Genomic DNA, 54,803 nt, shown 5'->3' with positions numbered 1-54,803 from the left:
GAGATCGCCGAGGTGATCGCCCGGACCGGCATCGAGGTCGTCCTCGACCGGCTGCCGGACATCGATCTCGCGGTGCCGGCCGGGCAGCTGACCCGCCGCCCGTCGCCGTGGCTGCGCGGCCTGTCCGAACTCCCGGTGACGTTCACACCCACTCCCGCCCTTGGAGGCTCGCCCGCATGACGGCTGGTACGGACACCTCGACGACGGACCCCGCGCAGACCCGTATCCCCCTGGACCCCTTCGTCTCCGACCTGGACGGGGAGAGCGCGGCGCTGCGGGCCGCGGGGCCGCTGGCCGCCGTGACGCTGCCGGGCGACGTGCCGGTGTGGGCGGTCACGCACCACGCCGAGGCGAAGAAGCTGCTCACCGACCCGCGTCTGGTGAAGGACATCAACGTCTGGGGGGCCTGGCAGCGCGGCGAGATCGCCCCCGACTGGCCGCTGATCGGGCTGGCGAACCCGCCCCGCTCCATGCTCACCGTGGACGGCGCCGACCACCGCCGGCTGCGCACCCTGGTCGCGCAGGCGCTCACCCCGCGCCGGGTGGAGCTGATGCGTGGGCGGATCACGGAGCTGACCGGGAACCTGCTGGACCGGATGGCCGCGCTGCCCGGTGACACGCTCGACCTGAAGGCGGCGTTCGCCTACCCGCTGCCGATGTACGTGATCGCCGACCTGATGGGGCTGGCGGAGGAGCGGCTGCCCCGGCTGAAGGAGCTGTTCGAGAAGTTCTTCTCCACGCAGACCCCGCCCGAGGAGGTCATCGCGACGCTGACCGAGCTGGCCGGGATCATGGCCGAGACGGTCGCGCACAAGCGGGAGCACCCGGGCGACGACCTGACCTCCGCGCTCATCCAGGCGTCGGAGGGCGGCGACCGTCTCACCGACGAGGAGATCGTCGCCACGCTCCAGCTGATGGTGGCGGCCGGCCACGAGACGACGATCTCCCTCATCGTCAACGCGGTGGTGAACCTCTCCACCCACCCGGAGCAGCGGGAGCTGGTGCTCTCCGGCGCAGCGGACTGGCCGGCGGTGATCGAGGAGACGCTGCGCTGGTCGACCCCCACGTCCCACGTCCTGATCCGGTTCGCGACGGAGGACATCCCGGTCGGGGACAAGGTCCTGCCGGCCGGGGACGCGCTGATCGTGTCGTACGCCGCGATCGGCCGCGACGAGCGGGCGCACGGTCCCACGGCCGGTGACTTCGACATCACCCGGGAAGGTGCCGGCCGGCACATCTCCTTCGGCCACGGCCCGCACGTCTGCCCCGGCGCCGCCCTGTCCCGCCTGGAGGCCGGTGTGGCCCTCCCGGCGCTGTACGCCCGCTTCCCGGGGCTGGACCTGGCGGTCCCGGCGAGCGAGCTGCGCAACAAGCCCGTGGTCACCCAGAACGACCTGTACGAGCTGCCGGTGAGGCTCGGCGGGTGACCGGCCGGGCGGCGGGCGGACCTCCCCCCGGTCCGTCCACCGCCCGCCCACCGGGGGCCCGCCGCCCGTCTCAGCGGACGGACGATGTTTCGCCCGGGTTTCCCTCAGCCGCTAGGCTCCGGTCGTGGCTGAGATCCGGATTCCTGCTGACATCAAGCCCGCCGACGGTCGTTTCGGTGCGGGTCCCTCCAAGGTACGGACGGAGGCGCTGGACGCCCTGGCCGCGACCGGAACGTCCCTGCTCGGCACCTCCCACCGCCAGGCCCCGGTGAAGAACCTGGTCGGCAAGGTGCGCGAGGGCATCGGCGAACTGTTCCGGCTCCCCGACGGCTACGAGGTGATCCTCGGCAACGGCGGCTCCACCGCGTTCTGGGACATCGCGACGCACGGTCTGATCGAGAACAAGTCGCAGCACCTCAGCTTCGGCGAGTTCAGCTCCAAGTTCGCCAAGGCGGCGCGGCTCGCCCCGTGGCTCGCGGAGCCCACCGTCATCTCCGCCGACCCGGGCACGCACCCCGACGCCGCGGCGGAGGCGGGTGTGGACGTGTACGCGTTCACCCACAACGAGACCTCCACCGGCGTCGCCATGCCGATCGAGCGGGTCGCCGGTGCCGACGAGGGCGCCCTCGTCCTCGTGGACGCCACCTCGGGCGCGGGCGGCCTCCCGGTCGACATCGCCGAGACGGACGTCTACTACTTCGCCCCGCAGAAGTCCTTCGCCTCCGACGGCGGCCTGTGGATCGGCGTGTTCTCGCCGGCCGCGATCGAGCGCGCCGAGCGCGTCCACGCCTCCGGCCGCCACGTCCCGGAGTTCTTCTCGCTGCCCACGGCGATCGACAACTCCCGCAAGAACCAGACGTACAACACCCCGGCCCTCGCCACCCTGTTCCTGCTGAACGAGCAGCTGGAGTGGATCAACGGCCAGGGCGGCCTCGACTGGTCGGTGCGCCGCACGGCGCAGTCCTCCCGCACCCTGTACGGCTGGGCGGAGGACGTGAAGTTCGCGAGCCCCTTCGTCACGGACCCGGCCAAGCGCTCCCAGGTGATCGGCACGATCGACTTCACCGACGAGGTCGACGCCGCCGCCGTGGCCAAGGTCCTGCGCGCCAACGGCATCGTCGACACCGAGCCCTACCGCAAGCTCGGCCGCAACCAGCTCCGCGTGGCGATGTTCCCGGCGATCGACCCGTCGGACGTCGAGGCCCTGACGAAGTGCGTCGACTACGTGATCGAGCAGCTGTAGTCGTACCCGTACGACGACGAAGGGCGCCCGGCGGACGACCCGCCGGGCGCCCTTCGCACGTGCGGCGGCACATACTCCGACGGCTCCTCGAAAGGCCGGCCCGGCACCCCCGCACTGCCCAGGTGACCGCCCTGGACCCGGCGTCCGAGCGCTGCCGGGCGGTGGGCCGCTGCCTGCCCTTCCCGGCCGGGGAGGCGTGCCGGCCCGCACCACCGCCCCGCCCCGCGCCGGGGCCGCCGGGATGACAGGCGCCCGGCGCGGACCGCGTCCACGCCGGGCATCCGTTCGACTGACAGCGCTGAACGCCTCACCTCACCGGCTCAGCCGCTGGAACCTCCGCACCGCGAGCGGCAGGAAGACCGCCGTCAGGATCACCGGCCACACCCCGGCCATCAGCAGCGCGTGCTGCTCGACCCAGGAGTCGCCGCCGCCGACCGGGGTGCCGAACAGCTCGCGGGTCGCCGCGGCCGTCGAGGAGATCGGGTTCCAGGCCGCCACCCAGCCCAGCCAGTCCGGCATCAGCTGCGGGGCGACGAAGATGCTGGAGATCATCGTCAGCGGGAAGGCGACCGCGAACAGGCCGCCCGCCGCCTCCGGGTTCGGCACCAGCAGGCCCAGCCACACGCCGAGCCAGATCAGCGCGAACCGCAGCCACAGCAGCAGCCCGAAGGCCGCCAGGAAGCCCCAGCCGCCGTCCGGGCGCCAGCCCATGGCCAGCGCGGTCAGCATCAGGATGCTCAACTCGGCGCAGGCGACGATCAGATCGGTCACCCCGCGTCCGGCCACCACCGCCGAGGAGGCCATCGGCATGGAGCGGAAACGGTCGATGACCCCCTTGGTGGAGTCGTAGACCACGACGGTCGCGGTGTTGATGAAGCCGAACGCCATCGTCATCACGAACATGCCCGGCATCAGGAAGTCCCGGTAGTCCCCGCCGCCGGGCACGGTCATCGCGCTGCCGAAGACATAGCCGTAGAGGAGGACGGACAGGATCGGGAAGCCCAGCTGCCAGGCGATGTTGACGGGCTGGCGCTGGTAATGGGTGAGGCCGCGGCGGACGATGTTCCAGCAGTCCGCCAGCGCCCAGTACACGCGGCCGTGCGCGGCCGGTCCGGTGGTCGGGTCGAGCGCGCTCATGCCGCCGCCTCCTTCTCCGTGCGGTGTCCGGTCAGGCGCAGGAACACGTCGTCGAGGCTGGGCCTGCGCAGCCCGATGTCCTCGACCCGTACGCCCTCGTCCTGGAGGGTGCGCGCCACGTCGGTCAGCGCCGCCACCCGGTCGGTCACGGGGGCGTGCACGCGCAACTCGGCCTCGTCCCCCTCGGGTTCGCCGTCGGCGACCCGCGCGACCACTTTCACCACGCGGGCGATGTCGGACCGATCGGCGACCACGACCTCGATGCGGTCGCCGCCGACCAGGTTCTTCAGCCCGTCCGGGGTGTCGTCGGCGATGGCCCGGCCCTGGTCGATGACGGTGATCCGGGAGGCGAGCCTGTCGGCCTCCTCCAGGTACTGCGTGGTCAGCAGCACGGTCGTGCCGTCCGCCACCAGCGCCCGCACCGACTCCCAGACCTCGCCCCGGCTGCGGGGGTCGAGGCCCGTCGTCGGCTCGTCCAGGAACAGCACGGCCGGCGCGAGGATCATCGAGGCGGCGAGGTCCAGGCGCCGCCGCATCCCGCCGCTGTAGTCACCGACGCCCTTGTCGGCGGCGTCGGTCAGGCCGAACCGCTCCAGCAGCTCGGCGGCCCGCGCCCCGGCGCGCCTGCCGCCCAGGTGGAACAGCCTGCCGAACATCTCCAGGTTCTGCCGCCCGGTGAGCACCTCGTCCACGGCCGCGTACTGCCCGGTGAGGCCGATCCGCGCCCGCACCCCGCGCGCCCGCCGGGCCACGTCGAGCCCCGCCACCGTGGCACGCCCGCCGTCGAGCCGGATCAGCGTCGACAGGACGCGTACGGCGGTGGTCTTGCCGGCGCCGTTCGGTCCGAGCAGTCCGTGCACGGTGCCCTCGCGGACGGCGAGGTGGAAGCCGTCGAGCGCGCGCTTCTCGCCGTACCGCTTCTCCAGGCCCTCGGCCCGGACCGCGAAACCGTCGTCGTTCATGGGTCCCCCTTCCAACTGGGTACACCGTACCCGATTGCGCGTACAGCGTACTCAGTTTTTCGGCGCGGATTTAAACTGCCCCCATGAGCAGCGGCAGGGGCGGTACGGAGAGCAGTGGCAGCGGCGACATCACCCGCACCCTCGACCTGCTGTGGGACACGGGCCCGCGGCCCAGCAGGGGGCCGAAACCGGGGCTGACGCTGGAGCGCGTCGTGGAGGCGGCCGTCGAGGTCGCGGACCGCGACGGGATCGGCGCGCTGTCGATGCGCCGGATCGCCACCGAGCTCGGCACCGGCACGATGTCCCTGTACCGCTACGTGCCCGGCAAGGCCGAGCTGCTCGACCTGATGCTGGACCGGGTGCAGCGCGCGTCGGAGGACCCCGCGGACCTCGGCGACGGCGGCTGGCGCACGGCGCTGGAGGCCCTGGGGCGGGCCACCCTCGCCCTCTACCGCCGGCACCCCTGGCTGCTCGAGGTCAACCAGTCCCGCCCGATCCTCGGCCCGAGCGCGCTGGACGGCATGGAGAAGGTGCTCTCCCGGATCAAGCCGATGGGCCTGTCGGACCCCGAGCTGCTGTCGGCGATCATCATGATCGACGGGTATGTCGTGGGGGCCGCCCGCACCCAGCTCTACCAGGAGGAGGCCGAGCGCAGCTCGGGGCTGACGGACGCACAGTTCTGGGAGGCCCAGCGCCCGGCCCTGGAGAAGGCGATGAACAGCGGGCGCTACCCGGTCCTGGCCGGGCTCTCCGAGGACACCTTCGGGCCCGACTTCGACCACTTCGAGTTCGGGCTGCAGCGCATCCTGGACGGCCTCGAGACGTTCGTGGCGCGGCGGTCGGCGGAGTGACGGCACGAGTGAGGGCACACCGCCCGGCCCGCGGCCGGCTCAGCCCCGGCGGCGCCGCCTCACCAGTGCGAACAGGACCGCGGCGACGACGGCCGCCGCGACGACCGTGACGGTGTTCCCGTTCCTGTCACCGGCGGTGCTCTCCCCGCCCTCCGCGCGGGCGCCCTCGCCGCCTCCGTCCCCGCCCCCGCCCTCGCCGCCGGGCGCCTCCCGGGACTCGACCGGGCTCTCGGTGCCCTCGCTGCCGTACATGAGCCGGGTACCGTCGGCGGAGTAGGTCACCGACTCCCCCTGCCCCTGGAGCGGCACGCTCAGCCGGCCCTTCCGCTGGATCCCGCCGTCGTTCCATGCGTAGTGGATGCCGCCGAAGTAGCCGCGTACGGCGAGCCGTTGCCCGTCCGGGGAGAGCGCGGCGTCGGTGGCCCACAGCTCGACGGGGGCGATCGGCCGGAACACGTTGTCCCCGGACGCCGAGAGCTCGGCCGGCCCCTCGTACAGGTGCCCGCCCTCCTCCTTCTTGTCGATGAGGTAGACGCGCCCGGTCTTCGGGTGCACGACCATCGACTCGGCGTCCCGGGGCCCGTCGGAGTACTTCACGACGTACTGGGTGGCCCGCACGGTCGCGTCCTGGAGCTTCTTCGGCTCGGGGAGTTCGTAGATCCAGACGTACGGCCACGAACCCCCGAGGTTGTCCCCGATGTCCCCGACGAAGAGCCTGTTGCCGGGACCGACGGAGATCGCCTCGACGTCCCGGGGCGTGCCCACGCCGGTGAGGGTGAGGCGGGCGACGGTCTCGCCGGTCGCGCTGTCCACGGCGTAGAGGTAGGGGCCGTCGTCGCTGTCGTTGTGGGTCCAGTAGACGCCCGGGTGGAGGCGGGAGGCGGCGAGCCCGCTGGACTCGGTGACGCGCGGGTCCTTGATGGCGAACCCCTCGTCGCCGTCGCCGCCGTCGGCTGCGGAGGCGGGCACGGCGGGCGCGGCCAGGAGAAGGGTCGCGGCGAGCAGGGCGAAGGGTCGGCGCATGACCCAAGACTGCCATTGTCCGGCGCAGTTCACGGCGGGTGTCGGGACTCACATCGCGGTGGCCGTGCCGATCATCCATGATGACCGTGTGCTCAGGTTCATGCCCGTAGGTGACTCGATGACGATCGGGAGCGCGGGTGAACACACCTGGCGCTACCGGCTGTGGCAGCACCTGTGCGCGGCGTACGGCGACCCCTTCACACTGGTGGGCCCGCGCGAGACGCTCCACGACCAGTCCACGGACGCTCCCACGTCGTACGCGTACGCCGACCCCGACTTCCCCCGCGCCCACCTGGCCGGCTGGGGCGAGGGCTGGCACCACATGACCCCGCTGATCGGCGAGGCCGTGCGCGCGTGCCGCGCGGACGTGCTGCTGGTGTCGCTGGGGCTGATCGACCTGGGCTTCTACACCAACGCCGAGCAGACGGCGGACAACGTCCGCGCGTTCGTCGCCGAGGCGAGGGCGGCCAACCCGGGCGTCGCCGTGGCCGTGATGCCGGTGCTCCGGAACATACGGGTGGAGGCCGACGCGTCCTTCGCCGGACAGGTCACCCGGTTCAACGACCTCCTGGCGAAGACCGTCGCCGACCTGGACGAACCGAACTCCTCGCTGCTGCTCGTCCCGCCGCCGGCGTCGTACGACTTCCACACGGACACGTACGACGGCACGCACCCGAACGAAGGCGGCGAGCACAAGATCGCGGCAGCCTTCGCCGAGGCGATGTGGCGGGACTGGGACCTGGGCGGTCCCTACGCGGCGGAGAAGGGCGGGCCGTCACCCACAGGCGATATCAAGTCTTGGGTATTTTGATGTCCTTCGGTGGCTGCGTCCCGCCCGTCCCAGGAGGTCCGCATGGCACGAACAGTCATCGACATCGACGACGACAAGCTCGCCGAGGCTGCCGAGATCTTCGGGACCACTACCAAGGTGGCGACGGTGAACGCGGCTCTCGAAGACGCCATCAAGCGCCGGAAGCGGGAGTCGTTCCTGAACTGGCTGGCAGAGGGAGGGCTGCCCGACCTCACAGGCCCCGTGGACGAGACGACCGCCTCGCGAGGAGCCGCGTGACCCAGCGGCACCTGATCGACAAGTCGGCCCTGGCCCGCTATCCGGAGCCGACGGTCCGCGGTGTCATCGACTCATTGCACAACGCCGGACTGCTCGCGGTATGCGGCGCGGTGGAACTCGAAGTCCTGCACAGCGCCCGGTCCAAGGCGGACGCCGAGCGGATCCGTGACGAAATGCGCGGTTTCGACTGGCTGCCCACACCCGACGAAGCCTGGGATCGCGCGCTCGAGGTCCAAACGCTTCTCTTCCAGGAGGGCAACTGGAAGGCCCTGTCCGTCTCGGATCTGATCACCGCGGCGACGGCCGAGCGCCACGGCGCCGTCGTCCTGCACTACGACGGCGACTTCGACATGATCGCCTCGGTCACCGGACAGCCGACGGCCTGGGTGGTCCCCGCGGGCACGGCCGACTGAGCCCTCTTGCATAGAGCGCACTCCAAGCCGTTGGCTTGATGAACATGAAGTACACGCAGCTCGGACGCACGGGACTCAAGGTCAGCCGGCTCGTCCTCGGGACGATGAACTTCGGTCCGCAGACCGACGAGGCCGAAAGTCACGCCATCATGGACGCGGCGCTGGACGCCGGGATCAACTTCTTCGACACGGCCAACGTCTACGGCTGGGGCGAGAACAAGGGCCGTACGGAATCCATCATCGGGAGCTGGTTCGCGAAGGGCGGCGACCGCCGCGACAAGGTGGTCCTCGCGACCAAGGTGTACGGGAACATGGGCCCGGACGGCGAGGCGTGGCCCAACCACGACAAGCTGTCGGCGGTGAACATCCGCAGGGCGGTCGACGCCTCGCTGAAGCGGCTGGGCACCGACCACATCGACGTCTACCAGTTCCACCACATCGACCGCAGCACCCCGTTCGAGGAGATCTGGCAGGCGATCGACGTCCTGGTCCAGCAGGGCAAGATCCTCTACGTCGGTTCCTCGAACTTCCCCGGCTACAAGATCGCCCAGGCCAACGAGATCGCCGCCCGGCGCGGCGGCACCATCGGCCTGGTCAGCGAGCAGTGCCTCTACAACCTCGCCGAGCGCCGCGCCGAGATGGAGGTCATCCCGGCCGCGCAGGAGTACGGCCTCGGCGTCATCCCGTGGTCGCCGCTGCACGGCGGCCTGCTGGGCGGTGTGATCAAGAAGGAGGCCACCGAGGGGCGGCGGGCGAGCGGCCGCGCTGCCGACGCGCTCAAGGACACCAGGACACGCGAGCAGATCCAGGCCTACGAGGACCTGCTCGACAAGCACGGCATCGAGCCCGGTGAGGCCGCGCTCGCCTGGCTGCTCACCCGGCCCGGGGTGACCGGCCCGATCGTCGGCCCGCGCACCGCGGCGCAGCTCGCGTCCGCGCTGCGGGCGGTCACCCTGGAGCTGAACGAGGACCTGCTGACCGCACTGGACGACATCTTCCCGGGCCCGGGCCCGTCCCCGGAGGCCTTCGCCTGGTAGCGGCGGGCACGCCGTGAGGGGCCGGCGGCGGCGCTACCTGCCGAGCGCCGCCGCCAGCACCACCACGACGAACATCAGCACGAGCGCACCGGCCATGATCCGGTTCCGGGTCTTCGGGTCCACGCCCCGAGCCTAACCGGCCGCGCCCAGTGCCCGGCGGGCGACCGCCTCGTAGCGGGGCTGCTCGCCCGGGATGCCCGACCTCGGCAGGTGGCTCCGCACCAGCACCAGTTCGTCCACGGTCCAGGCGCGGCTCCGGAAATCCTCCAGGACCGCGAGGTACGGGCGCACGTCGACGCCGTCCCGGCTTCGGGCCACGGTCAGGTGGGCCTTGTAGCGGCGGTGCTCGTCCATCGCCACGCCCGCCTTCCGCGCGGCCGCCTCCGACCGCTCGGCGAGCAGCCGCATGGTGCGCAGATCCCCGTCCGCCCCGGCCCACAGCGCTTTTCCGTGCCCGAACTGGCCGCCGCCCCGCAGGGCCAGTTCGAAGGGCTCCGTGCGGGACGCGGCCCGCGCCAGCCGCGCGGTCAGCTCCGGCACCAGCCCGTCGTCCACCTCCCCGTAGAACGCGAGCGTGAAGTGCCAATCAGCGGCTCCGCCGCGGGGCCACCCGGCCTGCCCGGTCCACCGCATCCCGTCGGCCCCGGGCACCTCCCTCAACCGCGCCACCTCCCCGGCGAGCTCACGAACGACGTCATCGGGCGGCAGCACGGCGGCGAAGAGTCTCATACGACGAGTGTCACTCGTGTCCTGGTCACCGTGCGTATCGTTGTACCGCGCGGCTGTACGCATCGAGCGTCGGCCGGGGAGGAGCGCCACGATGACCGTCCTCGAAGACAGGATCGAGATGGCCGAGAGCGGCGACGAGCTCACGCTCGACACGATGTTCGAGTGGCTGGAGAAGATGCCCATCCCCGAGGGTTACAAGGCCGAGATCGTCGGGGGGCACATCTTCATGACGCCGCAGCGGGACACCCACTTCCAGATCATCTTCGATGTCCTGGAACAGTTGCGCGCCAAGTATCCGCGCAAGCGTCTGGCCTCGGATGTACGGATCGACTTCCCCGGGCGGCTGAACGGCTTCGCCTGTGATGTCGCGGCGTTCGCCGACCGCTCGGTGAAGGACGGCCGGGGCCATTGGCGCTACCAGGATGTCGAGTTCATCGCCGAGGTCATCTCCAAGGACACCGCCGCCAACGATTACGGACCGAAGAAGGACACGTACGCCGCCGCCGGCGTGCCGGTGTACCTGATCGTCGATCCGTACACCGCCGAGTGGCACCTGCACACCCTGCCGAAGGACGGCACCTACCACGGCGACATCAGCTTCGGCTTCGGCGAGGAGATCGACCTGACCCGGACGTCCGTCGGCCTCGTCCTCAAGACCGACGAGTTCCCCCGCGACTGACCGCGGGCGCGGCCCGGCGGCGGTCACGCCACCGGAGCCAGCGCCTCCTGACGCTCGCGGGGTACGAACCGTACGTGGGGGCGGCCGTGGTGCCAGCCCACCGACAGGCGCAGGCCGCCGACCCTGGCCAGGATCAGGCCGATGACCGTCGCCGCGACGACCGCGACCGCGCCGCCGGCCGCGAAGCCGACGCGGGCACCGTAGGTGTCGGTGATCCAGCCGACGATCGGGGCGCCGACGGGGGAGCCGCCGAGGAAGACCATCATGTAGAGGGCCATGACGCGGCCGCGCACCGCCGGGTCGGTGGCCATCTGGAGGCTGGTGTTGGTGGTGACGTTGACCGTCATCGAGAACAGGCCCAGCGGCACCATGATCAGGGCGAACATCCACAGTTGCGGCGACGCGGCGGCGAGGATCTCCAGCGCGCCGAAGGCCAGCGCGGCGACGATCAGCAGCCGCAGCCGGGCCGTGCCGCGCCGGGCGGCGAGCAGGGCGCCGGAGACGGAGCCGACCGCCATCAGGGTGTTGAACATGCTGTAGACGCCCGCGCCCCCGTGGAAGACGTCGTCGGCGAACGCCGAGAGGTAGACGGGGAAGTTGAAGGCGAAGGTGCCGATGAAGCCGACGAGGACGATCGGCCAGACCAGCTCGGGCCGTCCGGCGACGTAGCGCAGGCCCTCCCGCAGCTGCCCCTTGCCGCGCGGGGCGCGCTCGACGGCGTGCAGCTCGCGGGGGCGCATCATCATCAGGCCGGCCAGCGGTGCGACGAAGGACAGGCCGTTGAGGAGGAACGCCCAGCCCGTGCCGACGCCGGTGATCAGCAGGCCCGCGACGGCGGGGCCGACCAGGCGGGCGGACTGGAAGTTCGCGGAGTTCAGGCTGACCGCGTTCTGCAGCTGGCCGGGGCCGACGAGTTCGGAGACGAAGGCCTGGCGGGCCGGGTTGTCGACGACGGTGGCGAGACCGAGGGCGAAGGCGGCGACGTAGATGTGCCAGACCTCGACCCGGCCGGTCAGGGTGAGGACGGCGAGCACGATCGCGGTGAGGGCCATCGCGGACTGGGTGACGAAGAGCGTGGGCCGCTTGCGCAGCCGGTCGACGAGGACACCGCCGTAGAGGCCGAACAGGAGCATCGGCAGGAACTGCAGGGCCGTGGTGATGCCGACGGCGGCCGAGGAGCCGGTGAGGGTGAGCACCAGCCAGTCCTGGGCGATGCGCTGCATCCAGGTGCCGATGTTGGAGACGACCTGGCCGAGGAAGAACAGGCGGTAGTTGCGGACGCCCAGCGAGGAGAACATCGAGTTCCCGCGGGCGGGGGTGTCGGGGGCGGCCGGGGTGTCGTGGGGGTCAGGTGCGGGGGCGGAAGCTGCTCCGGATCCCGTACTCAACAGGTTCGCCTCCTCAGATGTGTGCGAGTTTCTCCAGCACGGGGGCGGCGGCGCGGAGTTTCGCCCACTCGTCCTCGTCGAGGTCCTCCACGAGCGATGCCAGGAACGCGTTCCGCTTGCGGCGGCTCTCCTCGAGCATGGCCTCGGCCCGCTCGGTCTGCGTGACGACCTTCTGGCGCCGGTCGTCGGGGTGCGGCTCCAGCCGGACGAGTCCCTTGGCCTCCAGCAGGGCCACGATGCGGGTCATCGACGGCGGCTGGACGTGCTCCTTGCGGGCGAGCTCGCCCGGGGTGGCATGGCCGCAGCGGGCCAGGGTGCCGAGCACCGACATCTCGGTGGGGCTGAGGGACTCGTCGACGCGCTGGTGCTTGAGCCGACGGGACAGCCGCATCACGGCGGATCGGAGGGCGTTCACGGCGGCTGCGTCGTCGCCATGGCTGAGGTCCGGCATGTTGTTTAGCGTAACTCATTACTCTCGCTAAAGACCACCCGGGGCGCGCGTCCCCCGCCGAAACCCGCGCCACTACCGTCACACCGGATCACCCGTATGAGTGATCCGCCCGTGAAACGCGACGCATCACACCGTGGTGTGGGGCGGGTGGCCTGCCCGCGGGGGTCGAGGGCGACGCGACCGTCGACCAGGTGAACAGTGCGGCTCGCGCATGCATCCGCCGGCGTCAGATCGTGCGTCACCAGCACGATGGTCCGTCCGGCGCGGTGCAGATCCATCAGCAGATCGCGGACGTCGTGGCCCGAGGCGGTGTCGAGCGCACCGGTGGGCCCGTCGGCGAGCAGCAGCGCGGGCCGGTTGACCAAGGCGCGGGCCACCACGACCCGCCGGCGTTCACCACCGGGCAGTCGGCCCGGGTAGGCGCGGGCATGCCTCTGCATGCCCGGCATCTCCATGAGCGCACCCGCGCGAGCCGCGGCCCTGCAATGGGTTTTGCCGTCGGCCTCAGTCCGTCGGCGTCGGCAGCGCGCAGGCATCGGCGATGGCCCGCGTGTCCCAGTAGAACGGACGGACCTCGGTGATCCGCCCGTCCTTGACCGTGATCGCTTGCAGAACGGGGAAGCTGAGTTCACGGCCGGTCGCTCGAGCGCGTGCACGAACCTGTGTGAGCACGACCGCAGTCTCACCGGTGGCCAGGAACTCCTGATCCACCATCTCGAACGACTCCCACACCTCTCCCATCATGTGGAAGAACTGCGTCATGCCGTTGTGCCCACGCCAAGTGCCTCCGTAGGGCAGGGCATCTGCTTGATGCAGCTCGACATCCGGCGCGAAGAAGGGGGCGAGGAGGTCGAACGAAGCCTCGCCGGGGCCTCCCGCCGCCAGGTACTCCGCCTCAGCCGCGTACATACCGGTGAGAACTGTTACCGACTCCGTGGTGGATGACATCGTCATGCCGCCAGCATGAGGACCACAGCAGGACCTTGCTGGCGGCAATCGGACATCGCTGTGCTGCACGGTCGACCGGCTGCGGTTCGTCGAGATCGGCATCCCGTGGGCCCAGGCTGCCGCCCCGTCGCGCAGCGCCACGTCGACGGCCACCAGCATGTTGCCGACGGCGTCGCCGCCGAACGCGGCATGAGCGTCCAGGACCATGTCGTCCGGACGCTCATGCGCGATGACTTCGGCCGGCGGTTCCGCACCGCCGTCGAGGAGACGGAGAAGTTCTACGGGGTCACGTGGGACCCCGTGCCCGGCATCAGGTCAGGCCCAGCGCCGGCATCAGGTAGTAGAAGGCGAAGACCGCCGACACCACGTACATCGCCGGCGGGACCTCCCGGCCGCGGCCGGCCGCCAGGCGCAGCACCGCGAAGGTGATGAAGCCCATGCCGATGCCGTTGGTGATCGAGTAGGTGAACGGCATCATCACCATCGTCACGAAGGCCGGGATGGCGATCGTGTAGTCGGCCCAGTCGATCTCCTTGACCGACCCCGCCAGGATCAGGAAGCCGACCGCGAGCAGCGCGGGGGTGGCCGCCTGGGACGGGACCATCGTGGCGACGGGCGTGAGGAACAGCGCCACCGCGAAGAGTCCGCCGGTGACGACGTTGGCGAAACCGGTCCGCGCGCCCTCGCCGACACCGGCCGTGGACTCCACGAACGCGGTGGTGGCCGAGGAGGAGCTGGCGCCGCCCGCGGCGACCGCGACGCCGTCGATGAACAGGACCTTGTTGATGCCGGGCATCTGGCCCTGCGCGTCGGTCAGCTTGGCCTCGTCCGAGACGCCCATGATCGTGCCCATCGCGTCGAAGAAGCACGACAGCAGCACGGTGAAGACGAACAGGACGCCGGTCAGCACACCGACCTTGCCGAAGCCGCCGAACAGGCTGACCTCGCCGATCAGGCCGAAGTCGGGGGTGGCGAGCGGATTGCCGGGCCAGGTGGGCGTGGTCAGGCCCCAGGAGGGGACGTCGGCGACGGCGTTGATGACCACGGCGACGACCGTCATGGCGACGATCGAGATGAGGATCGCGCCGGGGACCTTGCGCACGATCAGCGCCAGGGTGAGCAGCGCGCCGAGGACGAAGACGAGGACGGGCCAGCCGTCGAGGTGGCCGGTGGCGCCGAGCTGGAGCGGGACGGTGGTCTGGGCGGCGTCCGGGATACGGGCGACGAAGCCGGAGTCGACCAGTCCGATCAGCATGATGAACAGGCCGATACCGATGGCGATGGCCTTGCGCAGGCCGTACGGGACGGCGTTCATCACGCGCTCGCGCAGACCGGTGGCGACCAGCAGCATCACGACGAACCCGGCCAGCACCACCATGCCCATGGCGTCCGGCCACGACATGCGCGGCGCGAGCTGGAGCGCGACGACCGAGTTCACACCCAGACCGGCCGCCAGCGCGATCGGAACGTTGCCGATGACGCCCATGAGGAGCGTGGTGAACGCCGCGGTCAGGGCGGTCGCGGTGACCAGCTGGCCGTTGTCGAGCTGGTTGCCGTACACATCCTTCGCGCTGCCCAGGATGATCGGGTTCAGCACGATGATGTAGGCCATCGCGAAGAAGGTGGCGAAACCGCCCCGGACCTCGCGGGACAGGGTGCTGCCGCGCTCGGTGATCCGGAAGTGGCGGTCGAGGGCGCCGGACGCGGCACCGGACCCCGGCTGCTCGGGGGTGGGGGCCTTGGCGGGGGCCGACGTGGACATGCGGGGACCTCATCACCGGTGGGCTTCCCCCAAAGCCCTTTGGTGTTTTCTACGAATGAAAGCGGTCAGAGACAAACGGATTCAGTATGAACATATAACGTCGTCGATGCTATCTCCGCGCGTAGAACGATGTGGCCGGAAGCAGTGTGAGCAACCGGACAGCGCCCGTGCGGCGCACCTCACGCGCCCCGCCCCTCGTAAGCTTGTCCGCATGGCGAAGTGGACCCCCAAGCACGAGGCGCCGGAGCCCCTGGAGGGCCCCGTGACCGCCACCATCATCGGCGGCACGATCGTCTGGTTCGCCCTGTTCCTGGTGCAGCTGCCGTTCTACGGCTGGTTCGACGACCACGGCCACACCTGGTGGCTGTGGACCTGCCTGGCCGGAGGCGGCCTCGGTTTCATCGGCATCTGGTACGTCCGCAGGCGCGACGCCGCGATCGAGCGGGCTCGGGCCGGGGGGACGGGTCCGGTGCCGGACCGCTCCCCCGCCCCGCCGGCCGGCTGAACGGACCGGGCACCCCCACGGGCAGGGCAGCCGACAGGCCGCGCGCCCCACGGGCAGGGCAGCCGACAGGCCGCGCACCCCCCGGACCGGGCACCCAACTGCCGTCCGCGCCAAGGCCGTACGACCACGGCACGACGGCCGTCCTCCCCAGGTCGGATCTTCCGCCGTTCGGGTGGGTGAGGCCCCCCATCCGCACGTACCGTCGGATGCATGACGCATCTCGATGCGGGCGCCCCGGCCGACGCCGCGCTCCCCACCACGGTCACCCCACCCGCGACCGGGCTGACCTCGGCGGAAGTGGCCGAACGGGTGGCGCGCGGCCAGGTCAACGACGTACCGGTGCGCAGCAGCCGCTCGCTGACCGAGATCGTCCGTGCGAACGTCTTCACCCGGTTCAACGCGATCATCGGCGTGCTCTGGGTGATCATGCTGATCGTCGCGCCCATCCAGGACAGCCTGTTCGGGTTCGTGATCCTCGCCAACACCGGCATCGGCATCGTCCAGGAGTGGCGGGCGAAGAAGACCCTGGACTCCCTTGCGCTGATCGGCGAAGTGCGCCCCACGGTGCGCAGGGACGGGACGGCGGCGGAGGTCGGCACCTCCGAGATCGTGCTGGACGACCTGATCGAGATCGGGCCGGGGGACAAGGTCGTCGTCGACGGGGTGTGCGTCGAGGCGGACGGCCTGGAGATCGACGAGTCCCTGCTCACGGGCGAGGCCGATCCGGTCGTGAAACAGCCCGGGGACCAGGTCATGTCCGGCAGCTTCGTCGTCGCGGGCGGCGGCTCCTTCCAGGCGACCAAGGTGGGGCGCGAGGCCTACGCGGCGCAGCTCGCCGAGGAGGCCTCCCGTTTCACCCTCGTCCACTCCGAGCTGCGCTCCGGTATCTCCACGATCCTCAAGTACGTGACGTGGATGATGGTCCCGACCGCGATCGGCCTGATCATCAGCCAGCTGGTGGTCAAGGACAACGAGCTGAGGAACTCCGTCGCGCGCACGGTCGGCGGGATCGTGCCGATGGTCCCCGAGGGACTGGTGCTGCTCACCTCCGTCGCCTTCGCGATCGGCGTGATCCGGCTGGGGCGCAAGCAGTGCCTGGTGCAGGAGCTGCCCGCGATCGAGGGGCTGGCCCGGGTCGACACGGTCTGCCTGGACAAGACCGGCACGCTCACCGAGGGCGGCATGGACGTCACCGAGCTGCGGGTGTTCGGCGACGGCGACGGGAGGTACATCCGCAAGGTGCTGGGCGAGCTCGGCTCGGCGGACCCCCGCCCCAACGCCTCCCTGCAGGCGATCATCGAGGCCTACCCGGACACCACGGACTGGCGCCTCACCGACACCCTCCCCTTCTCCTCCGCCCGCAAGTACAGCGGCGCGACGTTCGACGAGGGCTCCGGCGAGCCCGTCACCTGGCTGCTCGGGGCGCCCGACGTGCTGCTGGAGCCCGGCGACCCCGCGCTGGCCGAGACGGAGCGGATGAACGAGCAGGGGCTGCGGGTGCTGCTGCTCGCGCGGGCCCGTCCCGGCGTGGACGTCGACGACCCCGAGGCCGCCGAGGGCGTACGGGCGGCCGCGCTGGTGGTGCTGGAGCAGCGGCTGCGCCCCGACGCCGCCGACACCCTGCGCTACTTCGCCGAGCAGGACGTCCGCGCCAAGGTCATCTCCGGCGACAACGCGGTGTCGGTCGGCGCGGTCGCCGCCAAGCTGGGCCTGTCCGGTACGACGGTGGACGCGCGCCGGCTGCCCGCCGACCCGGGCGGCATGGCGAAGGCGCTGGACGAAGGCACGGTGTTCGGCCGGGTCACCCCGCAGCAGAAGCGGACCATGGTGGGCGCGCTCCAGTCGGGCGGCCACACGGTCGCGATGACCGGGGACGGCGTGAACGACGTGCTGGCGCTGAAGGACGCGGACATCGGCGTGGCGATGGGCTCCGGTTCGGAGGCCACGCGGGCGGTCGCGCAGATCGTGCTGCTGAACAACAGCTTCGCCACCCTGCCGTCGGTGGTGGCGGAGGGGCGCCGGGTGATCGGCAACATCACCCGGGTCGCGACGCTGTTCCTGGTGAAGACGGTGTACTCGGTGCTGCTGGCGGTGCTGGTGGTGGTCTCGCAGGTGGAGTACCCGTTCCTGCCGCGTCATCTGACCCTGCTGTCCACGCTCACCATCGGCGTCCCGGCGTTCTTCCTGGCCCTCGCCCCCAACAAGGAACGCGCCCGCCCGAACTTCGTACGGCGGGTCATGCGGTACGCGATCCCGGGCGGGGTGCTGGCCGCGCTGGCGACCTTCGCGACGTACCTGATCGCGCGGGAGCACTACACCGGGGCCGGCGCGCTGGACGCGGAGACGAGCGCGGCGACGCTGACGCTGTTCCTGATCTCGATGTGGGTCCTGGCGATCATCGCCCGGCCGTACACGTGGTGGCGGATCGGACTGGTGGCGGCGATGGCCGGGGCGTTCCTGCTGGTGCTGGTGGTGCCGTGGCTCCAGGAGTTCTTCGCGCTGCGGCTGGTCGGCATGACGATGCCGTGGGTCGCGACGGGCGTCGCCGTGGTGGCGGCGGCCGCCCTGGAACTGCTGTGGAGGTGGGTGGACCGCCGCTTCCCCGCGTAGGGACTACTTGACGTCGACGAAGTCGGCGGTGGAGTTGACGGCCGGGGTGGTCGAGGTGCCCGCGAAGGAGTAGCGGAAGTAGCCGTCCGCGGAGGCCTTGACGGTGGTCTTCAGGTCGCCCTTGGAGTTGGTCTTGATGGTCTTGAGGGTGCTGTAGGTCTTGGCACCCTTCTTCTTGTACTGGAGCTTCACCGACTGGCCGGTGTAGCCGGCGTACCTGCCGGTGTCCCAGTTGGCCCGGGTCAGCTTGCCCGTGACGGTGATGCTCCTGCCCTTCTTCACCGGCTCGGGGGAGGCGTTGACGGTGAGCTTGGCGGCGCGCTGCACCTTGAAGCTCTTGGCGTTGTCCTTCTGCACGTAGTCGGCGTCCTTGCCGACGGCGACGGCCCACACCTTCCAGGTGCCGGCGACCTTGTTGACCAGGTTGTAGCCCGGCTCCAGGGTGAAGGTCGACTTGCAGGTCGACGTCGTGGCGCTGACCTTGGAGCACGAGGCCCTGCCGTCGACGCTGTCGGCGACGGCCCCGCTGTCGGGGTTCTCGATGCTCGGACCGTGGAACAGGATGGCCTGTGCCCAGTCGACGCCGGAGTCGTCGGTGACGGTGAAGGTTACGGTGACCTTCTTGGCGGCGGTGGTGCCGGCGACGACGGCCTTGCCGCCGTTGACCGACACGTTGGAGATCTTGGTGTCGCCCTCGGAATCGTCGGCGTGCGCGGCCGGGACGACGAGGGCGGACAGGGCCAGGGCGCCGGAGACGGCGGCGACGGTGGCACGAATACGCATGTGTTCCCCACGTGAGGAGGGGGGACCCGATCCCGGCGCCGTCCTGCGGCTTCGTCGGAAGCGGACCCCGAAGGGTGGTCGTGGAGTCCGTTGACTCCGCTTGATCAGATCCGCCACGCGCGTGAATGGTTGCTCCAGATCATGAAGATTTCGTGGACGTTGTGACGCGGAGACGAATGCCCTGATGAAGCTGCGCGGGAAGAAGTCCGCAGAGACCCAGTCCCGGTCACGGCGGGGCGAGCTGGCGGCCCAGCTGACCGCGCCGGTGCGCGCCTTCATGGCCACCGAGGCGGGCGGTGCGGGCCTGCTCCTGGTCGCGGTGGCGGTGGCGCTGATCTGGGCGAACTCGCCTTGGTCGGAGGCGTACACGTCCCTATGGGACACCGAGGCGTCCGTCGCGGTGGGAAACGCGCGGTTGTCGATGGACCTGGCGCACTGGGTCAACGACGGGCTGATGGCGCTGTTCTTCTTCGTCATCGGCCTGGAGGTCCGCTACGAGGTCTCCGTGGGCGCGCTGGACGACCGCCGGCGCATCGTGATCCCGGGCCTCGCCGGGCTCGGCGGCATGGTCGTGCCCGTCCTGCTGTACCTGGCGATCTCATCCGGCGGTGACGCCGCCGGGGGCTGGGGTGTCGTCATCGGCACCGACACGGCGTTCATGCTGGGCGCCCTCGCCGTGGTGGGCCCCCGGTTCGTCACCCAGCTGCGGATCTTCCTGCTGGCCATCACGGTCATCGACGACATCGTGGCGGTCACCGTGATCGGCGTGGTCTATTCCGGCAGCATCGACGTACCGGTACTGATCGCCGCGCTCGTCCTCGGCGTCACCCTGTCGTCGCTGACCCGCTTCGGCGTCTGGCGGGCCGCCCCGTACGTCGTGATCGTCCTCGTGATGTGGTTCGCCACGCTCCACGCGGGCCTGCACGCCTCCATCGCCGGCATGCTCGGCGGTCTCCTCATCCCCGCCCGGAACCCCTCCCGCGAGAACGTGGAGCACGCCGCGCGGCACTTCCGCGCCTTCCGTCAGTCGCCCCGCCCGGACGTCGGCAGGACGGCACGCATGGGACTGCAGAAGGCCGTCTCCGTCAACGAGCGGCTCCAGACATACCTCCATCCCTGGTCCAGCTACGTCATCGTCCCGGTGTTCGCGCTCGCCAACGCCGGTGTCGACCTGCGCGACGGCGTCCTGGCCGACGCCCTGGGCTCCTCCCTCACCTGGGCCGTGACCGTGGGCCTGGTCGCCGGGAAGCTCCTCGGCGTCTGGGGCGGGGCCGTGCTCGGCACCCGGCTCGGCCTCGGCAGGCTCCCCACCGGGGTGGGGCAGGGCCACGTCCTGGGCGGCGGCGCCCTGTCCGGCATCGGGTTCACCGTTTCCCTGCTGATCGCCGGGCTGGCCTTCGCGGACGCACCCCGGGCCCTGGCCCGGGCGACCGTCGGCGTGCTGCTCGCGGCCCTCTTCGCCAGTCTCCTCGGCTGGCTGGTGTTCCGGCTCGCAGCCGCCCTGGGCGGGCAGACGGACGCGGACCTGCCCCGTTACCTCGACCGCCCCGTCGACCCGGAGTCCGACCACATCCTCGGTCCCGTGGACGCTCCCCTGACCCTGGTGGAGTACGGCGACTTCGAGTGCCCCTTCTGCGCCCGCGCCACCGGCGTCACCAGGGAACTGCGGCAGCGCTTCGGCGACCGGTTCCGCTACGTGTTCCGGCACCTGCCGCTGCCCGACGTGCACCCGCACGCCGAACTCGCCGCGCGGGCGGCCGTCGCCGCTGACGCCCAGGGCCGCTTCTGGGACATGCACGACCTGCTCTACCGGCACCAGAACGAACTCGAGTACGAGGACACCGTCGTCTACGCCATCGACCTGGGGCTGGACATGGAGGAGTTCCTGCGGGACCTCGACGACGACCGGACGGCCGCCCGCGTCCGCAGGGACGCCGCCAGCGCCGAGGCCAGCGGCGTCCGGGGCGCCCCGACGTTCTTCATCGGCACCCGGCGGCACACCGGCCCGTACGACGCGGAAACGCTCGCCCGCGCACTCGAGGCGAGCACCGGGGAGGGCTCAGGCGCCACCCGGGCGCCGGCGCCGTGACCCGCCGCGTTCCGCCCCGGCTCAGTCGAACCAGCGGTCCCGTGCCAGCTCCTCCGTCCTGGACGGGTCCTCGAGCAGCGCCGCCACCTCGAAGCGCCGGGGCCACTGTCCCGCCGCCCAGGCGAGCCCCGCGGCCACCCCTTCCAGCGTCGCCGCGTGCAGCACGCCGTCGTCCGTCAGCCGCCAGTCGATCTCCACACCGTCGACGACGAGTTCCTCGTGCTCCACGTACGACGCCGGCGTCCCCGCCCCCAGCAGCGCCCGCACCGGCTCCGGCACGTCGTGCTCGGCGCCCTCCGAGTCGACCTGACCGGTGACGGACTCGCTCAGCCGCCGCACCTGGAACAGCTCCGCCAGCTCGGCGGCCCGCGCCGGCCGTACCGGCAGCAGCGGGACACCCGAGGTGAACGGCAGCAGATCGGGCGAGTCGACGACCACCGCGTCCGCCGCGTCCACCACCTCCACCCGCCCGTCGACCACGGCCCGCAGATCGTCCGGCAGGGTCACCTGCTCGGGGTCCAGCTCGGCCAGCGCGCCGTACAGGGCGTGGAGCTGGGCGGCCGTGACGGGCCGGTCCGGGTCGGCGAGGCGGTCCAGCAGCTCGGCCGCGCCGCCGGGCTCGTCGAGGAGCGCGGCCACCGAGGTCCGTACGCCCAGTGCCCGCAGCACCTGCTCGTCCTCGAACCCGGTCGCGTCGGCCTCCTCGTACAGGCCCCGCAGCAGCGGATCGCTGCCGGCCGCCCGCAGTCCGGCCGGGCGGCGCCCGCCGATCACCGGGTGCCCGCGCAGCCACCACGCGGTGTACGGCCGTACGACCTCGTGGGTGCCGTCGTGCAGCAGGATCCGCACCGGCTGGACGAGCGCGTCCCGCAGCGGGGGCCGCGACAGCAGGGCCAGGGCCTGCGGCCACCGGTCGTCGTCCACGAGGTCGAGGTCGCGCACGGCGACGATCTCGGTGGCGACCGGCGGGACCGGGCTGTCCGGGAAGCGGTCGAGGACGTCCTCGCTCCACACGTCCACGGCGTCGAGCAGACCGGCGTCGTCGGGCTCGGCGAAGTCCCCTTCGCGGGGCTCGAGTTCATCGGGGTCGAGGACCACGTCGGTGGCGCGGATCAGCGCGAAGTCCACCAGCACCCCGCACGCGGCGAGCGGCTGTTCGCCCCACTTGCCGGCCAGTTCGCCGTCCACGGCGGCGAGTTCGCCCTCCCGCATGACCTGGGCGAAGGGGCCGCCGGGGTACACGAGTTCGCAGGCCGGGGACAGCTCGCCGTCCTCGTCGGGGAGGGCGAGGGCGCCCAGCCACGGCTCGTCACCGGGTTCCAGACCGGCGTCGCGCACCAGCCCCAGCACGGTGTCGGCGAGTTCCTCCGCGTCCGGGGCGTCCTCCTCCCAGTTGATGGCGCCCTCGTCGTCCAGCGAGGCGGCGACGGCGGCCCGCACCTGCGGGGTGGTGAGGACGGCGCGCGGGGTGGCGGGGAGCGCGCCCAGCTTCTCCAGCAGGGGGTGCGCGGCGTCCGGGTGGGCGACCTTGAGACCAAGCCGGGCGAGGAGTTCGGCGTCGAGGGCGGCCGAGTCGGGGGTGGGCAGCAGCACCTGCCGGGGCCCGATGGTGGTCCGCCTGTCGGCCAGGGGGACGGGCAGCCCGGACAGCCGGTCCGGGTCGACCCCGGCGAGGCTGTCGTACAGCCGCCGCCACCAGTCGGGGGACTTCTCCAGTCCGGCCAGCCGGTCGATCGCGTCGGTGAGCGGCACGCGGGCGACCCCGAGCGTGCGCAGTTCCACGCGGCGTTCGAGACCGGCGGGCAGGAGGGTGGGGAGGACCTCGGCCAGCACCCGCACGGTGTCGGCCCCCGCGCCTTCGACGACCTCGGCGTCCCGGGGCCGCAGCGACCGCGGCAGTTCGAAGTCGCCGTCCTGCTCGTGCGGCACGGCGGCGGGCGGCAGGAAGGACGTCCGCGGCAGCCGTTCCAGGATCGCCTGGCGCAGGGCGCCGTCCAGCTCCCCCTTGCCGAGCGGGCCGGGCACGAGTCCGATGATCCCGGCGGTCACCGGACTCCAGTCGGCGAGCAGTGCGGCGTAGGCGTCGGCCGCGCGCTGCACCAGGAAGTCGGTGAGCGGGCCGGGTGCGGCGTGCCGGCGGGTGGAGTCCAGCGGGAGGGAGGCGATGAGCAGGGCGGGCACGCCGAGGGGCTCGTCGCTCGGGGTGGGCGCGTGCACGACGGGGCTGGTGCGGGGCCGGGCGGGGGCGCCGTCGGAGTCCACCGGGACGGCCCAGGTGACCGACCAGTGCGGCCGCAGCCGCTCCTCGACGGGCCGGTCGGCGAGCAGATCGGGGGTCAGCGGCCCATGGGCGACGGCGGTACGCCACCGGGTCGTCCCCTCCCGCGAGTCCTCGACGACGGTGAGGCCCGCGTCGTCGCGCCGGCTCACGGTGCGGGGCTCCGCGTCACCGATCTCGACGACGACGTCCTCCAGGCCGGGAAGCGCCAGCAGCAGGGCGTCGTCGACGGCGTGGAGCAGCCGCTCGGCGAGGTCGGCGGCGGCCGGGTCCCGCAGCGGGAGGATGACGGCCGTGTCGTAGGGGCCGGGCGCGGTGCCCTCGGCGGCGAACGGGAGCCGCAGCAGCGGCACGTGCCCGTCGCGGCGGCGGATCTCGTCGCCCAGGCCGGGACTGTGCCGGGCCGTGTCGTTCGCGAGCTCCCGCGCCTCGGCCAGCGACCACCGCACCCCGCCGTGCCGTCCGACGACGGCGGGCTCGTCGGTCACGGCGAGCACGGCGGCGAACCCGACGCCGAACCGTCCCACGGCCCGGTCCGGGGCGTCGCGCTTGGCGGAGGCCCGCAGTGTGGACAGCGACTCGACCCCGGCCGCGTCCAGCGGTGCGCCGGTGTTGGCGGCGACGAGCACCCCGTCCCGCAGGGTGAGCCGGAGCCGTCCCGGTACGCCGGCCCGGGCGGCGGCGTCGGCGGCGTTCTGCGCGAGCTCGACGACGAGACGGTCGCGGTACCCGCCGAGGACGAGGTCCTCCTCGGCGTTGGCGTCCTCACGGAAGCGGGCGGGACTGGTGGCCCAGGCGTCCAGGACCCCGCGCCGCAGACGCGCCGTACCGAACGGGTCGGCGCCCTCGGCGGCGGGCCGCACGAACTTGCTCACGTTGACTCTCCTCATCGGCCCTGATCGGCGTGAGGTCGAAGGTACCGCCCTCCGGCACCCGGGTGAGGCGGGCGTGAGCCGCAGCGGTTCAGGCCGCGTAATCCTCGAAGCGGAACTCGGGGCTGGTGCGGGGGTCGATGCGGGCTCCGGCTTGCAGGGCCGTGGCCAGTCGTTCGATCAGCTCCAACGTGGGCTCGACGCTGCTCTCCTCAATGGCCTCGACGTCCTCCTCGGAGAGCTCGGCACGCCGGGCGAGCTCCGCGGTGGACCAGCCGAGGACGGAGCGCCGGTCGTAGACGGCCTGGGCGAAGTCCATACGCCGGCCCGCGGCGCGGTACGCCGGATCCTCACGGTGTTCCGACGGCACTGTCCAGCTCGTGTGGTATCCGCTGCTCATCGGGCCTCCTCGCCCCTACTGTAGACGGCGTGCTCACCGGCCGGAGGGTGCTCCGCCTCGCACAGTTTCCTCGCCCGCTGTGCTCTCAGCGCTTCGTCCCTCTCTCGCATTCTCGTCTTACGGAAGACAGTGAGGAGGACGGCTCGTCGCCCCGGGGCGAACCAGTAGGTGACACGCACTCGCCCGATCCGCAGCTCTCGGAGCCCGTCACCGAGGTGGCTGGCCAGCGGGAACGGCAGTGCGGGACCATCAGTTGCCAGCCGGTCCGCGAACCGTTCGGCGGCTCTGTAGTCCGGCAGCGAAAGGGTTTCCAGCCATGCCCGGACCTCCGGCTCGACTTCGATGATGTAGAGGTCCGGTTCGGGTCGTGCCGACATGACCATTCCGTTCGGGGAGCAGGCTGGGCGGACGAGGCGTACGGCATCCACACAACCGGCCAGCCACCTGCCCCGGGGCCGGACTCCCCCAGGTTCACACCATCAGGTACCGGGCCGGAGCCGGTTGATGCGGGCGTGGCAATCAACGAACGGCGTTCTGGTGAACTGCCCTCTGACGTCACTAGGTTGCTGCCAGATCACCGGGCATCCACCAGGGGGCGGCGAGCATGAGGGACGAGGACGCTTTCCACGCGGCGTACGACGAGGTCCTGCGGAGGTGGCCCGTCGAGGTGAGCCCTACCGATGTGCCGACGCCGTACGGCAGCACCCGGGTGAACGTCTGCGGCCCCAAAGACGGCACCCCGCTGGTCCTCCTGCCCGGCGGCGGGACGACCTCGGCGGTCTGGTACGCCAACGTGGGGGCGCTGGCCGCCGCCCACCGGGTGTACGCCGTCGACCTGATCGGCGACTACGGCCGCAGCGTGCACGACGGGGCCCCGCTGCGCGGTGCCGGCGACCTGACCGCCTGGCTCGACGCGCTCTTCGACGCGCTGGATCTGGACGGGGCCCACCTGTGCGGTCACTCCTACGGCGCCTGGATCGCCCTCCGGTACGCCCTGCACGCACCCCACCGGCTCGGCAGGCTCGCGCTGCTCGACCCGGTCCAGTGCTTCGCCCGCATGAGCGCGAACTACCTCCTGCACGCGGTGCTGACCTCGCTGAAGCCCGCCGCCCTGCGTCCCCGGGCCTTCCACCGGTGGGAGACCGGCCGCGACCCCGAGGACCCCGTGTGGCGGGCGTTCCTGGACAGCACGGCCGTGGCGAGGCGCTCGAAGGTCGTCACCATGCCGCGCCCCCGCGAGGACGCCCTGCGGGCCTGCTCCGTCCCGGCCCTGGTCCTCCTGGCCGAGCGCAGCCGCGCCCATGACACGCCCCGCGTGGCGGCCGCCGCCCACCGGCTCATGCCCGGGGCGACGGTCGTCACCCTCCCGGACGCCTCCCACCACTCGATCCCCACCGAGCGGCCCGCCGGGCTCAACCGCGCGCTGGTGGACTTCCTCGCCTGAGCGAACGCGCGGAGGCCGGAACGCGGGCCGCCCGGAGACCCACGCCACATTCACCCGGCGCCCGGACCGGCCGCCCGGTGACAAGCGGCACAGGCGCGATATCCGGTACTACCCGGAATAGTCGTGAAGTGAGCGAGCCCAAAACGGACATTTAGTGCGCCGGTCTGATCGATCAGCTTGAAATGGGGGGTTTCGCCCCGTGCAGCCCCCTTCGTCAAGAGACGTGGATCTCACGCCCGAAGTACGGCCTTTCGTCGTAGGTCACACCTTTGCGGCTTTCGGGAGGGGCGGGCTACCAAGGAACAGCCATCACGGCACGGACCCGTTCCGCCGGTGGCTTCCCCCGCCCCCTCCCCCATGAGGTTTCGATGTTCCAGCGCGTCACGTCCCGTCTCCCCCGTACGTCCCTGACCCGCACCCGTGCGGCCGTGCTGGCCGCCGGCCTGGGCTCCACGGTCGTCCTGGGAGCCGGGGTCGCGGTCGCCGCCGCCGGGACCACGGCCGTGTCCGGCACCGCCACCGCGGTCCAGGCGCAGGCCGCCGCCCAGGCCGAGGCCGCGAAGACGCAGGCCGTCAAGGCCACCAAGGCCACTCAGGCCAAGGCCGCGGCCGCGAAGAAGCAGGCGTCCTGGGTCTCCCCGGTGAAGAGCTACAAGCTGTCCGCGAGCTTCGCCCAGAACGGCGGCATGTGGGCCTCCAAGCACTCCGGCCAGGACTACGCCGTCCCCACCGGCACCCCGGTCCTCGCCACCCACGGCGGCACCGTCGTCAAGGCCGGAGGCAACGGCGCCGGCGACGGCCCCGCCTACGGCAACGCCGTCGTGATCAAGCACGGCAACAAGACGTACTCCCAGTACGCCCACCTGTCCTCGGTCAACGTGAAGGTCGGCCAGATCGTCAAGACCGGCCAGAAGATCGCCCTGTCCGGCAACACCGGCAACTCCAGCGGACCCCACCTGCACTTCGAGATCCGCACCACCCCGAACTACGGCTCCGCCGTCGACCCGGCGAAGTTCCTGCGCACCAACGGCGTCAACCTCTGACGCACACCCGCAGACGCACCCGACCCCGAGAACGCGGCCCCAGGCCGCCCTCGGGGTCGTTCTCCGTGTCCTGCGGCACGGAACCTGCCGACCGGGAAGAAACCTGGGGGCGTCGCCCGCAGCTACCTCCAGACGGCCGGTGACGCGTGGCAGCCGGTGCTGGAGGGCAACGCCACCCTCGTGTACGACGCGGAACTCGACCCCGCGGTGCTCCTCGGGGACGGTCCGGTGACCTACGAGGGTGCCGCGCACATGGCGGAAATCAGCGCGTTCGCCGAGCTCAGCCGGGAAAACATGAAGGTGCTGCACGAGGCGGGCATCCACCCGACCGAGGTCTGACCGGAGGCACGGCACCGTCCCTGCGGTCCGCCGCCCCGCCCCGTGCCGCTTCCGGTGGCGGACGAGGGGGAGGGAACGGCTTTGGGGGCGCTGTCGGCCGGACTCGTGGCCATCGCGGTCGGGATCGCACTGCGGCAGGTCGACCGGTGGTGGTTCAGCCCGGCACGGGTACGGCACACATCGGACTCGCTCCGTGCGGTGATGCGGCTTCAGCGTGAGCGGCTGAACGATGTCACTCCGGTCCTGTTGCTGGTGGGCCACTGGGTTGAGTTCGCCGGGTGGTGCGCGGTGGCCGTGCACGGCGGCCCCTGGGGCTGCGTTCTGGCCGCCTTCGCAGGGGCGGCGAAATTCCGCCATCTGCAAGAGGTCAGCCACTTCGCCGTACACGGCGTGCTGGTCCGGGGCGGGCGGCTGAACACGCTGCTCGCCGAGGTGGCCGTCCACATCCCGCTCGGCTTCGTCCCCGTGCCGGTACGGCGCCGTCGGCACGTACGCGAGCACCATCCGAACGCGACGGTCGCCGGAGCCGATCCGAACCTGGCCGAGCTCCACGCTGCGGGCCTGCGGCCGGGTGCCACGACGGCTCGGTGCCTGCTGGGCATGGTCCACCCGCTCACCCCGTCCGGCGCGTACGGCACCGTCCGCGACCTGGCGGCCCTGGGGCGGGGACCGGGCGCCGGGAGGCTGCGGGCCGCCGGTCCCGTGGTCGTGACGGCCGTCGTCGCCGGAGTCTTCGGCTGGGAGGCGGCGGTGTTCGCCTTCGCGCTGCCCCGGCTGCTGCTGTATCCGCAGCTCGCGTGGATGTCGCTGCTCGTCGAGCACCGCTGGTTCGACCCGGAGCGGGTGAGCGGACCGCCCGCCGCCGTCGAGGCCGGCCGCTGCCTGCGCCTGTACCCGCGCAACACGCTCCTCGCCCTGCTGGCCCGGGGCACATGGCTGCCGTACGGCGACCTGTACCACTTCGCCCACTCCGCGCACCCTGCCGTGCGCTGGAACTACCTCCCCGCGCTGGAACGCTCCCTGCACGGTCCCGCCTACCGGCCGCACGCCCTGCTGTGGGGCGAGTCCGCAGTCCTCCGCCGCCATCGCCGGGCCCTGGCACCGGCCTCCGGTACCGGCACCGGACGCGTCGCTCCGGCACGCCAGGACGCGTGACACCGCACGCGGCCCCGGGTCTCCGGTGCCGGCATGCCCGCACTGTCGGTGGCCTGTTTAGTTGGGCAAGCTGGTCCGCCTGTTGCTGGAGTAGGCGGACCAGGTCGCGCGATCAGGCCTCGGACGCGTACGGGACGAAACGCGCCCAGGCGCCGGGGGCGAAGGTGAGGCGGGGGCCTTCGGTGGTCTTGGAGTCGCGGACGTGGACGGTGCCGGGAGTGAGGGCGAGTTCGACACACGACTCACCGTTGTTGCCGCTGCTGTAGCTGCTCTTGAACCACGCCAGCTCGGAGGCCCCGGCAGTGGTCTTGCGGATCATGTTTCCCCCAGCAGTTGCTCGATGAAGGCCAGCGACTCCCGCGGCGAGAGCGCCTGAGCTCGGATCGTCCCATACTGCAGTTCAAGGATGCGCAGCTGTTTGGGGTCCGAAGTCGGCCGTCCGTTGAACTCGCCATCGGCCCGGCCAACCGCCGTCCCGTCCGCAAACTTCAGCAGCTCGATCGTGCCGTCCGTCCCGGAGTGGGTCTCACAGTTCATCGGCATCACCTGAAGCACGACGTTGTGCAACCGCCCCACCTCCAAAAGGCGTTCGAGCTGCTGACGCCACACCATTGTGCCTCCGATAGGCCGACGCATAACCCCTTCCTCCAGGACGAAGCTGAGCGCCGGGGCGGGATCACGCTCGAAGACGGTTCGCCGGGCGATGCGTGCAGCCACCATGCGCTCCACGTCGTCCGGAGAGTAGGGCGGCTGAGCCGCCCCGATCACAGCTCGCGCGTGCTCCGGCGTCTGCAACAAGCCATTGATGCTGTTGGACTGGTACACAGCGATCTCGACCGCTCTCGCTTCCAACTTCCCCAGCGCACGAACCTTCTTCGGGTACCGGACCTTCTTCACGTCCTCCCAGGCCGCCGCGATGAGGCCGCCCGCCTCCAGGATCTCGTCCGCCTTGTCGAGGAACTCCTGGCGAGGGATCCGCTTGCCGCCCTCGATCTTGTACACCATGTCCTCGCCGTACCCGACGACCCGGCCGAACTCGGCGGCCCGCATCCCCGCCGCCTCGCGCCGCAGCTTCAGCTGACGCCCGACCGTCGTGATGACCGCGACGCCCCACTCGTCGTCCGGGTCGACCTCCCAACCGGGTTCGTCCGCCTCTTCCTTGAGCCGACCCGCCTCCGCCTCGACCGCCGTCATGCCGCACCTCTCCCTCGGAACCGTCCGTGACGCACCCGGCGCCCTACCCGTACCAACCGTCGGCACAGCCACGACAGCACCGGACAACCACCGGACAGTGACCGTACGCACGCGCTAAGTGACACTCCACGGTACGCAGATCCGGCCACGCTGAGTGATGTGAATCAGCGAACTGCCGAACCCGCCGCCTCCGTCAGGAACTTCAGCGTGCTGCTGTCCGCCACCGCACGCAGTGCCCGCCTCGCCCGTCTCCTCACGGACGCCCACCTCCGCGACTGGGGATACGACTCGGAGGCCGCACGCCACGTCGTGGCCGAACTGGCCACCAACGCCGTCACCCACGGCCGCGTGCCGGGCCGGGACTTCCGTCTCGCGTTCTACGTGGTGGACGACACGCTCCGTATCGAGGTCACGGACACGCGGGGTGACCGACTCCCCCAGCGTCAACCGGCCGCCCCCGAAGCCGAGTCGGGCCGCGGTCTGTGCCTCGTCGACGCGCTCGCGGACCGCTGGGGCGTGTCGGAGGACCGCTTCCCGCGCAAGACCGTCTGGGCCGAACTACGCCTTACGCCACCGGAACCCGAGATCTGAAGCTCCGGTGCCGTCGGCGCCCTCCCAACACAAGAACTCGGGGAGAAAGAACCCCACCAAGCCCCACCCCTCCCGCCCGAGCCGTGCGATCACTCGGGCGGGTGAACATCACCGGCTCAGCTGGATTTTCGAACCCCAGACACCTCTACGCTCAGCGCACACCACCCCGAAAAAGACTTCGGCCCCCGCCGGGACTGGCATCCCGGTGCGAGGGCCTGACCACCAAGGAAGAAGAGAGCTTCCCGATGGATACCCAAAACCCTAGCGCGCCCCCGCGCGCCCAGTCAGCCGTCGCCGGCAATCCGAACCGATCGCGTCACCACACCGGCGGTGTCATCCACGAGAACACCCGCCACACCACCCGCTTCGTGGTGATCGGCAACCACCTCACCCAGCACAAGGAGCTCTCGCTCCTCGCGATCGGCCTCAGCTGCCACATCCAGTCGCTTCCCACCGGCACCCCCGCGGACATCAAGAGCCTCGCCGCCCGCTTCAAAGAAGGCACCACGCGCATCGCCGCCGCCCTGCGCGAACTCGAAGCCCACGGCTACCTCCGCCGCGAACGCGTCCGCACCCCCACCGGCCGCATCGTCACCCGCACCATCTCCTGCAACCAGCCGGGCCACCGGCGCGAGCCGGCCGACACCGGCTGCCCCACCCCACAGCCCCGGCAGACGAGAGAACGCACGCCCCAGCCCCGCCCCCGCAAGGCACTCCCCACCGTCCCCCAGCCCACCCGGGCCGCCGCCACCGCGCTCCACCAGCAGGCCACCGACCTCCTCACCGGCCTGCGCCGCCACGACCCCCGCCTCCTGCTCTCCGCCACCGACACCGAACACCTGGCCCCCGGAGTCATCGCCTGGCTGGAACGCGAGGTCACCCCCACCGCCGTACGCCACGCCCTCACCACCGACCTCCCCGACACCCCCCTGCGCCGCCCCGCGGCCCTCCTCGCCCACCGCCTCACGGCCCAACTCCCACCCCCGACCCCGTACCGGGCCCCGGCCACCCCACCACCCGTCCGCCACGGACTCCGCACCTGCGACGGCTGCGACCGCGCCTTCCGCGCCCCCGCAACCGAAACCCACTGCCGCGACTGCCGCACGGCCTCACCACTCACCCATTGAGCAGGAGAAAGACACCGCGATGTTCGCGCACGAGTACCTCGGCCGCCCCGGACGACTACCCTGGCCCGTGCACTCCCGGGAGGACTCCATGAGCACGCAGGCCGACCACGGACACGAGCTGGTTCCCCGCCCCGAACAGACCCCGGACGCCCTACGGGCCGCCCTCGCCGTGGTCGACCCGAGGCGCCTGCCCGAGATGCAGCGGACGAAGGACGAGGCCTTCGCCCAGGCCGTGGAGTGGCAGTCCCTCAGCCCGGTACGGAGCTGGGTCCTGGCCTGGGCGCGGGACATCGAGATCGCCCGCCGTCCCGACCTCGCCGCCCGTCACGCCCGTGCCAGGAGCAACCTGGAACACGAGGACGCCGCGACCGCCCGGGAGGCACTGCGGGAGCTCGGCGCCGTCCTGGACGAGGCGATGAAGGCAGTACACGCTTGAGCTGGTCCTGGGAGTACGTCTTCGGCGCGGAGGAAGCCGCCCGCACTGCCCCACCCGCTTTCCTCGCCGAGGTCGAGCGCAAGGCCGACGAACTGGTGAGGGCCGCCGAGGCGCAGTACCTGCACGGCCGCACGTACGACGGACGGGACCCGAAGGGCGACGACATCGTCGTTCCCGGAGGCATGTTCACCTACCAGATCGTCGTGCGCCGCGAGCGGGTCTACGTCGTCCAGATCACGTACCTGGGCTTCTGAACCCACGGCGTCGCGCCACACCGACTCTCAGGAGTGTCCCAGCTCCGCCGTCGACTCGTCCTCCGTCGCCGGGACCGAGCCGGAGTCGGGGGACGGGCGGAGCGGGAAGGGGTCCACCCGGGTCTCGTCGATGACCGGCGGGGCCGGCTGCGGGGGCTTCGGCATGACCGCGGCCTCGGAGTGGCCGCCGCAGCCGTAGCCCAGGGAGACGACGTGGCCGTCGGCCGGGGAGAACTCGTTGGCGCACACGCCGAACGCCTGGCCCAGGGAGCCGCCGATCCGCGCGAGGAAGCCGCACGACATGCAGGAGGCGGGTGCCGCCTGGGCCATGGGGGTCTTCGCGCCGTACGACTCCTCCCAGCGGTCGGCGGCGGCGTGCAGGCCGTAGCGGGACAGGACCCGGGCGCGGCGCATGCCGAGTTCCTCGGCGACCGCCGCGATCGAGCCGCGGGCCGGGGTCACCGCGAGGTGGGCCGGGGTGCCCTCCGTGACGTCGGCGTCCTCCGCCTCGACCAGGTCGGCCATCTCGTGGGACACCGCGGAGTTCGGCGGCGGCTCCTCCTCGCCGGAGTAGCCCGGTTCCAGCCGGAGGTCGTCGGCCTCGGTGGGCAGCAGGTCGCCGGGTCCCATGTCGCCGGGGCGCAGCCGCTCGCTCCATGGCACCCACTCCGGTGCGAGGACCGCGTCGGGGCCGGGCAGCAGCACCGCCTCGTCCACCGTGACGATCTTGGCGCGGGAGGCGCGGGCGACGGTGACGGCCCAGCGCCAGCCGCGGTAGCCGGCCTCGCGGCAGCCGAAGAAGTGCGTGACGACCCGGTCGCCCTCGGAGACGAGCCCTTCGTGCTCGCCCACGACCCCGGGCGCGGCGGCCTCCTCGGCTGCGGCGCGGGCGAGGTCGACGGCCTCGGCGCACAGACGGTCGGGGGTGCGGCTTCGCGTTGTCGCTGCGCTCACAGGTATCGCTTCTCTCCTACGCCGTCTCACGAGTGCGCCACTCCCAGCGCGGGGGGCGGACGGAGCGGACCGTGGGACCGCGTCGACGTCCGCGCCGCAACGTGCTCGGGCGCGCCTCCATCCATTCTGCGGGATGGCTGAGATAGGCACGCTACCTGTTCGCGTGCGCTGGGCCTACACCGACGGTTGTTCCTTCCGTCCCGCGCGCCGGTTTCCGGGGGTGGCGGTCCCCCTCCGGCGGCGTGTCCGCGCCGGCTCCGGGGCGGCCCCGCCGCGGAGGTCCGCCGGCCCGGGGGTTGCGCCGTACAGCCGCATCCCGGGTGCCGTCCGTGGCGGATACGGCACTATGCACCGCCATCTCGGGGCACTATGACGTCGTGGCTACCGCGAGGACACCCCAGGGCGCCACCGGGACCGGTGGGCCGAAAGAGGTCAAGGGGGGCGGCCGACGCCTCGGTACGGGCCGGGCGGCAGGCCGCCTTCGCGCGTGCGGGCGCGTCCTGCGCTTCCCGCTGACCAAGACCGCCCGGGGAATCCGGCGGGCGACCCATGCGCACGGCGCCGGGGAGTCCGGGCTCGGCAAGCTGATCGAGCTGCACGGCGTGAACGGCGCCGGTGACGTCATGATCACCGTCGCGCTCGCGTCCACCGTCTTCTTCTCCGTGCCGACGGACGAGGCGCGCGGGCGTGTCGCCCTCTACCTCGCCATCACCATGGCCCCCTTCACCCTGCTCGCCCCGGTGGTCGGCCCGCTCCTGGACCGGCTCCCGCACGGCCGTCGCGCGGCCATGGCCGGCGCGATGCTCGCCCGGGCGCTGCTCGCGCTGATCCTGTCCGGCGCGGTCGTCAGCGGCGGGCTCGAGCTGTATCCGGCCGCGCTGGGCGTACTGGTCGCCTCGAAGGCGTACGGGGTGGTCAGAAGCGCGGTCGTACCGCGGCTGCTGCCGCCCGCCTTCTCCCTGGTGAAGGCGAACTCGCGGGTCACCCTCGGCGGGCTGCTGGCGACCGGGATCGCGGCACCGATCGGGGTGGGTCTGCAGCAGATCGGGCCGCGCTGGCCGCTGTACGGGGCGTTCGTACTCTTCGTGACGGGGATGTTCCTGTCCTTCCGGCTGCCGCACAAGGTCGACTCCGCCAAGGGGGAGGCCGTGGCGCTGCTCGCCGCCGACGAGCAGCACCTGCACGGCCCGCACCGCAAGACGGAGAAGCGCCCGGGGCTGCGCACGGTCGGCCCGGCCGTCACCCACGCGCTGGCCGCCAACGCCGCCATCCGCTGCCTCACCGGCTTCCTGATCTTCTTCCTGGCGTTCCTGCTGCGCGAGCACCCGATGAGCGGGCAGAGCGCCGCGGTGTCGCTGGGCATAGTGGGCGTGGCGGCCGGCACGGGCAACGCGCTCGGCACGGCGGTGGGGGCCGGACTGCGGTCCCGCGCCCCGGAGATCATCATCGTGACGGTGGTGGCGTGTGTGCTGGGCGCGGCGATCACGGCCGCGGTGTTCTTCGACGCGGTCGTGGTGGCGGGTCTCGCCGCGATCGCGGGGTTCGCGCAGGCGCTGGCCAAGCTGTCGCTGGACGCGCTGATCCAGCGGGACGTGCCCGAGCTGGTGCGGACGTCGGCGTTCGCCCGGTCGGAGACGCTGCTGCAGATGTCGTGGGTGCTGGGCGGCGCGATCGGCATCGCGATGCCGCTGATCGGGTCACTGGGGCTGGCCGTGGGCGCGGCGATCGTCGGGACGGGCTGGCTGGCCACCGTCCGGGGGCTGGTCCGTTCGGCCCGGCAGGGCCGCCCGGGGCGGGCGCGGGTGGCGTAACGCTCCGGCCACGCCGTACCCCCACGTGGGGGGTGGGGCACACCTGCCCGATAGCCTTCGGCCATGACCTCGATGCAATCCGCTGTGCGACGCCGCCGCGCCGTCGCCGCCGCCGGCGCCGTATCCGCCGGACTGCTCGTCCTGGCCGCCTGTGACAAGCCGACGTCGATGGCCACCATCACGGTGGGCAGCGACTCGGTGAGTTCCGAGGCCACCTGCGGTGGTGAGGGCGAGGCCCTCAAGGCCGCCGACCTGAACAAGTGTCTCAAGGACAAGGGGATCGACGAGATCTCGGTCGACCCCGCCGAGACCGTGCGCTTCGGTGTCGACCCGGACATCGCCGACAAGGGCTGGACCATCCTGATGAACGGTCAGCCGCTGGTCGAGTCCAGCAAGAAGACCTACCAGGCCATCCCGGGCAGCGTGTTCTTCAACGCCCAGTACGGCGCCCAGGGCGACTCGACCCTGGTGTCGGTCAAGGAGGGCGAGAACGACACCACGGGTCTGTGGTCCTTCCGGCTGAAGAAGCAGGAAGACTGATCACGTCGTCCGCACGCGTGCTCGTGGCCACCGCGGTCCCCGTCGAGCGGGACGCGGTGGCCCGGGCGTTCGCGGGGCCGGCGGAGGAGGTCGTGCTGCCCGGAGCGACGGTGCACCGCGTCACCGGCGGGCCCGACCTGCTCGCCGCGGGTGTCGGCCCGGCGCTCGCCGCCGCGTCCACGGCCGCCGCGCTGACCGCCGCCGCCCTGGACGGCCGGCCCTACGGCCTGGTCGTCTCCGCCGGGATCGCCGGCGGTTTCCCGCCGCACGCGCCGCTCGGCTCCCTCGTCGTCGCCGACGAGATCACCGCGGCCGACCTGGGCGCCGAGACGGCCGACGGTTTCCTGCCGGTCACCGGCCTCGGCTTCGGCACCGTCACCCACCGTCCGCCCGCCGCCCTGGTCCGGCGGGCCGCCGCCGCGGCCGGCGCGCTCACCGGGACGGTGCTCACCGTGTCGACGGTGACCGGCACCGCCGCCCGCGCCACCGTGCTCCGCGCCCGTCATCCGCGTGCCCTCGCCGAGGCCATGGAGGGCTTCGGGGTCGCCGAGGCCGCCGCCGCGCACGGGGTGCCCGTGCTGGAGGTGCGCGCGGTGTCGAACCCCGTCGGCCCGCGCGACCGCGCCGCCTGGCGCGTCGGCGACGCCCTGACCGCCCTCACCGGCGGCTTCGGGAAGCTCGCACCCGTCCTGGAGAGTTGGAACCGGCATGACCACCAGTGAGCAGCAGCGGCTGCGGATCGCCTACTCCCCCTGCCCGAACGACACGTTCGTCTTCGACGCCCTCGCCCACGGCCGCGTCCCCGGCGCGCCCGCCGTGGACGTGACCTTCGCCGACATCGACGTCACCAACGGCATGGCCGAGCGCGGCGAGCTGGATGTGCTGAAGGTGTCGTACGCCGTGCTGCCGTACGTCCTCGACGACTACGCCCTGCTGCCCTGCGGGGGCGCGCTGGGGCGGGGCTGCGGGCCGCTGGTGCTGACCCGGGAGGCCGGGACGGACCTCACCGGCCGTACGGTGGCCGTGCCCGGCGAGCGGTCGACGGCGTATCTGCTGTTCCGGCTGTGGGCCGCGGACGTGGTGCCCGGCGGTGTGGGCGAGATCGTGGTGATGCCGTTCCACGAGATCATGCCCGCCGTCAGGGACGGGAAGGTCGACGCGGGGCTCGTCATCCACGAGGCGCGCTTCACGTACCGGAACTTCGGGCTGCACCGGCTCGCCGACATGGGTGAGCACTGGGAGCGGACCACGGGGCTGCCGATCCCGCTGGGCGCGATCATCGCGAAGCGGTCGCTGGGCGGGGAGACGCTGACGCGGCTCGCCGCCTCGATCCGCACCTCGGTACGGGCCGCGTGGGACGACCCCGAGGTGTCGCGCCCCTACGTCATGGAGCACGCGCAGGAGATGGACCCGGCCGTCGCCGACCAGCACATCGGTCTGTACGTCAACGAGTTCACGGCCGACCTCGGCGAGGACGGCTACGCGGCCGTGCGGGGGCTGCTCACGCGCGCGGCGGCCGAGGGGCTGGTGCCGCCCCTCGGCCCGGACGCGCTGCGGTTCCCGTGAGCCCGGGGCTCTAGACGTCCAGCTGGTCGGCGACCGCGCGGAGCAGCCCGGCGATCTTCTTGCCGGCCGCGCGGTCGGGGTAGCGGCCCCGCTCCAGGGACGGCGTGATGTTCTCCAGCAGGGTCGTCAGGTCCTGGACGATGGACGCCAGCTCGTCCGGCTTCTTGCGCTGGGCGGCCGCGACCGACGGGGTCGGGTCCAGGATGGTCAGGGAGAGGGCCTGGTCGCCGCGCTGTCCGGCGACCACGCCGAACTCCACGCGCTGGCCCGGCTTGAGGGCCTCGACTCCGGCGGGGAGGACGGAGGAATGCACGAAGACGTCGCCGCCGTCGTCACGGGAGAGAAAGCCGAAGCCCTTCTCGCTGTTGAACCACTTGACCTTGCCGGTGGGCACGTCTGTCCTCGTCCTCGTACTCGTCGGGAAAACTGCTTCGGAAAACGGCTCTGGATAGCACTCGGGCGGGCCCGATGACCCGCCGGTACCAAGGCTAATGGTCTTCAGGCCGGTGACAAGACGTCACCCGGTTGTTCCTTCGCGCAGGGAACTACCCTGGTCCGGTGCGTGACAAAACCCAAGCGAATTCCAGCGCGCCCGGTGACGGTCTGGTCCGTGCCGGTGCCATCGTCTTCTTCGTCGGTGCCGTGGCCACTCTGGTCACTGTGGCCCCGTTGTTCCTCGGAACGTCGCCCTTTCCGACGTACATGTTCGGATTGAGCATGCTCATGGCCGTCGGATTCCTGATGGCCGGCGCGGGCGTACTGCGTTCGGCCGCGGCGGGGCGGCGCCGGGCGCGGGCGGCTCAGTTGTCCGAGCGGTAGCCGGTGCGATAGTCCGAAAACCATCGCGGGAATTCCGTCAGATCGGTGAGGACGGCGTCCGCTCCGGCCCCGCGCAGCTCCGCGGCGTCGCACGGGCCGCTGGCCACCGCGACGGACAGCGCGCCGGCGGTCCGTGCGCCGCGCACGTCGCCCACGTGGTCGCCGACGTAGACGGCGGCGTCGTGCTCGCGCAGTGCCAGGGCCTTCTGCTCGGCCCACAGGCCGCCGATCACGGCGTCCGGTCCGATGCCGAGGTGGGCCAGGTGCAGCTTGGCGTTGGGCTCGTACTTCGCCGTGACGACGATCGCCCGCCCGCCCGCGTCCCGTACGGCCGCTATCGCCTCACGGGCGCCGGGCAGGGCGGGCGTGGGGGTGATGGCGTACACCGGGTACATCTCCCGGTAGAGATCCGCGACCTCCGCGACCCGGTCGGCCGGGAACCAGTGGGCCAGCTCGTCCTCCAGCGGGGGCCCGAGCCGGCTCACCGCGAGCTCGGCGTCGATGTACGTCCCCGTCCGCCCGGCCAGCGCCTGGTAGCAGGCACGGACACCGGGCCGGGAGTCGATGAGCGTCATGTCGAGATCGAAACCGACGGTGGGCGGAAGCGGGGTCGAGACCATGTCCGCCATTGTGCCCACCCCCGACGGCACCACCGCGGCTGCGGGCAGGCAGTGGTCCCGCCGTAGCCGCGGGCGGTCGTGCCTCCCCCAGTGCCTCAAGGGCCTGGGAGGTGCCCCCAGGGCGGCACGGGTGGGCGATGGGGGTCCCCCCGCGCGAGCGCAGCCGAGAGTGGGGGAGGCACCGGCAGGCGCCGTGGGCAAAGCGCCGCGCCCGGCGCGCCTCAGCGCCCGCGCTGGGAGCGCCAGACCAGGAACAGCGCCGACGCGACCGCCGCACCCCGGATGACCCACGGCCACGTCCCCGTGATCGCCGCGTTCATCTGCCCCTCGGCGATGGGATCACCCCAGCGCCCCTCCGTCCGCCCCCAGAGCCACACCACACCGCCGGTCAGCGCGAGACCCGGGATGACGGCGACCGCCGCCTTCGACTCCGCGGGGGTGAGGCGCCGGGAGGCGTAGGCGATCAGCCAGCCGAGGATCAGCGCGAACCAGCTGCCCAGCACCGCGCCCGCGACCAGCAGACCGGCGGCCAGCAGGAGCAGGGGGTTGTTCCAGCGGCCGGACGGCAGGCGCGGAAGACGGCGGCGGGGCGCGGCGGTTTCCGCCTCGGCCGCGGCGGCCGGCTCGGCGCGCGCCTCCGGCTCGGGCTCCTCCTTCACCGGCGGTGACCGCAGCAGCTCCGGGATCTCCACGCCGCCCACGAAGCCCGGCACGTCGTCGCCGATCCCGAACGCGCTGTTGTCGACCCGCCACCAGTCGGGCTGGTCGGCGCTGTCCCCGAGTTCGTCCGTGCCGGCCCGGTGCGGCGGGGACGGTACGTCGGCGGGGGCGGGGCGCACCGGTTCCGCCGGGCGGGGCCGGGGGACGACCCGGCGCAGGACGCCCTTCGGGCGCTCACCGCGGTCGCCCCCGGCTTCGCGCTCCGGCTCGCGCTGCACCGGGACGGCGGCCGGCGGCGCGGGAGCGCTCGGGGTGCCGGGCGAGGCGTCCTCGGCCGCCGTGACGACCTCGGTCGGCGTGCCGATGCGGGAGATGATGCGGCGGACCGCGGCGGGGGAATCGACCACGGCCTTGGCCCTGCGCCGGTCGATCTCGTCGCGCAACTCGGCGACCAGCCGCATACGGGCCGCCGACGGCAGCTGCCGCTGCTGCGCGACGTCGCCGACGCGGCTCAGATATTCGTAGACGACCTGGTCACTCTCGATACCCACGAAGTCCCCTCCGGGACGGATGCGTTGGGACGCCGTCGCCCGACGGTACCGCGAGAGCGGCCGGCCGGCCCAACTCCGTGCACGCCACGGACCTGCCCACCCGCTACCGTGAGGCGGATGAGCACCGAGGAGAAGCCCGCGGCGGCGGCCCCCCGATCCCTCGCTGAGGCACTCCGGGAGCGGGACGACGCGTCCCTGGCGGCGCTGTTGCGCGGCCGGCCGGATCTCGTCACGCCCGTGCCCACCGACCTCACCCAGCTCGCCACCCGCGCCGGGACCCGCGCCTCGGTCGTGCGGGCGCTGGAGCGGCTGGACCGGTTCGCGCTCCAGACGGCGCAGGCGCTGGCGGTGGCCGCGGACCCGGCGTCGTACGAGGAGCTGCTGGGGCTGCTGGCGGGTGACGACGGTGACCCGGCGGTCTCCGCCGCGCTGCCGCACGCGCTCGGCGCGCTGCGCGAGCAGGCCCTGGTGTGGGGTGGCGACGACCGGCTGCGGCTGGTCCGCACCGCCCGTGAGCTGCTGGCGCCGTCGCCGCAGCACCCGTCGCCGACCGGTCTCGGCCCGACCGTGCGGGAGGCCACCGCCGGGATGTCGCCGGGGCGGATCCAGGAGATCGTGGCGACGGCGGGGCTGCCGTCCACGCACGACGCGGTGTCCGCCGTGGCCTCCCTGACCGCCCTGTTCAACGATCCGGAGCGGATGTCCGCGCTGCTCGACGAGGCCCCGAGCGAGTCCGTGGAGGTGCTGGAGAGGCTGGTCTGGGGCCCGCCGTACGGGCAGGTCACCGCCGATCCCGCGCCCCGGCTGCGCTGGCTCCTCGACCGGGGGCTGCTGCTGCCGACGGCGCCCGGGACGGTCGTACTGCCGCGCGAGGTGGCGCTGCGGCTGCGGGCCGGGCGGGCGCACCGCAGGACGGAGCCGCTGCCGCCGCCCGTCGAGGCGGCCGCCACGCACCGTCCACAGGTGGTGGACGCGACGGCGGCCGGGCAGGCGTACACGGCGTCGGCGACGGTCGAGGAGCTGCTGAAGGACTGGCACGAGGGCGGCCCGGCGGTGCTGCGGTCGGGCGGGCTGAGCGTGCGGGACCTGAAGCGGACCGCCGTGGCCCTCGACGTGACCGAGCCGGTGGCCGCGTTCTGGGTCGAACTGGCCTATGCGGCGGGGCTGCTGGCCTCCGACGGGGAGGCGGACGAGCGGTACGCGGCGACACCGGCGTACGACGAGTGGCGCGAGCAGCCCGCGGCGGACCGGTGGGTGCGGCTGGCCACGGCGTGGCTGGCGGCGACGCGGACGGCGGGACTGGTCGGCGGGCGGGACGCCAAGGACCACACGCTGTCGGCGCTGGGTCCGGGCCTGGACCGCTCGGCGGCCCCCGAGGTACGGCACAGGGTGCTGTCCCTGCTGGCGGCGCTCCCGGAGGGTGCCGCACCGTCCACCGGATCGGTCCTGGCGCGGCTGGCCTGGGAACGGCCGCCGCGCGGGGGGCGGGGCGGCGGCCGGGGCGCGGCGGAACCCGCGGGCGGCGGGGACGCCGACGATCCGCGGGCCCGGCTGGCGGGGTGGGTGCTGTCCGAGGCCGAGATGCTCGGGGTCACCGGGCGCGGCGCCCTCTCCACGCACGGGCGGGCGCTGATCGGCGTGCCCGCGCCCCGGCGCGCGGAGGCGGAGCCCGAGGGGCCCGGTGACAAACTGCCCGTTCACCACCGGTCCGCCCCGCCGCCGGCCCCCCTCTCCCCCGCCGAGCAGGCCACCGCCGCGGCCGCCGCCGCGCGTCTGCTCGCCCCGCTCCTTCCGCGGCCGCTGGACCACGTCCTTCTCCAGGCCGATCTGACGGCGGTGGCACCGGGTCCGCTGGAGCGGCCGCTCGCCGAGGTGCTGGGGGTCCTCGCGGACGTGGAATCGAAGGGTGGCGCGACGGTCTACCGGTTCACGCCCGGCTCGGTGCGGCGCGCGCTCGACGCCGGGCGGACGGCCGCCGACCTGCACGCCTTCCTCGCCGCGCACTCCCGTACGCCGGTGCCGCAGCCGCTGGCGTACCTGATCGACGACGTGGCCCGCAGGCACGGGCACCTGCGGGTGGGCGCCGCCTCGGCGTACGTCCGCTGCGACGACGAGGCGGTGCTGGGCGAGATCCTCGCCGACAAGCGGGCCGCCGGGCTGGGCCTGCGCCTGCTCGCGCCGACGGTGCTGGCCGCGCGGGTGGATCCGGCGGGTCTGCTGGAGGGGCTGCGCGCGATGGGTTTCGCACCGGCCGCCGAGTCCGCCGAGGGCGATGTCCTGATCAGCCGCGCCGACGCCCACCGCACCCCGCCGCGCACTCCCCCCGAGCCGGTCCCGGACGGGCCGCCCGTACCGGACGACACCCTGCTCACGGCCGCGATCCGCGCCATCCGCGCCGGTGACCTCGCCTCCACCGCCCCCCGCGAACCGGCCGCCGACGAACGTGCCGGCCGGGGCGGCGAGCTGCCCCGGACGACCGCCGCCGAGACCCTCGCCACCCTGCAGGCGGCCGTCCTCACCGGCGAGGCGCTGTGGATCGGCTACGTCAACGCCGAGGGCGCGGCGAGCCGGCGGGTGATCGCCCCGGTGCGCGTCGAGGGCGGCTTCGTCACGGCGTACGACCACACCGCCGACGAGGTCCGCTCGTATCCGCTTCACAGGATCACGGGGGTCGCGGAGGCGGCGGACGAGGACGGCTGACTCGTTCGGGCCGGTCCCTCGTCCCCGGGGCAGGACCGTCCCGGGAGGCCGCCGGTGAACAAGCTCACGCCGGCCGCGGCGAAGCGGGGCGGCCCGCTCGGGGCGCCGGACGCGCGCGATCAGGCAAACTGGACGTTTGGCCGAGCTGTGCCCGTGCCGAGCCCGTCGCAGAAAGGCAGCCGCGCGTGAATGGTCCGCTCATCGTCCAGTCCGACAAGACTCTTCTCCTCGAGGTCGACCACGAGCAGGCCGACGACTGCCGGCGGGTCATCGCGCCCTTCGCCGAGCTGGAGCGGGCGCCCGAGCACATCCACACCTACCGGGTGACCCCGCTCGGCCTGTGGAACGCGCGGGCGGCCGGGCACGACGCCGAGCAGGTCGTGGACGCGCTGGTGCAGTACAGCCGCTATCCGGTGCCGCACGCGCTGCTCGTCGACATCGCCGACACCATGGACCGCTACGGCCGGCTCAGCCTGGTCAAGCACCCGGCGCACGGCCTGGTCCTGACCAGCACGGACCGGCCCGTGCTGGAGGAGGTGCTGCGCTCGAAGCGGATCGCGCCGCTCGTCGGCGCCCGGATCGACCCGGACACCGTGGTCGTGCACCCCTCGGAGCGCGGCCAGATCAAGCAGACCCTGCTGAAGCTCGGCTGGCCCGCCGAGGACCTCGCCGGGTACGTGGACGGCGAGGCGCACCCCGTCGAACTGGTCGAGGACGGGTGGGCGCTGCGCCCGTACCAGAAGCAGGCCGTGGAGAACTTCTGGCACGGCGGCTCCGGTGTGGTCGTCCTGCCCTGCGGCGCGGGCAAGACACTGGTCGGCGCCGGTGCGATGGCGCAGGCCAAGTCGACGACGCTGATCCTGGTCACCAACACCGTCTCGGCCCGCCAGTGGAAGCACGAGCTGGTGAGGCGGACCTCGCTGACCGAGGACGAGATCGGCGAGTACAGCGGCACGAGGAAGGAGATCCGCCCCGTCACCATCGCCACCTACCAGGTGCTGACGACGAAGCGGAAGGGCGTCTACCCCCACCTGGAGCTGTTCGACTCCCGGGACTGGGGCCTGATCCTCTACGACGAGGTGCACCTGCTGCCGGCCCCCGTCTTCAAGTTCACCGCCGATCTGCAGGCGCGGCGGCGGCTCGGCCTGACGGCGACCCTCGTGCGCGAGGACGGCCGCGAGTCGGACGTGTTCTCGCTGATCGGCCCGAAGCGGTTCGACGCGCCGTGGAAGGAGATCGAGGCGCAGGGCTACATCGCCCCGGCCGACTGCGTGGAGGTCCGGGTCAGTCTCACCGACGCCGAGCGGCTGGCGTACGCCACGGCGGAGCAGGACGAGAAGTACCGGTTCTGCTCGACGACGGCGACCAAGCAGAAGGTGACGGAGGCGATCGTCCGGCGGTTCGCCGGGCAGCAGATCCTCGTCATCGGGCAGTACATCGACCAGCTCGACGAGCTGGGCGAGCACCTGGACGCGCCGGTGATCAAGGGCGAGACGTCGAACGCCCAGCGGGAGAAGCTGTTCGACGCGTTCCGGCAGGGCGAGATCAGCGTCCTGGTGGTGTCCAAGGTCGCGAACTTCTCGATCGACCTGCCGGAGGCCACGGTCGCCGTCCAGGTGTCGGGCACCTTCGGCTCCCGGCAGGAGGAGGCGCAGCGGCTCGGCCGGGTGCTGCGGCCCAAGGCGGACGGGCACCAGGCCCACTTCTACTCCGTGGTCGCCCGGGACACCATCGACCAGGACTTCGCGGCGCACCGCCAGCGGTTCCTGGCCGAGCAGGGGTACGCCTACCGGATCATGGACGCGGACGAGCTCCTCGCGGAGAACTGAGCGCGCACGGCTGTCGGCGGGTCACCCCTCGGGCAGGTTGAACACGAGGACCAGGACGACCAGCCAGGGCAGCAGCGACAGGCCGGCCAGCCAGACCCGCGGCACCGACCAGCGGCGGGTCCGGGGCAGCAGCCAGCAGGCGAGCCAGGCGCAGACCGCGAGGACACCGCCGAAGGACAGGGTTCCGTAGATCACGCTCAGGGTGGTCGTCAGGGCGGACGAGCAGTGGTCGGGGCCGCAGCTGTCGGTCGCCATGGCGGACAGCCCGCCGAACAGCATCGCCGCGGGCGCCAGCAGCGCCCCGAGCGCGGTCGCGACGGCGGGCGCCACCCAGGCGCGGGGGTCCCGCTCGGCCCGGTACTGCCGGACCGTCGACACGGGGGCGGCGGCGTGGTGGTGACTCATACGGCCAGTGAAACGGGCCGGCGGCGGCCGGCGCACCGGCTCGGATACTCAGCGGTGTGCGTCCGGCTACTCACACGCCGACGGGGCGGCGCGCTCCGACACGGTGTCGGAGCACGCCGCCCGGGGGCGGGACGAGGGCCGTACGGTCACGGGAGTCACTTCGGGTCCCGGTCGAACCTGGCGGCCGACCAGAGGTAGCCGAGCACCGCCAGGCCGAGGCACCAGGCCACCGCCAGCCATCCGTTGTGGCCGATCTCCGTGCCGAGCAGCAGGCCGCGCAGGGTCTCGATGGCCGGGGTGAAGGGCTGGTACTCGGCGATCGGCTGGAACCAGCCCGGCATTCCGTCGACCGGGACGAAGGCGCTGGACAGCAGCGGCAGCAGGATCAGCGGCATCGCGTTGTTGCTGGCCGCCTCGGCGTTCGGGCTGACCAGTCCCATGCCGACGGCGATCCAGGTGAGCGCCAGGGAGAACAGCACGAGCAGCCCGAACGCGGCGAACCACTCCAGTGCCGTGGCGTCCGTGGAGCGGAAGCCGATGGCCACGCCCACGGCACCGACGAGGACCACGCTCGCGACCGACTGCAGCACGCTGCCGATGACGTGCCCGACGAGCACGGAGCCCCGGTGGATGGCCATCGTGCGGAAGCGGGCGATGATGCCCTCGGTCATGTCCATGGAGACGGACACCGCGGTGCCGATCGTGGTGCTGCCGATGGTCATCAGCAGCACGCCGGGCACGAGGTAGGCGATGTACGCGGAGCGGTCGGCTCCGCCCATGCCCGTGCTCATCACGTCCCCGAAGATGTAGACGAAGAGCAGCAACAGCATGACCGGCGTGAGCAGCAGGTTCAGGGTGAGGGACGGGTAGCGGCGCGCGTGCAGGAGGTTGCGGCGCAGCATCGTGGACGAGTCGCGTACGGCCAGGGCGAGGGTGCTCATCGGACGATCTCCTTGGACGGGGCGGGGACGGCGGCGCCGCCGGTCAGGGCGAAGAAGACGTCGTCGAGGTCGGGGGTGTGCACGGTCAGTCCGTCCGCCTCGACACCGGCCGCGTCGAGCCGGTCGAGGAGGGCGCGCAGCTCGCGCTGGCTGCCGTCGCCGGGGATCTGCAGGACGAGGGACTCGTCGTCCCGGGAGGCCTCGCCCAGGGCGGAGGCGGCGGACCGGTAGCCGGCCGGGTCGGTGAAGCGGAGCCGGACGTGTCCGCCGGGAACGATCCGCTTGAGTTCCTCGGCGGTGCCCTGGGCGGCGATCCTCCCGTCGTGCAGGACGGCGATGCCGTGGGCGAGTTCGTCGGCCTCCTCCAGGTACTGGGTGGTGAGGAAGACGGTGACGCCGCCGGTGACCAGTTCGCGGATGATCTGCCACATGGTGTGGCGGGAGCGCGGGTCGAGGCCGGTGGTGGGCTCGTCGAGGAAGATGATCCGCGGATCGCCGACGAGGGTCATGGCGATGTCGAGGCGGCGCTTCATGCCGCCGGAGTAGGTGGAGGCGGGCCTCTTCGCCGCTTCGGCGAGGTCGAACCGCTCCAGCAGCTCGGCGGCCACCCGCCGCCCCTCGCGCCTGGAGAGGTGGTGCAGGTCCGCCATGAGGAGCATGTTCTCCTCGCCCGTGATCAGTCCGTCCACGGCGGAGAACTGACCGGTGACACCGATCGCGGCCCGCACGGCCTGCGGGTCTGCGGCGAGGTCGTGGCCCCCGACCCGCAGATCGCCGGCGTCCGCGGTGACGAGGGTGGAGAGGATCTTGACGACGGTGGTCTTGCCGGCGCCGTTCGGCCCCAGCAGGGAGAAGATCGTGCCTTCCGGGACGGTCAGGTCGACGCCGTCGAGGACGACCTTGTCGCCGTAGGACTTGCGCAGCCCGTGCGCCGCGATGGCCAAGCCGGTCATGAGGGGTTCTCCTTTGCGGACTGCGGACGTCTACAGGCTGCGGGCGGTGATGTCGCCGTAGGCGGTGGTCGCGCGGACGGTCAGACCGGCGGCGGCGCCGTCGGCGTTGGTGAGCGTGTTGTGGATCCGGCCGTAGCCGGTGCCGGCGTCGAGGGAGGCGGAGACCCCGCGGGCGGCGCCGACGGAGATGTCACCGTGCTCCGTGCGCAGCGCGACCGTGCCGCGCACGGCCTCGGCGACGTGGATGTCGCCCTTCTGGGTGCTGATCTCGGCGGGGCCGCCCAGGCGGCCGACCGAGACGTCCCCGGCGAGGACGGTGAGGCGGGCGCTCCCCGTCTCGTCGAGCTTGACCGGGCCCTGCGCGCCCTCGAAGGTGACGTCGCCGAGCCGGCCGACGCCCCGGAACTCCGCCCCGGCCGTCCTGGCCTCGACGTGGGAGCCGGCGGGCAGCCGGACGGTCACCTCGACGGATCCGGAGGGGCCGAGGAACTGGTTCTTCGCCGTCGGGCCCTCGATCCGCAGGACGCCGTCGCCGTAGTCGACCCTGGTCTGCTCCGCGGCCTTGACGTCGCGGCTCCTCGTGGCGTCCGCGGGCAGGACCTCCACCACGGTGCCGGCCCGGTCGGCGGCGATCAGCTGAATGCGGCCCGCGGGGACGTCGAGGACGACGGAGACCGGGGTGGGCGTGTCGAACTGCATCGTGCGCTCCTTCGGGTTGTCGTTTCTGACACCGGAAACGCTACGTTGCGTTCATAGATGTGGCAACTACTTCGTTGCACATGAAAGGCTTTTACGCAGCTCAGAGCAGCAGTTTCGTTGCAACCGATAGAAAGGCAACGCAACAAGAAGAGTGGGTTTGTTGCAATGAGGAGGAGGTGAACGCTATGCTGGAGCCCTCATGGACCACGAAGGAGCACGCGTTGCCAGGAGGCAGGCTCACCCAGCAGGAACGCCAGCAGATCGCGCTGGGGCTGGCCGACGGGCTCGCCTACGCGGAGATCGCGCGGCGGCTCGACCGCCCCACCTCGACGGTCACGCGTGAGGTGATGCGCAACGGCGGTCCCGCGTCCTACCGCGCGGACCTGGCCCACCGCGCCGCGGAACGCCGCGCCCACCGGCGCCGACAGGCCGCACCCCGGGGGCCGCAGGCGCCCTCGGCGGCTCACGGACGTGACGCGGAGGCCGTGCGCGAGTACGAGGAGACGCTCACCACCGTCTTCATAGCGACGGGCACGCCCAGGATGATGGCCCGGGTCATGGCCTGCCTCACCCTCACCGACAGCGGAAGCCTCACCGCCGCGGAACTCGCCCAGCGCCTCCAGGTCAGCCCGGCGTCCGTCTCCAAGGCGATCACGTTCCTGGAGGGTCAGGGCCTGGTCCGCCGGGAACGCGAGGAGGGCCGCCGTGAGCGCTACGGCGTCGACGACGACATCTGGCACCAGTCGATGATGGCCAGCGCCGCGTCCACCGCCCAGGTCGCCGAGACCTCACGGCTGGGGGTCGGCATCATGGGGCCCGGCACACCGGCCGGCACCCGTCTGGAGAACGTCGCCCGCTACCTCGACTTCATCTCCGAGGCGATCACCCGCGCCGCCGAGCAGGGCCGCGAAGTCCTGCACACGAAACCCGCGACGGCCTCGGACGACACCGCCGGGCAGCCTCGTCCGGACCACGGGTAGCCGGCCGGGGAGCGGGGGCGGTGCCTACTTGCGGCGGACGCCCGCCTCCTCGCCGTACTCGCCGAGGACGATCACGTCGAAGGCGGCGCCGAGAAACACCTTCACGGCACGCAGGGCGTCACCGAGACGGTGCGGATGACTGCCCTGAAGGGGGGTCGCACCGGTCGGCCGGACCGGCGGTGTGGTGGGGTGGAGGGTCGCTGCGCTCATGTCTCCATGGTTGCTCTCCGGCCCCGGTACGGGCATCGGCCGAAGGGACCGGTCCGCGGGCGACCGGGGTACACCTCCGGGACGACCCGTCCCCCTCGGGCAGGACGGGTCGTCCCCTAAGGGGTGTCTGACAAATGAGCGTGGGAGAAGGAGCGGCGTCTGGTGCGTGCGATCGCAAGGCGCCGGAGCGTCCTCGTGGCGGAGCCACGTGGGCGTTTCGGCAACGCGGCGAGCGTGCGTGCCAGACGCCGTGACGCCGCGGGCATTTGTCAGCCACCCCTTGGGCGCGGGTCAGCGGCCGATCATGTCGAGCTCGGCGAGGTCCTCCTCGGACAGGGCGATGCCCGCGCCGGTGACGTTCTCCCTCAGGTGCGCCACCGACGAGGTCCCGGGGATGAGCAGGATGTTGGGCGACCGGTGCAGCAGCCAGGCCAGGGCGACCGGCAGGGGGCCGGTGCCGAGCCGGGCGGCCACGGCGGAGAGCGCCGAGGACTGCAGCGGGCTGAAGCCGCCCAGCGGGAAGTAGGGCACGTAGGCGATGCCCTGTTCGGCGAGCCGGTCGATGAGCTCGTCGTCCTGGCGGTGGGCTAGGTTGTACAGGTTCTGCACGCAGACGAGCGGGGCGATCGTCTGCGCCTCGGCGATCTGGTCGGCGGTCGCGTTGCTCAGGCCGAGGTGCCGGATCAGGCCCTGCCGCTGGAGCTCGACGAGGGTCTCGTAGGGCTTGGCCGGCGAACCGGGCTGCGGGCCCTCGGCGTTGCCCAGGCGGAGGTTGACGAGGTCCAGCGTCTCCACGCCGAGGGTCTCGAGGTTGCTGTCGACGGCCCGGCGCAGGTCGTCCGGCTCGCGGGCCGGGGGCCAGCCGCCCTGCGCGTCGCGGACCGCGCCCACCTTGGTCACGATGTGCAGGGACTCGGGGTAGGGGTGCAGCGCTTCGCGGATCAGCCGGTTGGTGACGTGCGGTCCGTAGGCGTCGGCGGTGTCGATGTGGGTGACGCCGAGACGTACGGCCTCGCGCAGCACCTCGAGCGCGCCGTCGTGATCGGCCGGCGGCCCCATCACGCCGGGGCCGCTCAGCCGCATGGCCCCGTAGCCGAACCGGGTGACGGTCAGATCGCCCAGCGTCCAGGTGCCGCCGGGAAGGGGTGGGGTCGGAATGCTCATGCACCCCACCGTCCGTGCCACGGGCCCGCCCGCCCAGCTCCCTGCCGATCCTGGGAGTGACAGGGACAGGGACGAACGGCCCCGCGCGCCTACGATGAGGGACATGCCTGAGGAGAACCTGCTCGGTGACTACCTCCGGGCGCGCCGGGAGCTGGTGACGCCGGAGGACATCGGACTGCCGGCCCACGGGATACGCCGGGTGCCGGGGCTGCGCCGTGAGGAAGTGGCCATGCTCGCCGGCATCAGCTCCGACTACTACCTGCGGCTCGAACAGGGCCGCGACCGCAACCCGTCGGCGCAGGTCCTCGACGCGCTCGCCCGGGTCCTCCGGCTCGACGACACCGCCACGGGCTACCTCCACCAGCTCGCCGCGCCGCGCTCGCGCACCCGCCGCCGGCCCCGGCGACGGACCGTGCCGCCGGCCACGGCACAGCTGCTCGAGGCGATCGGGCTGCCGGCCTTCGTGACGGACAGGTCCCTCGACGTGATCGCGGCCAACGCGCTCGCCACCGCGCTGGCCCCGGGCATCCGGGTGGGGGAGAACCGGCTCCGGTCGTTCTTCCTCGACCCCGCCGAGCAGGCGCTGCACACGGACTGGACCCACACGGCGTCCCGATGCGTCGCCGCCTTCCGCCGACGGCTCGGGTCCGACGTGGACGACCCCCGGGTCGTGCAGATCGTCGGCGAACTGTCGCTGGTGAGCGAGGAGTTCCGGCGGGTGTGGGCGCGCCACGACGTGCGGCCGCCGGGCAACGGGCCGATCGGGATGAACCATCCCCAGGTCGGGCGGCTGAACCTCACCATGTCCAAACTGGACGTCGACGGCCCCGACGGGATGACGCTCGCGGTCTACCACGCCGAGCCGGGGACCGAGGACGCCGAGCGGCTCGCCCTGCTCGCCTCGCTGACCACGGGACCGGTGCGGCGAACAAACCGTTTGGACCGCACCGGCCCCGCGTCCTAGAATCTCCGCTCTTGCCCGCCTCCCTCACGGAGCGCCGCCGTCCGGACGGAAACCGGCCGGTCTCCCGCAGCAGCCCCAGCAGCAGGTCCCCCCGGAGGCACCCCCTTGTCCGCGTCCACGCCGGTAGACGAGCCCGTAGACGGTCCCGCGACCACCCCCGCAGACGATCCCCTCGCACGGGAGCGCGCCCACCTGACCGCGTCCCGCTCCGCACTGCGCGCCATGCGCGAGGACGTCGAGGCCCTGGACATCAGCGACGTCACCGCCAACTGGGTCAACGCGGCCGTCCTGCAGCGTCAGATCGAGGAGCGCGTCAAGGCGCTGGCCGACCTCAGCGACACCCCGCTGTTCTTCGGCCGGCTCGACTACCTGTACGCCCCCGGCGCCGAACAGGCGGAGGGGGCGGAAGGGGAGGTCTTCTACATCGGGCGGCGTCACGTGCACGACGCGGACGGCGACCCGATGGTGATCGACTGGCGTGCGCCGGTGTCCCAGCCGTTCTACCGGGCGTCCAGGAAGGATCCGCTGGACGTCGCGCTGCGCCGCCGCTTCGGCTACACCGGCGGCGACCTCACCGCGTACGAGGACGAGCACCTGTCCGACCCGACCGCGGGGGCCACCACCAGCAAGCTGCTCCAGCAGGAGATCGAACGCCCGCGCGTCGGCCCGATGCGGGACATCGTCGCGACGATCCAGCCGGAACAGGACGAGATCGTACGGTCCGGACTGTCCGGCAGCGTGTGCGTACAGGGAGGACCCGGGACCGGGAAGACGGCCGTGGGTCTGCACCGGGTGGCCTACCTGCTGTACGCCCACCGCGAGCGGCTGGCCCGCACCGGCACGCTGGTCGTCGGGCCGAACCGGTCCTTCCTGCACTACATCGAGCAGGTGCTGCCCGCACTGGGCGAACTGACGGTCGCGCAGGCCACGGTGGACGACCTGGTGGCGCACGTGGAGGTGCGCGGGACGGACGACGCGGCGGCGGCGGTCGTCAAGGGTGACGCCCGCATGGCCCAGGTCCTGCGCAGGGCCCTCTACTCCCACGTCACGATGCCCGCCGAGCCGGTCGTGGTGGTCCGCGGATCGCGCCGCTGGCGGGTTCCGGCGTACGAACTGGAGGAGATCGTCCGCCAGTTGCTCGACCGCGACATCCGCTACGGCGCCGCCCGGGACGCCCTCCCGCAGCGCATCGCGCACACCGTGCTGGTGCAGATGGAGCGGGCCGGTGAGGCTCCGGACGACCGTGTGCAGGACGCGGTGGCCCGCAGCGCCGCGGTGAAGGCGGCGGTGAAGGCGGTCTGGCCGGCCGTCGACCCGGCCAAGCTGGTGCTGCGGCTGCTGGGCGACCCGGAGTTCCTGGCGGAGCACGCGGAGGGCCTGCTCGACGAGCAGGAGCGGAAGACGATCCTGTGGGCGAAGCCCGCCCGCTCGGTGAAGTCGGCGAAGTGGTCGGCGGCGGACGCGGTGCTGATCGACGAGGCGGCCGACCTGATCCAGCGCACGCACTCCCTCGGACACGTGGTGCTCGACGAGGCGCAGGACCTGTCCCCCATGCAGTACCGGGCGGTGGGCCGGCGCTGCACGACCGGTTCGGCGACCGTCCTGGGCGACCTGGCCCAGGGCACCACCCCGTGGGCGACCCGCAGCTGGGAGGAGGCGCTGGCCCACCTGGGCAAGCAGGACGCGGTGATCGAGGAGCTGACGGCCGGTTTCCGCGTCCCGACGGACGTCATCACGTACGCCTCCCGGCTCCTGACGCACATCGCCCCGGGTCTCACCCCGGTGGCGTCGATCCGCGAGAACCCTGGCTTCTTCGAGGTCCGCCGGTCCGGGGGGACGGACGACGTGGTGTCCGCGTGCCGTGAACTCCTGGGCAACGAGGGCTCGGTCGGCCTGATCGCCGCGGACGCCCGCGTCCCGGAACTGGCACGGGCGCTGACGGCGGCGGGGGTCACGTACATCGCCCCCGGCGAGGAGACGACCCACGCCACCCGCCTGACCCTGGTCCCGGCCTCCCTGGCGAAGGGCCTGGAGTACGACTACGTCCTCCTGGACGAACCCGGCGCGGTGGTGGACGCCGAACCCGACGAACGCACGGGCCTGCGCCGCCTGTACGTCACCCTGACCCGGGCGGTCTCGGGCCTCGTCATCACCCACACGACCCCACTGCCGCCCCAACTGACCTGACCGGGACCCGCAGTCAGCGAGCAGTCACGCCACCGCACCCACCGGCAGTAGCGCCGCCGCACCCGCGAGCAGTCACGCCGCCGCACCACCGGCAGTCACACCGCCATACCCACGGGCAGTCACGCCGCCATACCCGCGAGCACCCGCGCCGCCGCACCACCGGCAGTCACGCCGCCATACCCACGGGCAGTCACGCCGCCGCACCACCGGCAGTCACGCCGCCATACCCGCGAGCACCCGTGCCGCCGTACCCGCGGGCAGTCGTGCCGCCGTACCCGCGGGCAGTCGTGCCGCAGGGTGGCACGGGTGGGCGCGACGGCACCCGTAAGCGCCGGGCTGCGCGACCCACCCCCGCCCGGCAGCAACCCCCGCCGGCAAGGGAGGGAACGCTCAGTCCCCCAGCACCCGGCGCCACTCCGCGACGGCCTCCGCCGACACCGGCCCGGCCCAGCCGCCCGGCCGCGCCGCCCCACCGATGTGGAACCCGTCGATCCCGGCCTTCAGCAGCAAGGGCACGTGCTCCAGCCGCAGGCCACCGCCCACCAGCAACTGCTGCTCGTACCCGGGCTCACCCCGCCGCCCCGCCTCGGCGAGCAGCGTCGGCAGGCCCGTGTCCACCCCGTCGGCCGCCCCGGCCGTCAGATAGGTGTCCAGCCCGGCCAGGTCCGCGAGCTGCTTGCGCAGCGCTTCCCGGTCGGCGGCCCGGTCGATGGCGCGGTGGAACGTCCAGCGGCACCCCTCCAGCTCGCGGGCGACCCGTTCCACCGCGCCCAGGTCCACACTCCCGTCGGCGTCGAGGAACCCGAGCACGAACTCGTCCGCCCCGGCCGCGCGCATCTCGCAGGCGGCACCCACCAGCCGGTCGACCTCCCCCGCGGCGAACCCGTCCGCCAGCCGCAGCATCACCCGCACCGGGATGTCCACGGCCGCCCGGATCCCGGTGACGGTCGCCGCCGCCGGCGTCAGCCCGTCCGCGGCCATGTCCGTGACCAGCTCGAGGCGGTCCGCACCTCCGGCCTGGGCGGCGACCGCGTCCTCGACGTCGAGGGCGATCACCTCCAGGACTGCACGCTTGCTCATGGGACCCCATTCCTCGGCATCAGGCGGCGACTACAGGTCTAGTCCAATCCAAGCCTACGCCCGACCGGCCGCCCGGGGCTCCCCCGCCCCACCGGTCAGCGTCCGAAGATGTTCAGCTCCGCCGCCTCCACCCCGGCCAGCTCGTACGAGGCACCGTCCAGCGGGCGCCCCGCGTACAGCCGTACCAGCGTCGGACCGTCGCCGATGTAGCGGGCCGGGGGACGTTCCCCCGAGGTGTCGCCCAGGCGCAGTGGCTCGTCGGCGTCGTCGAGGTCGGCGTGCAGCGGGAGATGCCCCTTCCGGGTCGTGACCTGGCCCAGCAGGGCGAGCGCGTACGGCAGTCCCGGGCCCGCGTAGGCGCCCGGCTCACGGAGGGCGACCCGCACGTCCCCGGCGTGCACCCACTCGCCCAGCGCGAGGACGTCCAGCACCCCGCCCGCCTCGGCGATCAGCGGCCCGGCCCCGGTCATCCCGCGCTCCAGCTCGTCCACGACCTGGGCGTTCGCCCACCCGGCCCGTTCGGCGATGTCACGCTCATTGCTCTCGGGCGAGAACACCCCTTCCTCGAACCGGCTCTCCACCACCCGTGACAGCGCCGCCGAGCAGTGCGCCAGCACGTCCCGCACCGTCCATCCCGGACACGCCGCCACCGGCAGCGCGAAGTCCGCGTCGTCCCGCCCCCGCAACAGCGGCACCAGCGCGTCCCGTTCGACGGTCAGCAGCCGCCCGGGCAGCTCGGGGTCTCGTACGTCGTGCACATCCGCAGGAGTCGTCATGCCGTCCACGCTAGTGCGACGAAGGGCTTGCCGGTGCCCCGTTATGTTCTTCGTGGTCCTGCAAGAGGGCCGCTGGCCTCCGGGCCCGGCATGACTGTTGCCCCCTGTCGAACGGATGACCTGGGGGGTGGTGTCACCGGGCCCGAGAGGTGCCG

56 protein-coding genes and 2 pseudogenes (1 of these 58 running past the window's edge) are annotated in these 54,803 nt (G+C 72.4%); 31 read left to right on the top strand and 27 right to left on the bottom strand.

Annotated features, from left to right (window positions below; translation table 11 throughout):
- The 3 genes from F1615_RS10665 to serC form a co-directional block, all read left to right on the top strand.
- Positions 1-180, top strand: partial view of a cytochrome P450 gene (locus F1615_RS10665; protein ID WP_149548671.1) — the 3' end only. 1,056 nt of this gene lie to the left of the window's left edge; the window shows 180 of its 1,236 coding nt (coding positions 1,057-1,236); its start codon lies off the left edge, out of view; its stop codon occupies positions 178-180.
- A complete protein-coding gene (locus tag F1615_RS10660; RefSeq protein ID WP_149548670.1) occupies positions 177-1,427 on the top strand; it encodes a cytochrome P450 family protein in 1,251 nt (416 codons plus the stop codon). Before F1615_RS10665 ends, F1615_RS10660 begins: the two co-directional genes overlap by 4 nt.
- A 124-nt stretch (positions 1,428-1,551) precedes the next feature.
- Positions 1,552-2,670 carry a phosphoserine transaminase gene (gene serC, locus F1615_RS10655; RefSeq protein WP_149548669.1) on the top strand — a complete coding sequence of 373 codons (1,119 nt, stop codon included), beginning with the start codon at positions 1,552-1,554 and terminating at the stop codon, positions 2,668-2,670.
- Positions 2,671-2,982: 312 nt separating this feature from the next.
- Here the strand turns inward: serC and F1615_RS10650 are convergent, their stop codons facing one another.
- Positions 2,983-3,807 (bottom strand): ABC transporter permease, encoded by an 825-nt coding sequence (locus tag F1615_RS10650; protein ID WP_149548668.1) that lies wholly within the window; start codon positions 3,805-3,807, stop codon positions 2,983-2,985.
- Positions 3,804-4,769 (bottom strand): ATP-binding cassette domain-containing protein, encoded by a 966-nt coding sequence (locus F1615_RS10645; protein WP_149548667.1) that lies wholly within the window; start codon positions 4,767-4,769, stop codon positions 3,804-3,806. The genes F1615_RS10650 and F1615_RS10645 overlap by 4 nt, the downstream gene beginning before the upstream one ends.
- An 83-nt stretch (positions 4,770-4,852) precedes the next feature.
- Between F1615_RS10645 and F1615_RS10640 the strand changes: the two genes are divergently transcribed.
- A complete protein-coding gene (locus F1615_RS10640) occupies positions 4,853-5,620 on the top strand; it encodes a TetR/AcrR family transcriptional regulator (protein ID WP_149548666.1) in 768 nt (255 codons plus the stop codon).
- Positions 5,621-5,659: 39 nt separating this feature from the next.
- Here F1615_RS10640 and F1615_RS10635 read toward each other — a convergent pair whose 3' ends face one another.
- The gene (locus tag F1615_RS10635) at positions 5,660-6,643 is read right to left on the bottom strand and encodes a WD40 repeat domain-containing protein (RefSeq protein WP_149548665.1); all 984 of its coding nucleotides are present in this window, start codon (positions 6,641-6,643) and stop codon (positions 5,660-5,662) included.
- An 88-nt stretch (positions 6,644-6,731) separates the two neighbouring features.
- On the opposite strand from F1615_RS10635, the gene F1615_RS10630 reads away from it, so the two are divergent.
- Genes F1615_RS10630 through F1615_RS10615 form a run of 4 tightly spaced genes read left to right on the top strand, consistent with a single transcriptional unit; the run spans position 6,732 to position 9,162 of the window.
- A complete protein-coding gene (locus F1615_RS10630; RefSeq protein ID WP_149548664.1) occupies positions 6,732-7,454 on the top strand; it encodes a GDSL-type esterase/lipase family protein in 723 nt (240 codons plus the stop codon).
- Between the two features lie 42 nt (positions 7,455-7,496).
- The gene (locus tag F1615_RS10625; RefSeq protein WP_149548663.1) at positions 7,497-7,712 is read left to right on the top strand and encodes a type II toxin-antitoxin system VapB family antitoxin; all 216 of its coding nucleotides are present in this window, start codon (positions 7,497-7,499) and stop codon (positions 7,710-7,712) included.
- Positions 7,709-8,125, top strand: a complete 417-nt coding sequence (locus tag F1615_RS10620) for a PIN domain nuclease (protein ID WP_149548662.1) — start codon at positions 7,709-7,711, stop codon at positions 8,123-8,125. Before F1615_RS10625 ends, F1615_RS10620 begins: the two co-directional genes overlap by 4 nt.
- A gap of 44 nt (positions 8,126-8,169) precedes the next feature.
- Positions 8,170-9,162 carry an aldo/keto reductase gene (locus F1615_RS10615; RefSeq protein WP_149548661.1) on the top strand — a complete coding sequence of 331 codons (993 nt, stop codon included), beginning with the start codon at positions 8,170-8,172 and terminating at the stop codon, positions 9,160-9,162.
- Positions 9,163-9,294: 132 nt separating this feature from the next.
- Here the strand turns inward: F1615_RS10615 and thpR are convergent, their stop codons facing one another.
- Positions 9,295-9,891, bottom strand: coding sequence for an RNA 2',3'-cyclic phosphodiesterase (gene thpR, locus F1615_RS10610; RefSeq protein ID WP_149548660.1), 597 nt, complete (start codon positions 9,889-9,891; stop codon positions 9,295-9,297).
- Between the two features lie 91 nt (positions 9,892-9,982).
- On the opposite strand from thpR, the gene F1615_RS10605 reads away from it, so the two are divergent.
- A complete protein-coding gene (locus F1615_RS10605) occupies positions 9,983-10,570 on the top strand; it encodes a Uma2 family endonuclease (RefSeq protein ID WP_208818288.1) in 588 nt (195 codons plus the stop codon).
- A gap of 23 nt (positions 10,571-10,593) precedes the next feature.
- Here the strand turns inward: F1615_RS10605 and F1615_RS10600 are convergent, their stop codons facing one another.
- The 4 genes and pseudogenes from F1615_RS10600 to F1615_RS10585 form a co-directional block, all read right to left on the bottom strand.
- Positions 10,594-11,958, bottom strand: coding sequence for an MFS transporter (locus F1615_RS10600; RefSeq protein ID WP_149548659.1), 1,365 nt, complete (start codon positions 11,956-11,958; stop codon positions 10,594-10,596).
- 13 nt (positions 11,959-11,971) lie between these two features.
- A complete protein-coding gene (locus tag F1615_RS10595) occupies positions 11,972-12,409 on the bottom strand; it encodes a MarR family winged helix-turn-helix transcriptional regulator (RefSeq protein WP_149548658.1) in 438 nt (145 codons plus the stop codon).
- 5 nt (positions 12,410-12,414) lie between these two features.
- Positions 12,415-12,888: pseudogene (locus F1615_RS10590) on the bottom strand (ATP-binding cassette domain-containing protein); the annotation flags it as partial.
- A gap of 25 nt (positions 12,889-12,913) precedes the next feature.
- Positions 12,914-13,363 carry a nuclear transport factor 2 family protein gene (locus tag F1615_RS10585; protein WP_167533713.1) on the bottom strand — a complete coding sequence of 150 codons (450 nt, stop codon included), beginning with the start codon at positions 13,361-13,363 and terminating at the stop codon, positions 12,914-12,916.
- 168 nt (positions 13,364-13,531) lie between these two features.
- Here F1615_RS10585 and F1615_RS36195 point away from each other — a divergent pair.
- Positions 13,532-13,648 (top strand): annotated as a pseudogene (locus F1615_RS36195) (ribbon-helix-helix protein, CopG family); the annotation flags it as partial.
- 19 nt (positions 13,649-13,667) lie between these two features.
- Here the strand turns inward: F1615_RS36195 and F1615_RS10575 are convergent.
- Positions 13,668-15,119, bottom strand: coding sequence for an NCS2 family permease (locus tag F1615_RS10575; protein WP_149548657.1), 1,452 nt, complete (start codon positions 15,117-15,119; stop codon positions 13,668-13,670).
- Between the two features lie 211 nt (positions 15,120-15,330).
- Here F1615_RS10575 and F1615_RS10570 point away from each other — a divergent pair, with 211 nt between their 5' ends.
- Positions 15,331-15,624, top strand: a complete 294-nt coding sequence (locus F1615_RS10570; RefSeq protein ID WP_149548656.1) for a DUF2530 domain-containing protein — start codon at positions 15,331-15,333, stop codon at positions 15,622-15,624.
- A gap of 210 nt (positions 15,625-15,834) precedes the next feature.
- Positions 15,835-18,234, top strand: coding sequence for an HAD-IC family P-type ATPase (locus tag F1615_RS10565; protein WP_149548655.1), 2,400 nt, complete (start codon positions 15,835-15,837; stop codon positions 18,232-18,234).
- A gap of 3 nt (positions 18,235-18,237) precedes the next feature.
- On the opposite strand, the gene F1615_RS10560 is transcribed toward F1615_RS10565, so the two are convergent.
- A complete protein-coding gene (locus tag F1615_RS10560) occupies positions 18,238-19,017 on the bottom strand; it encodes a DUF5707 domain-containing protein (protein WP_149548654.1) in 780 nt (259 codons plus the stop codon).
- A 184-nt stretch (positions 19,018-19,201) separates the two neighbouring features.
- Here F1615_RS10560 and nhaA point away from each other — a divergent pair, with 184 nt between their 5' ends.
- On the top strand, positions 19,202-21,106 hold the full coding sequence (gene nhaA / locus F1615_RS10555; RefSeq protein ID WP_149548653.1) for a Na+/H+ antiporter NhaA: 1,905 nt from the start codon (positions 19,202-19,204) through the stop codon (positions 21,104-21,106).
- 21 nt (positions 21,107-21,127) lie between these two features.
- On the opposite strand, the gene F1615_RS10550 is transcribed toward nhaA, so the two are convergent.
- From F1615_RS10550 to F1615_RS10540, 3 genes are all read right to left on the bottom strand, one after another.
- Positions 21,128-24,259, bottom strand: a complete 3,132-nt coding sequence (locus F1615_RS10550) for a sacsin N-terminal ATP-binding-like domain-containing protein (RefSeq protein ID WP_149548652.1) — start codon at positions 24,257-24,259, stop codon at positions 21,128-21,130.
- 88 nt (positions 24,260-24,347) lie between these two features.
- On the bottom strand, positions 24,348-24,656 hold the full coding sequence (locus F1615_RS10545; protein ID WP_149548651.1) for a helix-turn-helix domain-containing protein: 309 nt from the start codon (positions 24,654-24,656) through the stop codon (positions 24,348-24,350).
- Positions 24,653-25,033, bottom strand: coding sequence for a type II toxin-antitoxin system RelE/ParE family toxin (locus F1615_RS10540; RefSeq protein ID WP_149548650.1), 381 nt, complete (start codon positions 25,031-25,033; stop codon positions 24,653-24,655). Before F1615_RS10540 ends, F1615_RS10545 begins: the two co-directional genes overlap by 4 nt.
- Before the next feature lie 227 nt (positions 25,034-25,260).
- Between F1615_RS10540 and F1615_RS10535 the strand changes: the two genes are divergently transcribed.
- The 4 genes from F1615_RS10535 (at position 25,261) to F1615_RS10520 (ending at position 28,637) form a co-directional block, all read left to right on the top strand.
- On the top strand, positions 25,261-26,100 hold the full coding sequence (locus F1615_RS10535) for an alpha/beta fold hydrolase (protein WP_149548649.1): 840 nt from the start codon (positions 25,261-25,263) through the stop codon (positions 26,098-26,100).
- 368 nt (positions 26,101-26,468) lie between these two features.
- Positions 26,469-27,143: a M23 family metallopeptidase gene (locus F1615_RS10530; RefSeq protein WP_149548648.1), complete on the top strand. Its 675-nt coding sequence runs from the start codon at positions 26,469-26,471 to the stop codon at positions 27,141-27,143.
- A gap of 156 nt (positions 27,144-27,299) precedes the next feature.
- Positions 27,300-27,482, top strand: a complete 183-nt coding sequence (locus tag F1615_RS10525) for a hypothetical protein (RefSeq protein WP_149548647.1) — start codon at positions 27,300-27,302, stop codon at positions 27,480-27,482.
- Positions 27,483-27,563: 81 nt separating this feature from the next.
- Positions 27,564-28,637 (top strand): fatty acid desaturase, encoded by a 1,074-nt coding sequence (locus F1615_RS10520; RefSeq protein ID WP_244328687.1) that lies wholly within the window; start codon positions 27,564-27,566, stop codon positions 28,635-28,637.
- Positions 28,638-28,749: 112 nt separating this feature from the next.
- On the opposite strand, the gene F1615_RS10515 is transcribed toward F1615_RS10520, so the two are convergent.
- Both F1615_RS10515 and F1615_RS10510 read right to left on the bottom strand, forming a co-directional pair.
- The gene (locus tag F1615_RS10515; protein WP_149548646.1) at positions 28,750-28,956 is read right to left on the bottom strand and encodes a DUF397 domain-containing protein; all 207 of its coding nucleotides are present in this window, start codon (positions 28,954-28,956) and stop codon (positions 28,750-28,752) included.
- Entirely contained in the window at positions 28,953-29,831 is an 879-nt protein-coding gene (locus F1615_RS10510; RefSeq protein ID WP_149548645.1) for a helix-turn-helix domain-containing protein, read from the bottom strand. The genes F1615_RS10515 and F1615_RS10510 overlap by 4 nt, the downstream gene beginning before the upstream one ends.
- A 159-nt stretch (positions 29,832-29,990) precedes the next feature.
- On the opposite strand from F1615_RS10510, the gene F1615_RS10505 reads away from it, so the two are divergent.
- From F1615_RS10505 to F1615_RS10490, 4 genes are all read left to right on the top strand, one after another.
- Complete coding sequence (locus F1615_RS10505) at positions 29,991-30,422, top strand: ATP-binding protein (protein ID WP_167533712.1); 432 nt, start codon at positions 29,991-29,993, stop codon at positions 30,420-30,422.
- A 245-nt stretch (positions 30,423-30,667) separates the two neighbouring features.
- A complete protein-coding gene (locus F1615_RS10500; RefSeq protein ID WP_149548643.1) occupies positions 30,668-31,549 on the top strand; it encodes a helix-turn-helix domain-containing protein in 882 nt (293 codons plus the stop codon).
- A gap of 88 nt (positions 31,550-31,637) precedes the next feature.
- Entirely contained in the window at positions 31,638-31,985 is a 348-nt protein-coding gene (locus tag F1615_RS10495; protein WP_149548642.1) for a hypothetical protein, read from the top strand.
- A complete protein-coding gene (locus F1615_RS10490; RefSeq protein ID WP_149548641.1) occupies positions 31,982-32,239 on the top strand; it encodes a hypothetical protein in 258 nt (85 codons plus the stop codon). The genes F1615_RS10495 and F1615_RS10490 overlap by 4 nt, the downstream gene beginning before the upstream one ends.
- Positions 32,240-32,266: 27 nt before the next feature.
- On the opposite strand, the gene F1615_RS10485 is transcribed toward F1615_RS10490, so the two are convergent.
- Positions 32,267-33,193: a DUF3027 domain-containing protein gene (locus tag F1615_RS10485; protein ID WP_149548640.1), complete on the bottom strand. Its 927-nt coding sequence runs from the start codon at positions 33,191-33,193 to the stop codon at positions 32,267-32,269.
- A 377-nt stretch (positions 33,194-33,570) separates the two neighbouring features.
- Between F1615_RS10485 and F1615_RS10480 the strand changes: the two genes are divergently transcribed.
- The 4 genes from F1615_RS10480 (at position 33,571) to F1615_RS10465 (ending at position 37,110) form a co-directional block, all read left to right on the top strand.
- Positions 33,571-35,004: an MFS transporter gene (locus F1615_RS10480; protein WP_149548639.1), complete on the top strand. Its 1,434-nt coding sequence runs from the start codon at positions 33,571-33,573 to the stop codon at positions 35,002-35,004.
- An 84-nt stretch (positions 35,005-35,088) separates the two neighbouring features.
- Complete coding sequence (locus F1615_RS10475) at positions 35,089-35,544, top strand: DUF2771 domain-containing protein (protein WP_149548937.1); 456 nt, start codon at positions 35,089-35,091, stop codon at positions 35,542-35,544.
- Positions 35,545-35,561: 17 nt separating this feature from the next.
- A complete protein-coding gene (locus F1615_RS10470; protein ID WP_280118889.1) occupies positions 35,562-36,266 on the top strand; it encodes a futalosine hydrolase in 705 nt (234 codons plus the stop codon).
- The gene (locus F1615_RS10465; RefSeq protein ID WP_149548638.1) at positions 36,253-37,110 is read left to right on the top strand and encodes a 1,4-dihydroxy-6-naphthoate synthase; all 858 of its coding nucleotides are present in this window, start codon (positions 36,253-36,255) and stop codon (positions 37,108-37,110) included. The genes F1615_RS10470 and F1615_RS10465 overlap by 14 nt, the downstream gene beginning before the upstream one ends.
- 10 nt (positions 37,111-37,120) lie before the next feature.
- Here the strand turns inward: F1615_RS10465 and F1615_RS10460 are convergent, their stop codons facing one another.
- Entirely contained in the window at positions 37,121-37,504 is a 384-nt protein-coding gene (locus tag F1615_RS10460) for a cold-shock protein (RefSeq protein ID WP_019523900.1), read from the bottom strand.
- Between the two features lie 164 nt (positions 37,505-37,668).
- On the opposite strand from F1615_RS10460, the gene F1615_RS10455 reads away from it, so the two are divergent.
- Positions 37,669-37,929 carry a hypothetical protein gene (locus F1615_RS10455; RefSeq protein WP_149548637.1) on the top strand — a complete coding sequence of 87 codons (261 nt, stop codon included), beginning with the start codon at positions 37,669-37,671 and terminating at the stop codon, positions 37,927-37,929.
- Here F1615_RS10455 and F1615_RS10450 read toward each other — a convergent pair.
- Together F1615_RS10450 and F1615_RS10445 are read right to left on the bottom strand one after the other, a co-directional pair.
- Positions 37,911-38,549, bottom strand: a complete 639-nt coding sequence (locus F1615_RS10450; RefSeq protein ID WP_149548636.1) for an HAD family hydrolase — start codon at positions 38,547-38,549, stop codon at positions 37,911-37,913. The two genes, F1615_RS10455 and F1615_RS10450, sit on opposite strands and share 19 nt — an antisense overlap.
- Positions 38,550-38,770: 221 nt before the next feature.
- Positions 38,771-39,760 (bottom strand): hypothetical protein, encoded by a 990-nt coding sequence (locus F1615_RS10445; protein WP_149548635.1) that lies wholly within the window; start codon positions 39,758-39,760, stop codon positions 38,771-38,773.
- 117 nt (positions 39,761-39,877) lie between these two features.
- On the opposite strand from F1615_RS10445, the gene F1615_RS10440 reads away from it, so the two are divergent.
- Positions 39,878-42,460, top strand: a complete 2,583-nt coding sequence (locus tag F1615_RS10440; protein WP_149548634.1) for a helicase C-terminal domain-containing protein — start codon at positions 39,878-39,880, stop codon at positions 42,458-42,460.
- Between the two features lie 185 nt (positions 42,461-42,645).
- Complete coding sequence (locus F1615_RS10435) at positions 42,646-44,289, top strand: DNA repair helicase XPB (protein WP_149548633.1); 1,644 nt, start codon at positions 42,646-42,648, stop codon at positions 44,287-44,289.
- Positions 44,290-44,310: 21 nt separating this feature from the next.
- Here F1615_RS10435 and F1615_RS10430 read toward each other — a convergent pair whose 3' ends face one another.
- From F1615_RS10430 to F1615_RS10415, 4 genes are all read right to left on the bottom strand, one after another.
- Entirely contained in the window at positions 44,311-44,694 is a 384-nt protein-coding gene (locus F1615_RS10430; RefSeq protein ID WP_149548632.1) for a hypothetical protein, read from the bottom strand.
- A gap of 155 nt (positions 44,695-44,849) precedes the next feature.
- Complete coding sequence (locus F1615_RS10425) at positions 44,850-45,635, bottom strand: ABC transporter permease (RefSeq protein WP_149548631.1); 786 nt, start codon at positions 45,633-45,635, stop codon at positions 44,850-44,852.
- Positions 45,632-46,588, bottom strand: a complete 957-nt coding sequence (locus tag F1615_RS10420) for an ATP-binding cassette domain-containing protein (RefSeq protein ID WP_149548630.1) — start codon at positions 46,586-46,588, stop codon at positions 45,632-45,634. The genes F1615_RS10425 and F1615_RS10420 overlap by 4 nt, the downstream gene beginning before the upstream one ends.
- Before the next feature lie 30 nt (positions 46,589-46,618).
- Positions 46,619-47,287, bottom strand: coding sequence for a DUF4097 family beta strand repeat-containing protein (locus F1615_RS10415; protein ID WP_149548629.1), 669 nt, complete (start codon positions 47,285-47,287; stop codon positions 46,619-46,621).
- A gap of 221 nt (positions 47,288-47,508) precedes the next feature.
- Between F1615_RS10415 and F1615_RS10410 the strand changes: the two genes are divergently transcribed.
- Positions 47,509-48,267 carry a GbsR/MarR family transcriptional regulator gene (locus F1615_RS10410; protein WP_149548935.1) on the top strand — a complete coding sequence of 253 codons (759 nt, stop codon included), beginning with the start codon at positions 47,509-47,511 and terminating at the stop codon, positions 48,265-48,267.
- A gap of 24 nt (positions 48,268-48,291) precedes the next feature.
- Here the strand turns inward: F1615_RS10410 and F1615_RS10405 are convergent, their stop codons facing one another.
- Both F1615_RS10405 and F1615_RS10400 read right to left on the bottom strand, forming a co-directional pair.
- On the bottom strand, positions 48,292-48,477 hold the full coding sequence (locus F1615_RS10405) for a hypothetical protein (protein WP_149548628.1): 186 nt from the start codon (positions 48,475-48,477) through the stop codon (positions 48,292-48,294).
- A gap of 291 nt (positions 48,478-48,768) precedes the next feature.
- Positions 48,769-49,641 carry an aldo/keto reductase family oxidoreductase gene (locus F1615_RS10400; protein WP_149548627.1) on the bottom strand — a complete coding sequence of 291 codons (873 nt, stop codon included), beginning with the start codon at positions 49,639-49,641 and terminating at the stop codon, positions 48,769-48,771.
- A 94-nt stretch (positions 49,642-49,735) separates the two neighbouring features.
- On the opposite strand from F1615_RS10400, the gene F1615_RS10395 reads away from it, so the two are divergent.
- Complete coding sequence (locus F1615_RS10395; protein ID WP_149548626.1) at positions 49,736-50,605, top strand: helix-turn-helix domain-containing protein; 870 nt, start codon at positions 49,736-49,738, stop codon at positions 50,603-50,605.
- A gap of 105 nt (positions 50,606-50,710) precedes the next feature.
- Positions 50,711-52,792, top strand: a complete 2,082-nt coding sequence (locus F1615_RS10390) for a HelD family protein (RefSeq protein WP_149548625.1) — start codon at positions 50,711-50,713, stop codon at positions 52,790-52,792.
- 390 nt (positions 52,793-53,182) lie between these two features.
- Here the strand turns inward: F1615_RS10390 and F1615_RS10385 are convergent, their stop codons facing one another.
- A complete protein-coding gene (locus F1615_RS10385) occupies positions 53,183-53,872 on the bottom strand; it encodes a copper homeostasis protein CutC (RefSeq protein ID WP_149548624.1) in 690 nt (229 codons plus the stop codon).
- A gap of 95 nt (positions 53,873-53,967) precedes the next feature.
- Entirely contained in the window at positions 53,968-54,648 is a 681-nt protein-coding gene (locus F1615_RS10380) for a maleylpyruvate isomerase family mycothiol-dependent enzyme (RefSeq protein WP_149548623.1), read from the bottom strand.
- Positions 54,649-54,803: the final 155 nt, after the last annotated feature.

Source organism: Streptomyces marokkonensis (genome assembly GCF_008312835.1).
Taxonomy (GTDB): Bacteria; Actinomycetota; Actinomycetes; order Streptomycetales; family Streptomycetaceae; genus Streptomyces; species Streptomyces marokkonensis_A.
The sequence above is the reverse complement of the archived record's forward strand: the minus strand, read 5'-3'. Positions and strand labels throughout refer to the sequence as shown.

Bases quoted from the DNA above. Each gene is read 5' to 3' on its own strand.
- F1615_RS10660 (WP_149548670.1), top strand. From the start codon at position 177: ATGACGGCTGGTACGGACACCTCGACGACGGACCCCGCGCAGACCCGT.
- F1615_RS10650 (WP_149548668.1), bottom strand. From the start codon at position 3,807: ATGAGCGCGCTCGACCCGACCACCGGACCGGCCGCGCACGGCCGCGTG.
- F1615_RS10645 (WP_149548667.1), bottom strand. From the start codon at position 4,769: ATGAACGACGACGGTTTCGCGGTCCGGGCCGAGGGCCTGGAGAAGCGG.
- F1615_RS10640 (WP_149548666.1), top strand. From the start codon at position 4,853: ATGAGCAGCGGCAGGGGCGGTACGGAGAGCAGTGGCAGCGGCGACATC.
- F1615_RS10635 (WP_149548665.1), bottom strand. From the start codon at position 6,643: ATGCGCCGACCCTTCGCCCTGCTCGCCGCGACCCTTCTCCTGGCCGCG.
- F1615_RS10625 (WP_149548663.1), top strand. From the start codon at position 7,497: ATGGCACGAACAGTCATCGACATCGACGACGACAAGCTCGCCGAGGCT.
- F1615_RS10615 (WP_149548661.1), top strand. From the start codon at position 8,170: ATGAAGTACACGCAGCTCGGACGCACGGGACTCAAGGTCAGCCGGCTC.
- thpR (WP_149548660.1), bottom strand. From the start codon at position 9,891: ATGAGACTCTTCGCCGCCGTGCTGCCGCCCGATGACGTCGTTCGTGAG.
- F1615_RS10605 (WP_208818288.1), top strand. From the start codon at position 9,983: ATGACCGTCCTCGAAGACAGGATCGAGATGGCCGAGAGCGGCGACGAG.
- F1615_RS10595 (WP_149548658.1), bottom strand. From the start codon at position 12,409: ATGCCGGACCTCAGCCATGGCGACGACGCAGCCGCCGTGAACGCCCTC.
- F1615_RS10585 (WP_167533713.1), bottom strand. From the start codon at position 13,363: ATGACGATGTCATCCACCACGGAGTCGGTAACAGTTCTCACCGGTATG.
- F1615_RS10575 (WP_149548657.1), bottom strand. From the start codon at position 15,119: ATGTCCACGTCGGCCCCCGCCAAGGCCCCCACCCCCGAGCAGCCGGGG.
- F1615_RS10570 (WP_149548656.1), top strand. From the start codon at position 15,331: ATGGCGAAGTGGACCCCCAAGCACGAGGCGCCGGAGCCCCTGGAGGGC.
- F1615_RS10565 (WP_149548655.1), top strand. From the start codon at position 15,835: ATGACGCATCTCGATGCGGGCGCCCCGGCCGACGCCGCGCTCCCCACC.
- F1615_RS10560 (WP_149548654.1), bottom strand. From the start codon at position 19,017: ATGCGTATTCGTGCCACCGTCGCCGCCGTCTCCGGCGCCCTGGCCCTG.
- nhaA (WP_149548653.1), top strand. From the start codon at position 19,202: ATGAAGCTGCGCGGGAAGAAGTCCGCAGAGACCCAGTCCCGGTCACGG.
- F1615_RS10545 (WP_149548651.1), bottom strand. From the start codon at position 24,656: ATGAGCAGCGGATACCACACGAGCTGGACAGTGCCGTCGGAACACCGT.
- F1615_RS10540 (WP_149548650.1), bottom strand. From the start codon at position 25,033: ATGTCGGCACGACCCGAACCGGACCTCTACATCATCGAAGTCGAGCCG.
- F1615_RS10535 (WP_149548649.1), top strand. From the start codon at position 25,261: ATGAGGGACGAGGACGCTTTCCACGCGGCGTACGACGAGGTCCTGCGG.
- F1615_RS10530 (WP_149548648.1), top strand. From the start codon at position 26,469: ATGTTCCAGCGCGTCACGTCCCGTCTCCCCCGTACGTCCCTGACCCGC.
- F1615_RS10515 (WP_149548646.1), bottom strand. From the start codon at position 28,956: ATGATCCGCAAGACCACTGCCGGGGCCTCCGAGCTGGCGTGGTTCAAG.
- F1615_RS10510 (WP_149548645.1), bottom strand. From the start codon at position 29,831: ATGACGGCGGTCGAGGCGGAGGCGGGTCGGCTCAAGGAAGAGGCGGAC.
- F1615_RS10500 (WP_149548643.1), top strand. From the start codon at position 30,668: ATGGATACCCAAAACCCTAGCGCGCCCCCGCGCGCCCAGTCAGCCGTC.
- F1615_RS10495 (WP_149548642.1), top strand. From the start codon at position 31,638: ATGAGCACGCAGGCCGACCACGGACACGAGCTGGTTCCCCGCCCCGAA.
- F1615_RS10465 (WP_149548638.1), top strand. From the start codon at position 36,253: ATGACCACCAGTGAGCAGCAGCGGCTGCGGATCGCCTACTCCCCCTGC.
- F1615_RS10450 (WP_149548636.1), bottom strand. From the start codon at position 38,549: ATGGTCTCGACCCCGCTTCCGCCCACCGTCGGTTTCGATCTCGACATG.
- F1615_RS10440 (WP_149548634.1), top strand. From the start codon at position 39,878: ATGAGCACCGAGGAGAAGCCCGCGGCGGCGGCCCCCCGATCCCTCGCT.
- F1615_RS10430 (WP_149548632.1), bottom strand. From the start codon at position 44,694: ATGAGTCACCACCACGCCGCCGCCCCCGTGTCGACGGTCCGGCAGTAC.
- F1615_RS10425 (WP_149548631.1), bottom strand. From the start codon at position 45,635: ATGAGCACCCTCGCCCTGGCCGTACGCGACTCGTCCACGATGCTGCGC.
- F1615_RS10420 (WP_149548630.1), bottom strand. From the start codon at position 46,588: ATGACCGGCTTGGCCATCGCGGCGCACGGGCTGCGCAAGTCCTACGGC.
- F1615_RS10415 (WP_149548629.1), bottom strand. From the start codon at position 47,287: ATGCAGTTCGACACGCCCACCCCGGTCTCCGTCGTCCTCGACGTCCCC.
- F1615_RS10405 (WP_149548628.1), bottom strand. From the start codon at position 48,477: ATGAGCGCAGCGACCCTCCACCCCACCACACCGCCGGTCCGGCCGACC.
- F1615_RS10400 (WP_149548627.1), bottom strand. From the start codon at position 49,641: ATGAGCATTCCGACCCCACCCCTTCCCGGCGGCACCTGGACGCTGGGC.
- F1615_RS10395 (WP_149548626.1), top strand. From the start codon at position 49,736: ATGAGGGACATGCCTGAGGAGAACCTGCTCGGTGACTACCTCCGGGCG.
- F1615_RS10385 (WP_149548624.1), bottom strand. From the start codon at position 53,872: ATGAGCAAGCGTGCAGTCCTGGAGGTGATCGCCCTCGACGTCGAGGAC.
- F1615_RS10380 (WP_149548623.1), bottom strand. From the start codon at position 54,648: ATGACGACTCCTGCGGATGTGCACGACGTACGAGACCCCGAGCTGCCC.